Consider the following 57671-nt stretch of genomic DNA (forward strand, 5'->3'; position numbering starts at 1 on the left):
GTGACCACCGCGAAGCGGTTCATCATCCCCTGGCACGACTCCATCGCCAAGCAGTAGACCGGGTCGTCGGGCAGTGCACCGACGACGTCAGGCAGTAGCCGATGCCCGGCGCTGGCCCCGGCCCGAACCGACGCCAGGCCAGCGCCCCGCTCGGCCCGCACATCCATCCTCCAGCCCGTACCGGGATGAATGGCACGCCCGTTCCGGTGGATCGGCGCGGCCAGCCGACGAAAGGAGAGTCGTGGTGGCTCTGTTGCGAGTGTGGGCCTGATGCTGGCGGGAACGTCCGTCTTCTGGGACGGCGCCTGGCAACCGCCGGCAACCGTCCGGACCCTGCCCCTGGTCAACCCGAGCACCGAGGAGCCGTTGGGCTCGGTGCCGTGGGGCGACGAGCAGGACGTGGACTCGGCGGTCCGGGCCGCCCGCCGGGCCGTGGACACCGGGGAGTGGGCCCGGAGTACGGCGGCGGACCGGGCCGACGCGATGGACCGGCTCGCCACGGCGATCGAGGCTCGGGCGGACGCGCTGGCCCGACTGGTGAGTCAGGAGATCGGGCAGCCGCTCCCGGTCTCCGAGCGGTACAGCGTGCAACGCCCGGTCGGGGTGCTGCGCTACTACGCCGCGCTGCTTCGCGAGCGCCCGACCGAGGAGGTACGGGCGGCGGTTATGCGGCCGGGCCACAGCATCGTCCGGCGGGAACCACTCGGCGTCGTGGGCCTGATCGTTCCGTGGAACTACCCGCAGGCGCTCACCATGGCCAAGCTCGCCCCCGCCCTCGCGGCCGGATGCAGCGTGGTGCTCAAGCCGGCGGCCGAGACCTCGCTCGACGCGTACCTGCTGGCCGAGGCGGCCGAGGAGGCACAGTTGCCACCCGGGGTCTTCAACCTGGTGCCCGGCGGACGGGACACCGGCGAGTTCCTGGTCCGGCATCCCGGAGTGGACAAGATCGCGTTCACCGGTTCGACCGCCGCCGGCCGGCTCATCGGTGCGGTCTGCGGGCAACTGCTCCGGCCGGTGTCGCTGGAACTCGGTGGCAAGTCGGCGGCGATCGTGCTGCCGGACGCGGATCTCGACACCGTCGCCGGGCAGCTGGCCGTCGGATCGTTCGGCAACGCCGGGCAGACGTGCTTCCTGCTCTCCCGGGTGCTGGCGCCACGGTCCCGGTACGCCGACGTGGTCGACGCGCTGCGCGAGGTCGCCGCCGGCTTCGTCCTCGGTGACCCGTTCGACGAGCGCACCACGATGGGTCCCCTGGTGAGCGGGCGACAGCGTGACCGGGTCGCCGAGCTCGTCGCGAGCGGTCTCGACGGCGGCGCCCGACTGGTCACCGGTGGCGGCCGACCGGCGGAGCTGGATCGCGGCTTCTACTTCGAGCCGACGGTCTTCGCCGATGTCGACAACGGCTCCCGGATCGCCCGGGAGGAGGTCTTCGGTCCGGTGGTCTGCGTGTTGCCCTACGAGGGCGAGGAGGAAGCCGTCGCGCTCGCCAACGATTCGGAGTACGGCCTGGGCGGAAGCGTCTTCACCAGCGACCTGGAGCACGGGCTGGACGTCGCGCGCCGGATCCAGACCGGAACGATCGGAATCAACGGCTACGCGCCCGACGTCACCGCGCCGTTCGGCGGCTACAAGGCCAGCGGCCTGGGTCGGGAGAACGGCCCCGAGGCGATCGCCTCGTACGAGAACGTCAAGTCGATGTACGTCACCGCCGGGAAGCCGGCTCGATGAGTTTGCCACGTGCGAGTTTGCCCAGCGCGAACGACAGGGATGGGGCGATGACAACTGTGGTCGAGAGACCTTCCGACAGCGACGGTCGCGAGCTGGAACGGGGTCGGCCGGCGAGCCGGGCCGAACTGGCCCGACGGGCGGACTGGATCCGCCTGGCGACGATCGACCTGATCGACCAGGCCGGGCTGGGCCACTACTCCAGCACCTTCTCCTGCGCCGAGATCTTCTCGGTGCTCTACTACCACACCCTCCGGCTGCGTCCGGGCCAGCCGGACTGGCCGGACCGGGACCGCTTCCTGCTCGGCAAGGGGCACGTCGCGACCGGGTTGTGGCCGGTCTACGCCGACCTCGGTTACTACCCCGCCGACTGGCTGGCCACGTTCGGGCAGATCGGCAGCCCGCTCAACGACCATCCGAACATGCGCCTGGCACCGGGTGTCGACTTCAGCTCGGGGTCGTTGGGTCACAACCTCTCGGTGGGTCTGGGCATGAGCCTGGCCGGGCGGTTGACCGGTCGGGACTACCGGACGTTCGTGCTCACCGGCGACGGTGAGATCCAGGAGGGGCAGGTGTGGGAGGCGATCATGGCCGCCGGCCACTACCGCCTCGGCGGCGGCCTGGTCGCGATCGTCGACGCGAACGGCTTCTCCGGACACGGCCCGACCTCCGACGCCATCAACATCGAGTCGGTCGCCGACCGGTTCACCGCGTTCGGCTGGCAGGCCATCGAGGTCGACGGGCACGACGTCGGCGCACTCTGCGAGACGTTCGACGCGCTGCCTCCGGTGGGCGAGGGGCGGCCGGTCTGTGTGGTCGCCCGGACCCGCAAGGGCAAGGGCCTGGCGATGATGGAGGAGGCGCCGCAGGCCTGGCACCTCGGTCATCTGACCCCGGAGCAGCGCGACGGGGCTCGCGCCGAGATCGAAGCGAGGATGCGATGACGGACACCCAGGCACCACCGGAAACCGGGACCGGACCGGACGCCGGAGGGCAGGCGCCGGAGTCGCAGGAGAAGATGGTCGACGTCTTCGCCGACGACAAGGGTCACACCGTGGCGAAGACCAACCCGGTGGGCGTGGAGATCGCCCGGCTCGCCGACCTCGACGACCGGGTCGTCGCGCTCTCTGCCGACATGAGCGCCGTCCTGGCGGACCTGCGGCAGCGGCATCCGGAGCGGTACTTCGAGTTCGGCATCGCCGAGACGAACACCATCTCGGCGGCGGCCGGCATGGCGGCCAGCGGGCTGCGGCCGTACGTGTTGTCGATGGCGCCGTTCGGGGCGATCAAGTGCGCGGAGCAGTTGCGCACCGACGTGGCGTACAACCACCTGCCGGTGCGGTTCGTCGCCCGGTTGTCCGGACTGGCGATGGGCTTCTTCGGCACCAGTCACCACGCGGTCGAGGACATCGCCATCGCGCGTACCCTGACCAACCTCACGGTGGTGGCGCCGGCCGACGCCAACGCCACCATCGGGCTGCTCCGTTCCACTGTGGACCACGACGGGCCGGTGTTCTACCGGATCAGCGAGGGAACGTCGCCGGTGTATCCGGAACCGCCGACCTTCTCCTACGGCAAGTGGGTCCAGGTCCGGCCCGGCAAGGACCTGACCATCATCGGGTACGGCATCGGGGTCGGCCTCGGCCTCGCCGCCGCCGAGATCCTGGCGGCCGAGGGAATCGACGCGGCGGTGCTCGACGCGCTCTACCTCAAGCCGTTCGATTCCGAGGCGCTGCTGGCGGCGGCCCGGGACACCGGCAAGCTGCTCACCGTCGAGGAGCACAACGAGATCGGCGGGCTCGGCTCGATCGTCGCCGAGGCGCTGGGCCGGAACCGCGTACCGGCGGACCTGGACACCCTGGCGCTGCCGGACGTCGACCTGGAGGTCGGGGTGCCGGCCGCGCTGCACGCGCACTACGGCCTCACCCCGGACGGGGTGGCGCAGCGGGCCCGGGCCCTGGTCGGGGCCTGAACGCCGATGCGCGCCGTCGTCTGCGTTCCCGGCGGTACCGAGCTGACCGAGCTGCCGGACCCGGAACCCACCCCGGACGGGGTTGTCGTCTCGGTCGACGCCTGTGGGCTCTGCGGCTCGGACGTGCACATGGTCGAGCACGGCCGGGCCGTTCCGGGCCACGTGCTCGGGCACGAGTTCGCCGGCCGGATCGCGGCGGTGGGTCGGAACGCCGGCCGGTGGCGGATCGGTGCGCCGGTGGCGGTGAATCCGCTCGGTGGATGCGGGACCTGCCAGCCGTGCCGGCGGCAGCTCCCGTTCCGTTGCCAGGCGGTGCCGAACCTCGGGCTGACCGCGCCGGGGGCGTACGCGGAGTACGTCGCCGTACCGCAGGCGCAGCTCGTGCCGCTGCCGGACGAGGTCTCCCCGGAGGTGGGGGCGCACGCCGAACCGCTGGCGGTCGCGCTGCGCGCGGTGCGCCTCGGCCGGCCGGAGCCCGGTGAGCCGGCGCTGGTGTACGGGGTCGGTTCGATCGGTCTCAACGTCATCATGGCGTTGCGGCAGGCCGGAGCCGGCACCATCGTGGCGGTCGGGCGCTCGGCCGGGCGTCGGGCCGCGGCCGAGGCGGTCGGCGCGGACGTCGTCCTCGACAGCCGGGTCACCGACCTGGCGAGCTACGCGGCGGAGGCGGGCCTGGCGTTCGGCTCCGGCTACGAGTGCTCGGCCGCGGTCGGCGCGCTGGCCGAGACGGTGGCGGTGCTCGCGCCGGGTGGAGTCGGCGTGCAGGTCGCGCTGAACTCGGCGCCGGAGTCGCTGGACGCCCGGGGACTGGTCGGGCGTGGCCTGACGGTGGTCGGCAGTTGCGCCTTCGACGCGGCGGACTACCAGGAGGCGGTGGCGCACCTGCTCGCCGGCCGGGTGGCCGGAGCCGACCTGATCAGCGAGCGGGTGTCGCTGGAGCAGGTGCCGGAGACGCTGGTCCGGCTGCGTCGCCCCGGCGACCTGGTCCGGGTGCTGGTGCGCCCGTGACGGCCGGGGCGGTGCCGCACCGGCCGGCGTGCCGGCTCCGACCGACCGACGTGGGCGTACCGAGGGAGGGAGTCAGGTGAAGGATTTCAGTGGCAGGGTCGCCGTGGTGACCGGTGCCGGCAGCGGGATGGGCCGGGCCTTCGCACAGCGGTTCGCGCAGGAGGGGATGCGGGTCGTCGCGGCCGACGTCCAGGTCGACGCGCTCGACCGGGCGGTCGCCGAGCTGACCGCCGACGGCCACCAGGTCGTCGGGGTACGCACCGACGTCTCCGACCCGGTCTCGGTGCGCAACCTCGCCGAGCAGGCCGTGGCGGCGTACGGCAAGGTGCACGTGATCTGCAACAACGCCGGCGTCGAGGGCTATCTCGACGGGCCGATCTGGGAGGCGACCGATCGGGACTGGAACTGGACGGTCGGGGTCAACTTCTGGAGCGTGGTGTACGGCGTCCGGACCTTCCTGCCGCTGATCCTGTCCCACGGTGAGCCGGGGCACGTGGTGAACACCGCCTCGATGACGGCGGTGACCCGACCGGCCAACATGTACGGGATCACCAAACACGCCGTCATGGCGCTCACCGAGACCCTGTACGCGGACCTGCGGAGCCGGGGCGTACCGGTCGGGGCCACCGCGCTCTGCCCGGGGATCATCGCCACCAACCTCTTCCTCGGCAGCCGGAACCGCCCGGCGGAGCTGCGCAACGAGATCGAGACGCCGGGCGCGGTCGCCGGGCGGGAGAAGCGGGACCTGATGCACGCGCGGCTGGCCGAGGGGATGTCCCCGGCGGAGGTCGCGGACCAACTCGTCGCCGCGATCCGGGCGGACCGGCTGTACGCCCTCACCGACCACGACTGGGACGACCGGATCTCCGACCGGTTCGGCAACATCCTCGGCGGCGTCAACCCGGTCGTCGACGCCGTACCGCAAACCTCCACGGGCAACGGGAAAGTGGGTTGAGCACCATGGCAGAGGGCAGATTCGACGGCCGGGTCGCGGTCGTCACCGGCGGTGCCGCCGGCTTCGGCAAGGCGGTGGCGCAGCGGCTGCTGGCCGACGGCGCCGAGGTCGTCCTGGTCGACCGGGACGCCGAGGCGCTGGCCGCCACCGCCGCCGAGCTGACCGAGGTACGCCCGGTCCGGGCGGTCCGGGCCGACGTCAGCCAGGAGGCCGACGTCGCCGGGTACGTGGCCGAGGCGTTGGACGCGCACGGCCGGATCGACGCCTTCTTCAACAACGCCGGGATCGAGGGGCGGATGGCCCCGATGACCGAGCTGAGCATCGACGACTTCGACCGGGTCATCGCGGTGAACCTGCGCGGGGTGTTCCTGGGGCTGCGGGACGTACTCCGGGTGATGAAGGCCCAGGGCGGAGGCGCGATCGTGAACACCGCCTCGATGGCGGGCATCCGGGGCAGCGCGACGTTCAGCCCGTACGTCGCGTCCAAGCACGGGGTCATCGGGCTGACCCGGTGCGCCGCGCTGGAGGGTGCGCCGTTCGGGATCCGGGTGAACACCATCGCGCCGGGGCACATCGACACCCGGATGGCCCGGGACCTGACCCACCAGGTCGACCCGGACAACCCGCAGGCCGCGTACGAGCGGGCGGTGGCCCGGATCCCACTGGCCCGGTACGGCACCGCCGAGGAGGTGGCGAACCTGGCGACCTGGCTGCTCTCCGACGAGGCGAGCTACGTCTCCGGCGCCACCCACCTGATCGACGGCGCACTGAACGCCTGACCACCACAGGAAAAGAGAATCCGTGACCCTGCGCAGCAACCTCGCGGTCGGCAGTTCGCGCTGGGCCGTCCGGCGCGCCCAGTGGCGGGCCCTCGGCCTCTCCGACGAGGACATGACGAAGCCGAAGATCGCCATCGTCAACTCCTCGTCCAACCTGGCCATCTGCTTCAGCCACCTGGACGACATCGTGCCGCCGCTGAAGGAGGCGATCCGGGCGGCCGGCGGGGTGCCGTTCGAGGTCCGGACGGCCGCGCCGAGCGACTTCATCACCAGCGCGGGCCGGGACGGCCGGTACATCCTGCCGAGCCGGGACCTGATCGTGAACGACATCGAGGTCGCGGTCGAGGGAGCGTTGCTGGACGGGATGGTCTGCCTGGCGTCCTGCGACAAGACGGCGCCCGGCCAGTTGATGGCCGCCGCCCGGCTGGACATCCCGACCATCGTGGTCGGCTGCGGCTACCAGCCGAGCGGCCGGTTCCGGGGCGAGCACGTCGACATCGAGGAGGTCTTCCTCGCCGCCGGGCACGTCGCGGCGGGGCACCTCTCGCTGCCGGACCTGACCGAGATGAGCGACAACGCGATCCGTGGTCCCGGGGTCTGTGCCGGGATGGGTACCGCCAACTCGATGCACATCACCAGCGAGGCGCTCGGGATGACCCTGCCCGGCAGCACGCCCGTGCTGGCGAACAGTCCCCGGATGTGGGACGCGGTACGCCAGGCCGGCGCGCGGATCGTGGCGATGGTCGACGAGGGCCTGAAGCCCAGCGACATCCTCACCCGGGAGGCGTTCGAGAACGCGGTGACGGTGCTGCTGGCGGTGAGCGGGTCGGTCAACGCGATCAAGCACCTCCAGGCGGTGGCGGTCGAGGCGCGCTGCGACGTCGACATCCCGGCGCTGTTCGAGCGGCTCGCCGACGCGGTGCCGCTGCTCTGCGCGGTCCGGCCGAACGGGCCGCACTTCATCGAGGAGTTCGAGGCGGCCGGCGGCGCGCTGGCGGTGTTGAAGCAGCTCTCCGGTCAGCTGCACCTGTCGGCCCGGACGGTCACCGGGCAGACCCTGGGCGAGGTGCTCGCGGACGTCACGGTCGCGGACGAGGAGATCATCCGTCCGGTCGACCGCCCGCTCGGGCGCCGGCCCGGGATCGTGGTGGTGCGCGGCTCGCTCGCGCCGGACGGCGCGGCGGTCAAGCGACCGGTCGACGACCGGGGGCCGAGCCGGTTCGAGGGCGAGGCGATCGTCTATCCGAGTCGGGACGCCGCGCTGGCCGGACTGGCCGCCGGCGAGATCCGGGCCGGGCACGTGGTGGTGGTGGCCGGGCTCGGCCCGAAGGGCGGCCCGGGGATGGGGATGGCCTCGGCGGTGGTCTTCGCCCTGGACGGTGCCGGCCTGGGCGAAACGGTCGCGGTGGTCACCGACGGGCAGATGTCGGGCCTGGTCAACACCGGGATCGTGGTCGCCGAGGTGTCGCCGGAGGCGGCGGTCGGTGGGCCGCTGGGCCTGGTGGAGAACGGCGACCGGATCTCGATCGACGTCGCCGGTCGGATGGTGGACCTGCTGGTGCCCGACGACGTCCTCGCGGAGCGCCGGGCCAGGTTCCGGACCAGGGCCAGCTCCGGTGAGCAGGGCTGGCTCTCCATCTACGAGCGGCTGGTCACCCCGGTGGCCGAGGGTGCCGTACTGAACGAACGCGTACCGAACGAGGGAAGGACAGCGGGATGACGTCGGGGAGCACCGAGCTGGTCGAGCCGGGCCGGAGCACACCGGTGCTCGGCGAGTACGAGGTCGTCGTACTCGGTGGTGGGCCGGCGGGGATCATGGCGGCGGCCGCGGCGGCCCGCGCGGGCCGGTCCACGATCCTGATCGAGCGGTACGGCTATCTGGGCGGAGCGGGCAGCGCCGGTGGGTTGAGCACGTTCTGTGGGCTGCACGCGAACGTGCACGGCGAGCACCGTCAGGTGATCCACGGGCTCGCCGACGACCTGCTGTCCCGGATGGACGCGCTCGGCGGCCTGAACCCGCCGCACCTCTCCTTCGAGAACCGGATCCTGGCCCAGGCGTACGACATCTCGGCGTACAAGATCGCAACCGATGACCTGGTCGTGGAGTCGGGTGCCACGGTGCTCTTCCACGCGCTCGCGGTCGGGGTGGTGAAGCGGTCCGACGACGCGGTGCACGCCGTGCTCGTCGAGTCCAAGTCCGGCCGGGGCGCGATCGTCGGGCAGATGTTCATCGACTGCTCCGGCGACGCCGACATCGCGGCCTGGGCCGGTGCTCCGTACGAGAAGACCCCGGGCGACGCCGGGATGATGTATCCCTCGCTGATGTTCCGGATCAACGGGGTGGACGCCGAGACGGCGATCCGGGAGCGGGAGCGGCTGCCCGAGCTGATGGACTCCGCGGAGCGGGAGGGCGCGTTCCAGTTCGCCCGGAAGAAGCCGATCGTGCGCCCGCAGCGCAATCCGCTGGAGTGGCGGGCCAACATGACCCAGCTCAGCAATCCCGACGGTAGCGCGATCGACGGCACCGACGTGGAGCAGCTCAGCCGGGGCGAGTTGCAGGGCCGGCGGCAGATCCGGGACCAGTTCCCGTTCTTCCAGCAGCGGGTGCCGGGCTTCGCGAACTCGTACGTGGTCGACATCGCCCCGTCGATCGGTATCCGGGAGACCCGCCGGATCATCGGCCCGTACCAGCTCAGCAGCGACGACATCCTGGACTGTGTCGACTTCACCGACTCGATCGGGGTGAACGGCTGGCCGGTGGAGGCGCACGTCGCCGGTGACGTGGTGATCCGCTGGCCGAACGGTGAGAATCCGCGCGGGTTCAACCAGCTCCCGTTCCGGATGATCGTGCCGCAGCGGCTGGCGAACGTGTACGTCGCCGGCCGGTGTGCCTCGATGACCCACGACGGCCAGTCCTCGGCCCGGGTCACCGGCCCGTGCTTCGCGATGGGCCAGGCGGCCGGCACGGCGGCGGACCTCGCGCTCGCCGCCGGAGTGGCGGGCGGCGATGTCGACGTACCGCAGTTGCAGAAGCGCCTGGCCGACGACGGTGCCTACCTCGGCACGACGTGGTGACGAACCGCCGGGACCGGACCGGTCCCGGCAGATCGGAGTGACGGATGCGACTCACCGATGACGAGCGGAGCATGCTCGACGGCGAGCAGGGCGAGGCCGTACAGGCCGCGATGGACCTGCTGGTCCGGTACGGCGAGGTGCTCGGCGCCGAACGGCTCGTCGACACGGACAACGTCTGCGGCGCCAACATCTTCGGGCAGCGCCAGATGATGCTCTGCGGTGCCGCCGATCCGGACGCGGTCTTCTCGGAGTTCAGTCTGGACAGTCCGAAGCCGGTCGAGATCACGCCGATGAAGGCGCAGAGCTACCAGCTGATCGGCCCGATGGACACCCAGCACTGGCAGGTGCAGGGGCTCAGCCAGGAGGCGCACGACGCGATCGAGTCCAGCGAGTCGTACAGCGCCCGGCACGGCATCCACCTGATGAACACGTGCACCCCGTACCAGGTCGGCAACGTGCCGGTGAAGGGGGAGCACTGCGCCTGGATGGAGTCGTCGGCGGTGGTCTACGTCAACTCGGTGCTGGGTGCCCGGACCAATGTGGAGGGACGGGAGAGCACCGCCGCCGCGATGTTGACCGGGAAGATCCCGTACTGGGGCTACCACCTGGACTCCAACCGCTTCGGCAGCCACCTGGTGGAGGTCGCCGAGCCGGTGAGCAGCAGCCTGGACTGGGGCCTGCTCGGCTACTACGTCGGCGAGCTGGTCCAGGAGGGCGTGCCGGTGCTGGACGGCATCGCCGAGGTGCCGAACCTGGTCAAGCTCAAGCACTTCGGGGCCGCCGCCGCGTCGTCGGGCGGGGTGGAGATGTACCACATCCCCGGCACGACCGTGGAGGCCCGGACCGTCGACGAGGCGTTCGGCCCGCGCCGGCCGGTCCAGACCCTCCGGTACGGGGCGCGGGAGCGTCGGCAGACGTACGAGCAGTTGAACCACACGGCCCGGGACAGCGACGTCGACCTGGTGATGATCGGCTGTCCGCATGCGACGCTGAGTCAGATCCGGGACGTCTGTCGGCTGGTGCAGGGTCGGAAGGTCCATCCGGACAGCGCGCTCTGGGTCTTCACGCCCCGGGCGATCCGCCAGGTGGCGGAGCAGAACGGCTACGCGCAGATCCTCCGGGACGCCGGGGCGCTGCTGATGAGCGACACCTGCCCGGCGATCGGGCAGTTCCTGCCGAAGGGGACCCGGGTGATCGCCACCGACTCGGCCAAGCAGGTGCACTACCTGCCGGCGATCATGAAGGTGCAGGGTTGGTTCGGCACCACCGAGGAGTGCGTCAACTCGGCGCTGACCGGCACCTGGCAGGGGAGCCTGTGATGAGCGAGCGCGACATCGTCACGTTGCGGGGCCGGGGCCTGGTCGGCGGCGTGGTCGAGGGCGAGGCGCTGGTGACCCGGGACAGCATCTCCGGCTGGGGCGGGATCGAGCCGACCGGCGGCCGGATCATCGAGTCCCGGCACGAGCTGAGCGGCCAGTCGTTCAAGGACAAGATCCTGGTCTTTCCCGGCGCGAAGGGTTCCTCCGGCTGGTCCGGCATGTTCCACATGTCGCGGCTGGCCGGCTCCGCGCCCAAGGCGATGATCTTCAACTACATGAACACGAAGATCGCGCTCGGCGTGGTGGTGACCCGGGTGCCGGCCGTCACCGACCTCGACCAGAACCCGCTGGACGTTATCGAGACCGGCGACTGGGTACGCGTCGACGCCGACACGGGAACCGTCGTGGTGACCAAGGGCGGCCGACCCGGAGGGGGTGCCGGCGGGCCGGCAGACGGCGCGGCGAAGGCGGAGACCGGGCGACCGGAAGCGGAGACGGAGGGACACGATGACTGACTGGGCGGGAACCATCCTGGACCCGACCGGGGACACCGACCAGGGCGCGGACACCACGCTGGCGCCTCGGCTGGGCAGCCTCCGGGGTGCCACCCTCGGCCTGCTCGACAACGGCAAGCCGAACGGTTCGGTGCTGCTCAGCGAGATCGGTTCGCACCTGCGCGAGCGGTACGGCGTGCGCGAGGTGCTGATGTACACCAAGTCCTACTTCGGCACGCCGGTGGACCAGACGCTGACCGAGCGGATCGTGCAGGAGTGTGATTTCGCCATCGCGGCGATCGGTGATTGAGGCTCGTGCAGCGCGGCCAGTTTGGCCGACGGAATTCTGCTGGAACGTGGTGGCATCCCAGCGGTCTCAATCTGCACCGAGCCATTCCGGATTCCGGCCGACGCCATGGCGAAGGCGTACGGCTTTCCCGGTTTCCAGTACCTGTTGACGCCGCACCCGGTCGCCAGTCTCACCCTGGCGGAGGTCCGGGAGCGGGTGGTCGGCATGACGCCGCGCATCCTGGAGATCCTGGGGGTGGAACAGTGACGACGTCCGGTTCGCCGGTGGTGTCCCACGGCGGCGGGGTGTCCGACGGCGGCGGGGTGTCCGATCCCGCCGCCGTGCAGGACGCGATCGAATACTGCTACGAACGCGGCTGGACCGACGGGCTTCCGGTGGTGCCGTGCGACCAGGCGCTGCTCGACCGGTTCCTGGCCCAGACGGACCGTGACCCCGGTGACGTCGTCTTCGCGATGCCGCACCTGAACCGGAAGTGCACGGTACGGCTGGCCGCGCTCAACGCGGCGATGGCCGGCTGCCGGCCGGAGTACTTTCCGGTGGTGCTCGCGGCCTGGGACTCGCTGGCCGCCGAGGGCTACCTCGCCAAGGGAATCTGGCAGAGCACCACCGGCACGGCGCCGCTGGTGCTGGTGAACGGGCCGGTGCGGGAGCGGATCGGGCTGAACGGCCGGGGGAACGTCTTCGGGCCGGGCTTCCGGGCCAACGCGACGATCGGCCGGGCGCTCCGGCTGACCGCGCTGAACGCGTTCGGGCTGCGTCCCCGGGAACTCGACCAGGCGACCCAGGGCACCCCGGCGAAGTACACCCTCTGCATCGCGGAGAACGAGGAGGAGAGTCCCTGGACGCCCTTTGCCGAGCAGTTCGGGTTCGCGGCCGGGGAGAGCACGGTGACCGCGATGACGATCCGATCGGTCGTGCACGTCGAGGCCCGGCACACGGGCGTACCGGAGCAGTTGCTGCGGGACTTCGCCGACACCGTGGCCCGGACCGGGGCGCTGCTGCACGAGACGATCAGCGCCTGTCTGGTGCTGAGCCCGGAGCACGCCCGTCTGCTCGCGGACGCCGGCTGGGACCGGCGGCGGATCAGCGGGTACGTCTTCGAGGCGGCGGTGCGCAGCCGGGTGGAACTCGACCTGGCCGGCAAGGGCAGCGTGTCCCGCAAGTCCCGGTGGCGGGTTCCCGCCGACCATCCGGACGCCGTTCCGGACCGGGAGGCGGAGTCCGATCCCGACTCGACGGTCGGCGACGGTCGGGTGCACGTGCTGAACTCCCCGGACGCGGTCCTGGTGGTCGTCGCCGGTGCGTCGAACTCGGGGGTGTCCGCCGTGGTGGAAACCTTCGGACCCAGGGGCGACCGCCCGAACGTCGTACGCGTGCAGGAGCGCTGACGGAGGGCGGTCGTCGCGCGGCGTAGTTGTGATCATCACTGTTCGGGAGGTACCGTGGGCGCATAATTCATCGATCGTTGAATAAGGTGATCGAGGTGGACGAGCGAACGACCTGCGTCGTCGTCGGAGGCGGACCGGCCGGGATGGTGCTGGGCCTGCTGTTGGCCCGGGCCGGCGTCGAGGTGACGGTGCTGGAGAAACACGGCGACTTCCTGCGCGACTTCCGGGGCGACACGGTCCATCCGTCGACCCTGCACCTCCTGGACGAGCTGGGCCTGGGTGAGCGGTTCGCAAGCCTGCCGCAGAGTCGGCTGGACGAGGTCGCCTTTCCGGTCGACGACGGTCCGCAGATCGTCATCGCCGACCTCCGTCGACTGAGGACCCCGCATCCCTACGTCGCGATGGTGCCGCAGTGGGACCTGCTCAACCTGCTCGCCGACGCGGGCGCGGCGGAGCCCACCTTCACCCTGCGGATGCGCGCCGAGGTGACGGAGCTGATCCAGGAGGCGGGCCGGGTTCAGGGGGTGCGCTACCGGGGACCGGACGGGAAGTCCCGGGAGATCCGGGCCGACCTCACCGTTGCCTGCGACGGCCGCTGGTCGATCGCCCGCCGACAGGCCGAGCTGCGGCCCCGGGAGTTCCCCGTGCCGATCGACGCGTGGTGGTTCCGGCTGCCGCGCGACCCCGACGACGATCCGGCCGGGCTCACCCCGCGAGTCGGCCAGGGCCGGTTCGCCGTGGTGATCCCCCGGGAGGGCTACCTCCAGATCGCCTACCTCGCCCGGAAGGGAACCGACGCACAGCTGCGGGCCCGGGGAATCGAACACTTCCGGCGGGACATCGCGGAACTGTCGCCCTCGTTCGCGGACCGGGTCGGCGCGCTCGCGTCGATGGACGACGTCAAACATCTCGACGTACGCCTGAACCGGCTCGACCGCTGGCACGTGGACGGGCTGCTCTGCCTGGGGGACGCCGCCCACGCGATGTCGCCGGTCGGCGGGGTCGGTATCAACCTCGCGGTGCAGGACGCCGTCGCCGCCGCGACCCTGCTCGCCGAGCCGCTGCGGCGCGGCCGGGTCACCCCGGCCGAGCTGGCCGCGGTGCGGAAGCGGCGACTGCTGCCGACCATCCTCGTGCAGCGATTGCAACGCATCATGCACCGGAATCTGGTCGAGCCGATTCTCGACGGTCGACGGGCCGGACCGCCCCGCGTCGTGCTGGGCCTGCTGCGGCGCTTCCCGGCCCTCTCGCTCGTGCCGGCCTACCTGATCGGCATCGGCGTACGCCCCGAGCACGCCCCACCGTTCGCCCGGCGACCGCCGTCCGGCGTCGCCGTGGACGACCAGGGCGGATAGGCGATTCCACTTCGGACATACGTTCGGATCCGGCTGCCCTGGTGATCCACATTGCCCGCCCGAGCCCGTAGACTCCCCGCCGAATAAGGCGGGACGAAACGGGGGAAAGACGTGAGCGGAAGCGACGTGGTGGCGGACACCGAACAGGACTGGCAGGCCGCTGCGGTGAACCGCGCGGTGCGGGCGGCCCAGGGCTACTGGGGCCCGCCCCAGGCGACGTACTGGTGGCAGGTGCGTCGGCGTTCGCAGAGCCGGCTGATCGCGGTGCCCGGCGCGATCGCGCTCGCCGCCGTGCTCTGCGCGGTGCCGTACACCCTGATGTCCGAGGCGTACGGCGCCGGAGTCCTGGTCGCGCTCGTCGGGATCGTGGCGACCGGCATCGCGGTGCTGATGTACCGGGCCACCAAGCCGAAGGAGCGGGTCGGCGTCATCCTCTTCTCCGGCGGCTTCGTCTGGGACGACGGCCGGGAGTCGGACGTCGTGCCGTTCGACCAGATCGCGGACGTCCGCCGCAACGTGACCCAGCACCTCGGTTCCGGGGGAGCGGTGCGGTACACCTCGCACCACTACACCGTGATCCGTCCCGACGGCAGCAGGCTGCTGATCAACGACGCGTTCCGCGATGTCGTCGAACTCGGTGACCGGGTGATGAGCGCGGTGACCGCCCTGCAGGTGGCCGGCGGGCGGGAGCGGCTGCACCGCGGCGAGACGCTCGACTTCGCCCCGTTCGCGATCAACCGGCAGGGCCTCCGTCTGGACGCCGACCTGCCGGTCACGCCCTGGTCGGAGGTGTCGGAGGTCCGGCTCCGCGACGGCAGCCTCGAAGTGCTGGTCAACGGGCGGAAGGTGGGCGCCAGGTTCATCCAACAGGTGCCGAACGTCTTCGTCCTGGTGACTCTCGCCGAGGAGTTGAGGCTGGCGAACCGATAGGACGCTCCTTCCGCTATCCGGAAGTAGTACTTCCGGGCCGGCGTGGCACTCGACATGCTCCGGAGAACGGGTACAACCGCTTCTCCAAGGAGTCGCCATGTCGGCCTTCGTACGCGACCAGTGGTATGTCGCCGCCTACAGCAGGGAGGTCGGGCGGGAACTGCTCGGCCGGACGATCCTCGGTGAGCCCATCGTCTTCTACCGCACCGAGCAGGGCGAGGCGATCGGTCTGGCCGACCGGTGCGTGCACCGCCGCTTCCCGCTGTCGGAGAGCCGCCTCGACGGCGACAACATCGTCTGCGGGTACCACGGGTTCACCTACGACCAGGGCGGCTCCTGCGTCTTCGTCCCCGGCCAGCAGCGGATCCCGCGTACCGCGCGGGTCGCGTCGTACCCGGTGGTCGAGCAGGACTCGCTCGTCTGGGTGTGGATCGGCGACCGGGCCAAGGCCGACCCGACGCGGATCCCCCGGGCGCCCTGGCTGGCCGACCCGAACTACACCACCGTGTCCGGAATGGAGCCGTTGAACGCCCGGTACATGTTGCTCGTCGACAACCTGATGGACCTGTCCCACGAGACGTACCTGCACGGCGGGTACATCGGGACCCCGGAGGTCGCCGAGACGCCGATCCAGACCGAGGTGGACGAGGACTCCGGAATCGTCTACGTGAGCCGGCACATGGACGACGCGGCCTGCCCCCCGTTCTACGCGAAGTCGACCGGCATCGAGGGTCGGATCACCCGCTGGCAGGACATCGAGTACCACCCGCCGTGCCTCTACGTGCTGCACAGCCGGATTGCGCCGCAGGGCGTGTACCCGCCCGCCGAAGGCCCGGACGACCAGGCGTTCCACGTCGAGGTCGTGTACGGCATCACCCCGTCGACGGAGAACACCACGTACGACTTCTGGGCCGTGGCACGGGACTTCGCGCTCGACGACACGCAGGTCACCGACTTCCTCCGGTCGAACAACCACACCGTGGTGATGCAGGACGTGGTCGCCCTCAACCTGCTGGAGCAGGTCATCGCCACCGAGGCGGACGGCTACCAGGAACTCAGCATCAACATCGACACCGGTGGCCTGGCGGCCCGTCGCATCCTGAAGCGGATGGCCGAGCGGAGCCAGCCGGAGGGCGCGGTGGCGTCGTGACCGAGCGAACCGGCGAGCGGATGCTGACCGGTCCCCGGGTCTACCGGATCGAGTGGGTGCTCGGCACCGACCGGCTCCGGGGGCACTGCTACTGCGGCACCTCCTACGACGCCGAGGACCCGATCGAGCTGTGGTCCTGGCTGCTCGCGCACCCCGACAGCCACGGCGGGGACCGGCCGGAGACCCCGGCGCCGGTCGACCGGGGCCCCGCCGGAGCGGTCCGGGAACGCCAGCCGGTGCCCGCCTGACCGGCGCCGCCCCGACCGGCCCCCCGCCGGCCTCCCCAATCCCGAACGACGCCGACCCGAATGGCCGACCAATGCAGAGCAACCCCGAACCCGCCACCGAGGTCGAACTCGACCTGCTGCTGGCCGCGAAGCGCGAGGCGGCGGACGGCGTCGTCGTACTGACGCTGCGCCATCCCACCGGGGCACCGCTGCCGGCCTGGGAACCGGGCGCCCACCTCGACCTGCTGCTCCGACCCGATCTGGTCCGGCAGTACTCGCTCTGCGGTGACCCGGCGGACCGCACCGCACTACAGGTGGCGGTGTTGCGGGAGGCCGGCGGTCGGGGCGGTTCGGCGTACGTGCACGACGAGCTGCCGGAAGGAGCGACCGTACGGGTCCGGGGCCCCCGCAACCACTTCGCCCTGCTGCCGGCCAGGCGGTACCTGTTCATCGCGGGCGGGATCGGGATCACCCCGCTGGTGCCGATGGTCGCGGCCGCCGAGGAGGCGGGTGCCGACTGGCGACTCGTGTACGGCGGGCGGTCCCGTGCCTCGATGGCGTTCCGGTCGGAACTGCGGGACCGGTACGGCGACCGGGTCTCGATCCACCCGCAGGACGAGACCGGGCTGCTCGACCTGCCGACACTGCTCGCCGAGCCCGATCCGGAGCGCCTGGTCTACTGCTGCGGTCCCGAACCGCTGCTCGCGGCCGTCGAGGCCAACTGCGGGCACTGGCCCTCCGGCGCGCTCCGGGTCGAGCGGTTCGCGCCGAAGACGTTCGACGAGCCGGTCCGGCGGGAGTCGTTCGAGGTCGAACTCGCCCGGTCGGGCCGGACCCTGGAGGTGCCGCCCGGCTCCTCGATCCTCCAGGTGGTCGAGGACTCCGGTGTCCCGGTCCTCTCCTCGTGCCAGGAGGGGACCTGCGGAACCTGTGAGACGGCGGTGCTGTCCGGCGTACCGGAGCACCGCGACTCGCTGCTCACCGACGAGGAGCAGGCGGCCAACGACACCATGATGATCTGCGTGTCCCGGTCCCGCTCGCCGAAGCTGGTACTCGACCTCTGAACCAGCCACCCCCGGCGGGAACGCCGTGCGCGTGCCGCCGGAGTTCCGGTGGAAATATGCTGGTGGCCACGGGTGGCGAGGGCTGGAGGGTGTCGGTGCCGGACGGGACGCCGTCGGGGACAGGATCGGTGACCGTACGGGCACTGAGGTTGCTCGAGGCGTTCACCCCGGACCGCCGCGAACTCACCCTCACCGAACTGGCCCACCGGGCCGGGCTGCCGCTCACCACCACCCACCGGCTGGTCAACGACCTCGCCGGCTGGGGTGCGGTGGAACGGGACGTGGACGGTCGCTACCGCATCGGGCTCCGGCTGTGGGAGATCGCCTCGCTGGCGCCGCGCGGGCTCGGGCTCCGCGAGGCCGCGCTGCCGTTCCTGGAGGACCTGTTCCAGGTGACGCAGGAGAACGTCCAGCTCGCCGTCCGGGAGGGCCTCGACGTGGTGTACGTCGAGCGGATCGCCGGACACAGCGCCGTACCCGTGTTGACCCGGGTCGGCGGGCGCTTCGCGATGCCGCCCACCGGGGTCGGGCTGGTGTTGCTGGCGCACGCCCCGGCCGACGTACAGGAGACGGTGCTCGAGTCGCCGTTGCAGCGGTTCACCGAGCGGACCATCACCTCGCCCCGGGAACTGCGCCGGGTGCTCGCCGAGGTGCGGCGGACCGGGATCGCGATCAGCGACCGGCAGGTGACGATGGACGCGCTGTCGATCGGCGCCCCGGTCTACGGCGCGACCGGCGATGTCGTCGCCGCGGTCTCGATCGTCGTCCGGGCGCCCCGGCCGCAGCGGGCCAGCCTGATTCCGGTGGTCCGGGCCGCCGCCCGGGGGATCTCGCGGGTGCTCCGGGCTCCGGCGATGTCGCCACCGTCCCGGCCGCTCCGTCCGGATCCGGAGCGGTAGCGGTCACCGACCGCCGGTGGGTCGGCCCGGCGGCCCGACGTCGTCGGTGCGCGCACCACCCGGTTCGGCGTACCCGGTGAGTCCGCCGGCCAGCAGGTCGAAGGCATGGTCGGCCGCCGTGACGGCGTCGGCGTGCACCTCGGCCGCCGTCCGGCCCTCGGTCAGCCGGCGCCAGTTCTCCCGGGCGAGTACCCGCTGTACCGCGACGATCTGACTCGCGGCGAGCCGGGCGTCGAGTGCGTCGGCCGCCGGTGCCGCCTCGGCCAGGGCTTCGGCCAGGGCTTCCTCGTCGTGCGTGGCGTACTGCGCCACCCGGGCCGCCAGGCTGGGCGTGCCGAAGACCATGCCGTGGAAGGCGAGGACCTCCGGGTGGTCGTTGAGCCCGGTCACCGGGTCCCGTCGGTCCAGCCCGGCCAGGAAGTGCCGGCGCAGCGCGGCGAGCGGCGCCTCGCCGGGTGATCTGTCCCGGACCACCCGGGCGGCCTCGCCCCGGTGGTCGAGGATCCGGTGCAGGACCAGGTCCTCCTTGCTCGGGAAGTACTTGAAGAGCGTGGGCTTGGAGACCTCGGCGGCGGCGGCCACGTCGGCGACGGAGACCTGGTCGTACCCGTGCCGCAGGAACAGCGAGATGGCCGCCTCCGACAGCGCGTCGTGGGTGCGCTGCCGCTTCCGCTCCCGCAGGCCACGCGGTTCGTCCATGAGATCCACTCTAACACTCCTCAGACTCGGTCAATATCATTACCGAGTTGTATTCTTTACCGAGTCAAGTGAACGTCCCGGCTCGACGACGTGGAGATCGATCACCATGGCCCCGCCAACCTCAGCCCACCCCACGACGCCCACCGAGCCGGCCGCCGCGCTCGCCGAGGAGCAGGCCCGGCTGGCCGTCGCCCGGAAGGCGCTGGCCCGGATGCTGGACACCGCCCGGCTGCGGGTCGCGACCGGTGAGAGCGTCGCCGGGGACCGCTACACGGCCGAGACGCTCGGCCGGATGCTCAAGAGCCACGTGAAGGAACTGACCGAGGAGCCCGACGGCCCGCTGTACTTCGGCCGGTTGTGGTTCGGCGACTCCCCGGCGGCCGGGGAACATCGCGACGAGCGCTACTACCTCGGCCGGCGACACATCACCGACGAGTCCGGCCGGCCCATCGTGATCGACTGGCGGGCGCCGGTCTCCCGGGCCTTCTACCGGGCCAGCACCCGCGACCCGCTCGGCGTCCGGGAGCGCCGGCGGTACGGCTGGACCAGCCGGCACCCGGCCGAGCTGACCGGCTTCGAGGACGAACTCCTCGACGGCGGCGGCGCGTCGGCGGACGTCACGAGCCGACTGGTCGCCGCCGAGATCGAACGTCCGAGGGTCGGGCCGATGCGGGACATCGTCGCGACGATACAGCCGGAGCAGGACGACCTGGTCCGGGCGGACCTCGACCGGTCGGTCTGCGTACAGGGCGGTCCGGGCAGCGGGAAGACGGCCGTCGGACTGCACCGCGCCGCGTACCTCCTCTACACGCACCGGCGGCAGATGAAGCGGGGCGGCATCCTGGTCGTCGGACCGAACCCGGCCTTCCTGCGCTACATCTCCGCGGTGTTGCCCGCCCTCGGCGAGGTCGACGTCGAGCAGCAGACCCTCGCGGAACTGGTCGGCGGGCACCCGGTCGGTGCCAGCGACAGTGAGGCGGCGGCCGTGGTCAAGCACGACCCCCGGATGGCCACCGTGCTGCGCCGGGCCCTGTGCCAGCGGATCGGCGAGCCGACCGGCCCGCTCGTCGTTCCGGACGGTTCGTACCGGTGGCGACTGCCGGTCGAGTGGCTACGTCGGATCGTCACCGAGGTACGGGCCGAGGAGCTGCCGTACGCCATCGGTCGGGAGCGGCTCCGGTCCCGCGTCGTCGGCCTGCTGCAGCGCCGGGCCGAGACCCGGGCGGAGACCCCGAGCGGTGCCTGGCTGCGGCGGATGGCCCGCTGCCGTCCGGTCACCACGTTTCTCGACGAGGTGTGGCCGGCGACCCGCCCGGAGGAGCTGTTGGCCCTGCTCTTCGGCGACCCCGCCGCACTGGCCCGGGCGTCGGCCGGGGTGCTCGGTGCCGACGAGCAGGCGGTGTTGCGGTGGCCGGGACGGCCCCGTGCGGCCCGGACCGCCAGCTGGTCGGCTGCCGACCGGGTACTCCTCGACGAGGTCGCCGGGCTGCTCGACCATCCGGCCGGCTACCGGCACATCGTGGTGGACGAGGCCCAGGACCTCTCCCCGATGCAGTGCCGGGCGATCGCCCGGCGCAGCCGGCACGGCTCGTTGACCGTCCTCGGTGACCTCGCCCAGGGCACCACGCCGTGGGCGGCGTCGGACTGGCGGGAGCAGTTGGCGCACCTCGGTCGGCCCGCCGCCACGGTCGTACCGCTGACCGCCGGTTTCCGGGTTCCGGCCGTCGTGCTCGAACTGGCCAACCGGCTCCTGCCGGAGCTGGCGGTCACGGTTCCGCCGACCCGGTCGGTGCGTACCGACGGGACGTTGCGGGTCCGGGCGGCGGCGGACCTCGGGGCCGCGGCCACCGAGGCGGTCGCGGCCGCGCTCGGGTACGCCGGTTCGATCGGGGTGATCGCGGCCGACGCGCGACTGCCCCGGCTGGTGGCGGCGCTGCGGTCCGCCGGGATCGCCGTCGCCGATCCGGACGCGGACGACGAGGGTCTCCGGGTGACGGCGCTGCCGGCGACCCTGGCGAAGGGTCTGGAGTACGACCACGTCATCGTCGTCGAGCCGGCCGAGATCGTGGAGGCGGAACCGCGCGGCCCGCACCGCCTCTACGTCGTACTCACCCGGGCCGTGTCCCGGCTCGACGTCCTGCACCACCGGGCTCTGCCACCCGCGTTGCGTGGCTGAGCCGTTCCGGGGTGGGTGCCGGTCGGTCAGGCCCACCGGCCGGGGGTGGCAGTGACGGCGGCCCGGAACAGGACCGTGGCGGTGGCGTACAGCAGGAGGGCGGCGCCGAACCCCGGCAGGATGGTCCAGAGCGCCGGGTGGCCGGTCAGCGGGGCGAGTACGGCGGTGCCGATGGTGACCAGGCAGAGCCCGATGCCGGTCAGGTCGTAGAGCGGGACCTTGAACAGCCGGGTGAGCGGGAAGAAGTGGATCCCCACGCCGAGGCAGACGACCATGGGGATGAGTTCGGTGTGGTCGACGGCGGCGAGAACCCGGGCGACGACGTAGATGCCGATGAACTCGGCGGCGACGATGAGCCCGAAGCGGCGGCCGGCGGTCCGGTCGCGTCCGGCCGCACCACCGGCCGGTACGGCGGCGGAGCGCCGGAAGACGTAGCCGGCACTGCCGATCGCCAGCAGCGTGGCCAGCACACTTGCCACGGTCAGCGTCGTCTCGACCGGGGTCGGGAGGTCGGCCGACAGGCCCCAACTGGTCCAGGCCAGGCCGAAGAACGCCATCACCACGATCCCGACGGCTCGTCCCCGGATGTCCTCCCGGGTGAAGCCGCTGCCGGCTCCGGCCTCGGCGTTGCCGGCTCCGACCTCGGCGCTGCTGGGTTCTGCGGTGGCGCTGCTCATCGTGCTTCCTTCCCGAGTGCGGTCCGGCCCGTGGAGCTGGCCGGACCCCGTACTTCATGCGACGGACAACTTTGTAGCACAAACAAGTCCACCACAACAAGTAGTTGACTGGCGCGTGGGACGGCCCGGAAACGAGAATCCGGCGCGGTCAGGACGAGGGTCTGTTGCCGGCTCCGGGACGTACGCTTCGACACCGTGACGGATCGGGCGGCTTTCCACTGGGACGAGACCCTGTACGCCGGCAGCGCGGACCACTACGCCATCGGCCGGATGCCGTACCCCGGAGCGGTCGCGGACGTGCTGCGTACGGAGTTGGCGCTGGACGGCCGTGGTCGGCTGCTCGACGTGGGATGTGGACCCGGTTCGCTGACCCTTCTGCTGGCGCCCCTGTTCGACGCGGTGGTGGGGATCGACGCCGACCCGGAGATGCTCCGGCGGGCCGACCGGGCGGCGGAGCGGGCCGGGATCGACAACGTGCGCTGGCACCACCTGCGCGCCGAGGAACTGCCCGGCGGGCTCGGCACGTTCCGGGTCGTCACCTTCGCGCAGTCGTTCCACTGGCTCGACCGTCCCCGGGTGGCCGCCGCCGTACGGCCGATGGTGGCGTCCGGCGGCGCCTGGGTGCACGTGGGCGCCACCACGCACCGGGGAGAGCCCGGGAACGATCCGCTGCCGCATCCCCGCCCGCCGCACGACGAGGTCGACGCGCTCGTGGCCCGGTATCTCGGCCCGGTCCGCAGAGCCGGCCGGAGCCTGCTGCCGGACGGGACGGCGGGCGGGGAGGAGGAGGTGATGCGGTCCGCCGGCTACCAGGGGCCGCGCCGCTTCGAGGTCGCCGGGGGCGTAGTACGGGAACGCACCGAGGACGAGGTGGTCAGCGCGGTCTTCTCGTTGTCGTACGCCGCGCCGCACCTGTTCGCCGAGCGCCGACCCGAGTTCGAGCGGGACCTGCGTGCGTTGCTCCGTATGGCGTCGCCGAACGGGCGCTTCTCCGAGCGCACCCGAGCCATCGAGCTGGTGGTCTGGCAGCCGTAGGCCGACCCTCCTCCGGCGGCCGTACCTTCGCGTCCGGTCGACGGTCCCGGTGTTCCGATCGGCTGCCGGCGCCGGACACCGGGGCGGATTTGGTGACATCGAGGGATAGGACTACGGTCAAGGCCGGCTGATGCCGCGAAATGGGGCCAACACGACTGATGGGATCATGGTGACTGTCCTCAACCCCCGGCGTATCCGATCCGGTGCCGCGCTCGCCGTTGCGTGCGTGGCGGTCCTGCCGCTCACGGCGGCCTGTGGAGGGGGCGGCACCGAGCCTCCCCAGTGGGCCGACGGAGTGTCGGCCTCGGAGTCCCCGTCACCCCTGCCGACACCGACCGATGTGGAGACGACGTCGGCGGCGCCGACCCCCACGGCGGTCCGGACCAGCCGACCCGCGGCCACCACCACCGCGCCGGCCAGCCGGCCCCGCACGATGGGGCAGCGGTCGACGGTGACGGTCAGCGTGTCGGGCGGGCTGGCCCAGTCCCAGACGTTCACCGGCCTCCACCAGGACGGCTGTGGCAATCCAAGCTGGGGACTGCTGACGGTCCGGGTGAACAACGCCGCCAACGTCTCGTCGGTGACGTTCCGCTATCAGGTACGCACCCCGGTGCCGTTCAGCGGCAGTGGATCGGCCCGCACGCTCGGGAACGACCGGGGTTCCTGGCTCGCCAGCCTCGGGCCGTTCCGGGCCGACCCGCGCAACTCGGCGGGCGGCGCGATCAACGTCACGGCCGAGGCGAAGTTCAAGGACGGCTCCACCCGCACCGCCAGGACCACCACCTCGCTCAAGGCCTGCCGGCGCTGACGTCCGGGCCGGTCCCGCACCCGGTGTTACCTCCGGCACGGCCGGCTTGACTTCAACCTCGCTTCACATCACAACCTGTCGACCATGACAGATTCCATCCTCGACGAGGTGTACGAACGGATTCGGCACACCGGGCCGGAACGGGACGGCTGGTTGACGAACCATGCGCCGATGGCGGCGGAGGTCCTGGTCCGGCACGGGTACGGGCACCTTGTCCACCCGTGGCTGGACACCTACGCGGACCGGTTGGAGGAGCGCCCGCGCGGCATCTCGACCATCGAGACCGCGCAATGGCGTGACCCGCTCGGCGACCCCAGCCGGGCCGGCGACTGGCTGGACTACTTCGCTCGGGAGTTGGCCGGCGAGCCCTGGCGTACCGTGCTGGTCCGCTGGTGGCCACGGCTGCTGCCCGGCATCGCCGCCGGTGCCACCCACGGCGTGATCCGGGTCGGTCATGCCGTACGCGCGCTGCTCGACACCGAGACCGACGGGCGGATCGCCGAACTCGGCGCCGGACTGGCCTACTGGGCCGCCCGTTGGCAGCCGCTCGCTCCGCCGGGCGCGGGTCCGTACCCGACGACCGATCCGCGATCCGCGCTCGACCGCGTACCACGGGTGCCGGATCAGCGGTTCGGTATCCGGGCCAGGCTGGCGCAACTGGCCGAGTCGACGCAGTGGCCGGCCAGCGCCGGAGCGGTACCCGGTCAGCGCGGTGCCGACGTGCCGACCCGGCTCGCGGCCATCGTCGACGCCGCCGTCGCCCGGTACGCCAGCCACGGGTACGCCAGTCCGATCATGCTGGTGCACGCCGCCACGGCCCCGAACGCGGTGCTGCGTACCCTGCCCGCGCTGCCAACGCCACTCTGGACACCGAGTCTCGACGCGGCCTGGGCCGCGACGGCCGCCGTCACGGCCGCCTACTCTCCGGCGCGGGCCAGGCCGCCGCTGATCCGGCGGTCCGCCCCGCAGATCGCGGAGGTGATGCACCGGGCGGCGGACTCGGGCGACGAGCACGCGATCAAGTTCGCCGACGCGGCCGTCGACGCGTACGCGCGCAGCGGCGACGACCCGACGGTGGCCGCCCTGGCGGTCGCGTCGGTCGACCTGCTCGCCGGGGACTGACCGGCGCGGCGGCGCCGCGCCCGGGCCCCTTCGGAGGCGTGCTGGGCCCCTTCGGGTCGCGCCCGGTCATGTTCGAACGCGTCGGCCTGGGGCATGATCGGGGGCGATGACCTTCGTACTGCACGACCCGGCCCGGCTCGACCTCTGCTACGACAGCCTGCACGGGCTGTCGGTGGGCGACGCGCTCGGCGCCCAGTTCTTCATGGTCGGACGGTCGCTCGCCGAGCTGGTGGAGGGACGCCCGCCGGCCGGTCCGTGGGAGTGGACCGACGACACCCACATGGCCTGCTCGGTCGTAGCCGAACTCGGCGAACACGGGACGATCGAACAGGATCGGCTCGCCGACGTCTTCGCGGACCGCTGTGACCCGTACCGCGGCTACGGAGCGGGCGCGGTGGTGATCCTGCACCAGATCCGGGACGGCGTGCCGTGGCGGGACGCGGCCGGAGCCGCGTTCGGCGGGGAGGGTTCCTGCGGCAACGGCGCGGCGATGCGGGTCGCCCCGCTCGGCGCCTACCACGCCGACCGGCCGCGCCGGGCCGCCGAGCAGGCGATCCGGTCGGCGGAGGTCACCCACGCACATCCGGAGGGAATCGCCGGGGCGGTCCTGGTCGCGGTCGCCGCCGCGTACGCCGCTGCCGCCCGGCTCACCGGGGTACGCCCGTCCGCGTCCGCGTTCTTCGACCGGTTCCAGCCGTACCTGATCGACGGGGAGGTACGCCGGGGGATGGACCGCGCCCGGCGACTGCTGGCGCGGCGGTCGGCGGAGCCGGTGACGGTCGAGGAGGCGGCGTACGACCTCGGCAACGGCTCCCGGGTGACCGCCCAGGACACGGTTCCGTTCGCGCTCTGGGTCGCCGCCACCCGGCTGGCGGACTATCCGGCCGCGATCACCGCTTGCGTGGCGGCCGGTGGGGACGTCGACACGACCGGGGCGATCGTCGGTGGCGTGGTGGCGGCGTACACCGGGATCGGGGACGGGCCGGACGCGGTCGGCGTACCGGCGTCGTGGCTCGCCGCCCGCGAGGAGTTGCCACCCTGGGCCCGCCGGGTACCCGGACGGCCTTAGAGCCTGTGTCGAAGTCGGTGCCAGGGTTTGAGCTGGCTTAAGGATCTTCGCGTGTCGGAGGTCGATATGTAGCGAGGTCTCCGGTAGATGGTTCAGCGACCAGCAGAACCTGAAACCGGAGACCTCGTGGACACCCTAGCGGGGTCTTGTGCGTGGCGTAGTTTGTCCAACACCAGGTGCACGTTCAGATCACCGGGCACCGAGCCGTCGATCTTCCGCAGGAACTTCAGGAACTCCTGCTGCCGGTGCCGGCGGTGCACCGACCCGATCACCGTCCCGGTGGCCAGGTCCAACGCCGCGAACAGGCTCGTCACACCCGCCCGCAGGTATTCGTGACTACGGCGTTCCGGCACGCCGGGCTGCATCGGTAACACCGGCTGCGCCCTGTCCAGGGCCTGGATCTGCGACTTCTCATCAACACACAGCACCAGAGCCCGTTCCGGCGGGTCGAGACACAACCCCACCACGTCACGGACCTTGTCGACGAACAACGGATCCGTCGACAGCTTGAACGACTCCGCCCGCCACGGCTGCAAACCGAACGTCCGCCAGATCCGCGACACCGTCGACTGCGACAGCCCCGTCGCCGCCGCCATCGAACGGCTCGAGCAGTGCGTCGCGTTACGCGGCGTCGACTCCAACGTCTCCACGATCACCCGTTCCACGTCCGCGTCACTGACCTGGCGCGGACGACCCGGACGCGGCTCGTCATACAAACCAACGCGGACGTATCTGACGCGGACGTATCTGGCGCCGACCGGCTACCCCTTCATCGATATCTCCAACTCCCACTGGAAGGAACGGTCTTGAACATCCTCAGCCGGAAGTCCATGGTGCTCGCGGTGTGCCTCGGACTCGTAGCCGCCAGCCTGGTGGTCGCCTCGCCTGCCAGCGCCGCCACCGAGTACTCATTCAGATCCGAGAGTTCCGCCACCAGCGAGCACCCCTTCGGCAGCCTGTGTATCGACGTGTCGTACGCCAGCACCGCCAACGGCACGGCCATCAAGCAGTGGCCCTGCTACGACGGCCCGGCCCAGAAATGGACCATGGTCTACGAGGGAAGGTGGGACGGCGTCGTCTACTACCAGCTTGTCAGCTCCCTCTGGTCGCCAGACGGCCCCAAGTGCCTCGACCTGCCCTGGGGCAACCCGGCAGCCGGCCAGACGCTACAACTGTGGGACTGCCTGGGCGTCGCCCGGCAGCTCTGGTCCGTCACGCAGGTACCCGGCGTGAATGGCTACGCGCTGCGCAACCTCCAGACCGGGCAGTGCGTCGACGTCCCCTGGGGCGACCCCATCGCGGGCAACGCCCTGTGGCAGTGGACCTGCAACAACACCGCCGCCCAGCAGTGGAACTTGCGCGCCTGGTAGACGGGCCGCCACCTGATCAGCCGCTCGGTTGATCAGTGCGGCGGCCTGGAACACCGATCTGGTGTTCTCGCCGCCCTCTGGCCCGCTAGGCGCCAGTTGATCGACGGGATCCGGTGGCGGATCAGGGTCGGCGCCCCCTGGTGGGACGTCCCACACCAGTACGGGTCCTGGTCGGCGGTGTACGCCCGGTTATGGCGCTGGCAGCGCGACGGAACCTGGCAGCAGGTCCTCACCGCGTTGCAGGGCCCGCACTGACGCCGCCGGCCAGATCACCTGGGACGTGTCCGTGGACTCGACCACCGCCCGAGCCCACCAGCACGCCGCCGGCGCCAGGATCGACACAGGCTCTGGCGCCTCCGCGTACCGGTCCGGGGTCAGGATGGCGCGTTCGGCGAGCCCGCCGCCCGGCCCCGGCGTCCGGGGACGGCGGGCCATGACGAAACCGCGCGGTCGGTCAGCCGCGACCGCGTGCCGGCGGATCGTCCTTACCCGGCGGATCGCCCTTGCCGGGTGGGTCGTCCCTGCCGGGCGGGCTGTGGTCGGGACCGTGCTCGGTGTCATGTCCGCCGTTGCCGGGTTCGCCGTTGCCGGGTTCGCCGTTGTCGGGCCTCGGATCGGTGGCGAGGAGTTCGCGGCAGTAGGCCTCGACCTCGGTGCGGCCGCCGGCCGCCTCGACCAACGCGGCCGGCGGGTCACTCTCGGCCGCCCGGCCATGGTCCACCCCGCTCCTGGCGAGGTGGGCGCGGCAGAGCCCGAAGACCGGCGGTGCCGGGATCGCCGGGGCGGCGCCGGACCTGTCGGGCCCGGGGATCCCCGAGCCGGGTACGGCGGTGGACGGCACGGTCGGCGACGTACCCGGATCCGAGGTGTTCGTGCCGATGCTCGATTCGGGCCGGGGTGCCGGGACCGGGCGGGTGACCAGGGCGTCGGCGGCCAGTGCCGCGCCGGCGGTCAGGGTGGTGGCGGCGACAGCTATCCAGGCACCCGCTCCGGCGGTCAGCCGTCGGCGGGAGCGCCGGGGCCGGGCCGGCACCGGGACCGTGGTGTTCCCGGACGCCGGCCGAGGGACGCGCAGAACTGTCGGGAAGGGGGCGTTCCGGGCGGCCTCGGCCGGTGCGTGCCGGGCCGCCCGGAACGCGGCCATCGCCGGCTCCTCACCGTCGAGTTCCTTCGGCCGGGCCGGTGCCGCCGCGGCGGCGAGCAGTCCTGCGACCGGGTCCGGTGCGTTCCGGAGCGGTTGTCCGGGCTCGGTGACCCCTCCGGCGGCGGCGTCGAGCAACTGGTGGACCCCTCCGGTAGCTGCGTCGAGCAACCGGTCGACCCCTCCGGTAGCTGCGTCGAGCAACCGGTCGACGTCTCCGGCGGCGGCGTCGAGCAAGCGGTCGACCTCGTCCGGCTCAGGCCGAGGGCGTCGGCGCCAGCCCATCCGTGCCCCTCTCAGCGCCATCCCTGCCTCGCCTCGACAGCTTTGCCGGGGTGGCCGTCGGTGGCCGGCCCGGTCCCGGTAGCCGACTGCCCCCGGGTCTCCGGCCCGGACGGCTCCTCCCCTTCCAGCATCCGGGCCAGTCGGCGTAACCCCCGGTGGGCGGCCGTACGGACCGCCCCGGGACGCTTGCCCAGAACCCGCGCCGTGCTCTCGGCGTCCAGACCGATCACCGCACGCAACAGCACCGCCTCGGCCTCCGTCCTGGGCAGGGTGGCGATCAGCGCGATCGCCGCGTCGGTACCCAACCCCGCACTGGCGCTCTCGGCGGTGTCCTCGGCGGAGGGCATCTCCGACAGTTGCTCGACCGGCACCGACAGCGCCGGACGTCGGTGCTGGAGCCGAAGGTGGTCCAGTGCACGGTTCCGGGCGATCCGGGTCGCCCAGGCCCGGAAGCCCGGTCCGCCGGCGAACGTTGCCAGGTCGCGGGCGATCTGCAACCACGTCTCGGAGGCCACGTCCTCGGCATCGGCACCGACGAGCACGGTCAGATAGCGCAGCAACCCTGGTTGGAGGGCCCGGTAGAGCAGGCGAAACGCCTCCTCGTCCCCGTCCTGGGCCGATCGGACCGTCTCGGCCAGGTCAGCCGGCACGGCCCGCCCTGGTCCGGGTCGCGGGGTTCCGGTCAGACCGGTGCGCGGCGGTGACAGGTCGTTGCGCCGTGCGGGGTACGGCGACCGGTGCCGAACGTCCGAACCCTTCCACAACCCTCCCCGCCGCGTGGAGCCATTCCGGGCCTCGCCGCCGACTTCCGACGCGGCCGTCGACTTCCGACGCGGCCGTCGACTTCCGACCCGTGCCGGTCGGCTCGCCGGTCCATCTGATCGCGGCCCTAGGTTAGGCGTGGGCCGGGAGCAGATTCAAGTCGTTCGGGGGCCGGATTCAGTGAGATATATCGGTAGCCGGTCCCGCGAGTCGATGTAACACAATTTTGCCCGCCGACGCTGCCGTTGTCGTTCTGCCTTCCGTTCTGCGGCATACGTCTTTGTCTCCGCCATTGTGTACCCGAGTGCGGCGGCCAACCCGCATCGGCGGCGGATGCCGACTCCCGCTAGCCTCGTCCGGTCATTCACGGGAGGAGACGGTGATGTGGCCATTCCGAAAGAAGCAGCGACCGCCGACAGGTGTGCACATTCAGCAGGCGGCTCCACGTACCGGGCCGACCGTTGACAAGGCCAAGGGTGATCCGGGCGCCCGGCATCTGCACACCGCGCTCCAGCAGCGGGACTGGGCCGGCGTCCGGGACTTCCTGAACTCGATCGAGCACCCGGACGACCGGGCCTTCTACCTGGGCATCTGCGCGGACGCGGCCGGGGTGCAGGACTGGATCGGGGACTGGATCGCGGCCGAACGGCACTCGACGCTGCCGTTGCTGGTACGCGGCTGTCACGCCGTCTACTGGGCGTGGGAGGCCCGGGGCGGCGCCACGGCCGACAACACCAGTCAGAGCCAGTTCCAGGGCTTCTTCGAGCGGCTGCGGCTGGCCGAGAACTGCCTCGACGAGGTGGTGGACCGCGATCCGGCCGACACGACCGCCTGGACGTTCCTGGTGACGGCGGCGCGGGGCCGGCAGGTCGGCCGGGACGAGGCGGTACGCCGCTTCGACCAGGTGGTACGCCGGCATCCGCACCATCTGATCGCGCACCAACAGATGCTCCAGTTCCTCTGCCGCAAGTGGTTCGGCAGCACGGAGGAGATGTTCGACTTCGCGCGTACGGCCGCCGCCCGGGCGCCCGAGGGAAGCCTGCTTCCGGAACTCGTCGCGGTGGCGCACATCGAGCACTGGCTCGACCTGCCGAGCGAGGAGAAGGATCCGTACATCATGAGTTCGGCGGTGCGTACCGAGCTGCGGGCGGCGGCCGAGCGGTCGATCTGGCATCCGAACTACCAGCGCCGGCCCGGCTGGCCCAGCCCGTTCAACTCGTTCGCCCTCGCCTTCTCCTTCGCCGAGGACTACCCGGCGGCGGCGGCCGTCTTCGACGCGATCGGCGACAACGTCACCGAGTGGCCCTGGTACTACTCCAGCGGCAGTGACCCGGCCGGGCGGTTCGCCACCTGGCGGGACCTGTCCATCGCCCGGCGGCACGAGCCGCCACGGTAATTCACGTCACCGCCGCCCTCGTGATGTAACGGAATGGCTGTCGAAAACGCTCCCGCCATTCGACGGGAAAACCGTGGCCCATCCCCTTTCCGGTCCGCGTCGACCCCCGCTATCCTCTGCCGGTCTGACCGATCTTGACAGGAGTACGCACACTGATGTCCCACTTCACCGGTCCGGAACAGAAGTCGAAGAGGTCGATCGGCACGTGGTTCCGAGGTCTACGTCCGATCAGCAAGTTCCGGGTGGTCCTTTTCGGAATTGCCATCCTGGTGGCCCCGTTCGCCATCTATTTCGGCCTCGACGAGCCCAACCAGGCGGAGGTCGGTGACTGCATGGCGGGGCAGAGCGCGTCCGAGCTGCGGACCGTCGAGTGCACCGACGCGGCGGCGGAGTGGAAGGTCCTGGGTCGGTTGACCGGCAAGACCGAGGCCGACCACAACGATGCCGCCTGTGCGGCGTACCCGGAGACCGAGGCCTCGTTCTACGAGGACGGGCGGCGGTTCCGGAAGGGCTTCATCCTCTGCCTCGGCCCAGCCGGCGCCTGAGGAGCGGTGTTAAGAAGGGCCCCTTCTTCTACAGAAAACGATAAGAAGGGGCCCTTCCTTACACTTAGGGGTTGACGGTGATGGTGAACGTGGACGTGGTGTTGCGGATGTCCTGGTAGTTGTTGCTCAGCCGGAGGTTGTTGAAGACCGCCGAGCCGCGCGCCGGACCCTGGCCCGGCTCGGGCATCTCGTTGGCCCAGATGCCGAACCCGGACTTGGCGTCGTACGCGTCACCGCTGCGCTGGGCGCCGCTGATCGAGATGTTGGTGAATATCGTGTCGGTGACCGGGAACTGTGGCTGACCGCCCACGTAGTTGGTCTGGAACATGATGCCGTGGTAGGTCGGGTCCACGATGTCGATGTCGCTGACCCGGATCCCGCGCATCTCCTTCGAGGCGGAGAAGACCCATATCGCGGGGAAGGTCTGCGCGCCCCAGAAGTGGCCGCCGGACCGGACTATCGAGGCGTTCTCGATCCGGGTCAGGCCCGGCCCGAACCCGACGAACGCGTACCCGAAGTCGAGCGAGCTGATGGTTATTCCGGAGTAGACGAGCTGGTCGGCGATGTACATGTTGCGGAAGACGTTGTTCTCTCCGCCGTACACCGCCACGCCCGCCGCCCGCCAGGTCAGCGTCGCCGTGAGATTCTCGAAGACGTTGCCGGTGTTCGCCCCGCCGCCGGAGTCGGTCGCCGAGAACAGGGCGAACGCGTCGTCGCCGTTGCCGCGTCCCTCGACGTTGCTGACCAGGTTGTTCGTGCTGCCGTTGGTCATGTTGATCGCGTCGGCGAAGGTGTTGCGGATCCGCGAGTTCTTGATCGTGATGTTGCTGACGTGCACGCCCCAGAACATGCAGACGGTGTGCTCGACCCAGACGTTGTCGAAGGTCAGGTTCTGCACGTTCGACAGCTCGCCCCAGACCTTGCCGGGGCCGTCGATCCGCTCGACGTAGTTGCCGAAGAAGGCGAGGTGTTCGAAGGACGAGCCGTTCGCCGAGCTTTCGACCTGGAAGCCGGCGTTGGTGTTCGAGCCGGTGGGCGGGGTCTGGATGCGGGTGTACCACATGCCGGCGCCGACCACCTTCACCGCCTTGCCGTACACGTTGAACTTGTTCGAGGTGCTGTAGGTGCCGGCCGGCAGGTAGACCCCGATCAGGTTGCCGGTGGTGTCCATCCGGACCCGGTCCAGCGCGTTCTGTACGTCCTGCTGGCCGGTGCCGGTCGGCGTGGTGTAGCGGGCCGGATCCGGGTTCGCCCGGGGCGAGACCTGTTCGAGGTTGACGAAGTCGATCGCGTACGTGGTGTTGTTGGCCGGGTCCTTCTGGAGCCGGATCCGGCTGCCGGCCGGGATCGACGAGTTGAGCAGCACGTTCGCCTCGTCGTAGATGTGCCGGGGGCCACCTGAGCCGGGCGAGTTGCTCGGACTCGCCTCGTTGCCGTACAGCCAGGCGTACCGGCTGGTCAGGTCGATCGCCTTGTGGAAGGTGCCGTCGACGTAGATGTTCAGCGTCGAGTTGGCTCCGCCACCGCCGGGGCTGTCCGGCATCGAGAACCGGGTGACCAGGGTGTTGGTCGGCGCCCGGGTGGTCCACTCGACGTAGCTGCCGTTGCTGTTCAGGGTCACCGCGCGCCGGCCGGAGGCCTCACCGGCGAGGTCGCCGACGATCCGGTTCGGCCCGACGATCGCCGCGCCGCCGCCGAGCACGCCGTCCTCGGCCTCGTACATCTCGTACGGCATGTTGGCGCCGCGTCCGACGAAGAACGGGGTGTCGCTGGTGTTGTTGGCCTGCTTCACCGGCAACTCGTTCGCGTCGGCGGCCAGTACGGTCCGGACCGTGTACCGGCCGTTCGCCGCGGTCCAGGTGCCGAGGTTGACCGGTGCGGTGCTGGCACCGGCGGCGATCGTCCCGCTGTACGAGCCGGTCAGGGTCCGGACCGTCGCACCGGTGGCGCTGAGCACGGTCACCGTGATGCCGTGCGCGCCGCCGGCCGAGGCGACCGTGCCCTGGTTGCGGATCGCCACCGAGAAGGTGACCAGCTGGCCGTTCGCCGGGGTGCTCGGGGTCCAGGTCGGCGTGGCGACCAGGTCCGAGCTGGCCACCGGGGAGACGGTCAGCGAGGACGGGTTGGTGAAGCTGTTGTTCGTCTCGCTCTGCTCGACGACGGCGTTCGACTCGTCGACCTTGGCGGTCAGTTGGTAGCTGCCGGCGTTGCGTGGTCCGGCGTTGGCGGTGACGGTGCTGCTGGCCCCGGCCGCGAGCCCGCCGACGGCGGCGGTGCCGACCAGCGTCGTACCCAGGTAGAAGTTGACGTTGGTCGCGCCGGACGCCGCGGTGCCGGCGTTGCGGACCGTGGCCGAGACGCTGATCGCGGTGGTCTCGACCGGGGCGGCCGGGCTCCAGGTGGCGGCGGTGACGGTCAGGTCCGGGTTCGGCGCCGGCACCCCGAGAACCTGGAACTCGGCGACCTGTCCGGCCGGGGCTCCGCTGTTCGAGGTGATCGACAGGCGTACGTCGGCGACGTTGCCGCTGACCGGGATGGTCACGCTGTTGCCGCTGGCCGGGTTGAAGTTGTAGAGCGTCGCCGCGGCCAGGGAGGTGAACGACGAGCTGCTCTGCTCGCGGCCGAGCACCTGGATCGTCTGGCTACGCGGCCCCCAGGCCGAGTCCGGGTTCAGCCGAACGACCACCGAGCTGACGGTGGCGTTCGCACCGAGCTGCACGGTGAGCACGCTCGGATACGCCCCACCGGCGCCCTCCCAGTAGGTCGCCACGTTGTCGTCGTTGGCGTTGGTGGCGACGAAGGTGTGCACCGTCGACGAGGCGGTGATCGGCCGGTTGACGGCCAGGTTCGTTCCGCTCGGTCCACCGGTTCCGGTCCTGGTGACGCTGTTGCTGTTCGGAGACACGTTGCCGGCGGCGTCCCGGGCCCGCACCTGGTACGTGACCGTGGCGCTCGCCGGCTGGCTGTCGGTGTACGTCAGCACGTTGCCGACGTTGGCCCGGAGCGTGCCGTTGGCGTAGACGTCGTATCCGGTCACCCCGGTGTTGTCGGTGGCGGCGGACCAGGTCAACCGGATCTGCCCGCTGGCCGGCTGGGTGTAGGCCAGGTTCGTCGGCGCGGTCGGTGCCTGGGTGTCGGCGCCGCCGGTCGGGCCGTGCACCTCGAATTCGGAGAGCTGACCGGCCGCCCAGCCGGTGTTGGCGGTGATGTGCAGCCGCAGGTACCGGGTGTTGGTCGCCGGCAGGTTGATGGTGACGGTGTTGCCGCTGGCCGGGTTGAAGGTGTAGCCGGCGGCGGCGACCAGGGTGCTGAACGTCGTTCCGTTGTTGCTGTTCTGTACCGACAGGGTCTGGGTCCGGGTGCCCCAGCCGGTGGGGAGCTTCAGCACGAGCCGGTTCACGTCGGCGGCCGAACCGAGATCGGCCTGGATCCACTGTGGAAACGCGTTGTTGTTGCTCTCCCAGTAGGTCGCCTGGTTGCCGTCGTCGGCGTTGCTCGCCGGGTACTCCGGGTGGGAGCTGCTGGCGGTCATGGTGGCGGGAACGGCGGCGATCTCGGCCCGCTGTGCCGGGTTGTCGGGGCGGGCCGAGGCCGAGGTCGGAAAGAGCGATCCGGCGACCACGACCAGTCCGGTGGCGAGCGTCGCCGCGACCAGGCGCGGTCTTACCTGCTGCTGTCTCATTGCGTTCCTTTGGCGCTCGTCGGAACCGACAGGGGTGCTGCGGGACGGCCGGGACCTGGTCGGCGTCTGGCCCGGCTGCCACTCGCCGCCGGTCGCGGGCGGCAGCCGGACCAGTCGGCGTCTGGCCCGGCTGCCGCCCACCGCCGGGGGCGAGCGGCAACGCCGCCCGTCGTCCGTCCACCGCCGCCGCGACCCCGCCGAGGGCCGCTCCTCCCGTGGCGGCCGGGCAGGAGTACGGAGGGCGCCTGTTCAGAAATTCCGGGAAGTAGAAAGCTATCCGGCAGCTTCCGGCCCGGAACTTGCGCTACGTCGTCGTAATGTTGCAGACGTGCTACGGCCACGTCAACAGTTGGGGCGGATCAGTCCGCGTCGATGGGGCGCACTCGGGTGATTTATCCGCATCGATCGTTATTCGCGGGCCCGAAGCCGTCCCGGGGGGTTCGCAGGCGGTTCCCGGGGGACGGCTCCGAGGCGGTTCCCGAGGGACGGCTCGCAGGCGGTTCCCTGACGGGCCGGATCGGCGGTCGGGGACGGCTAGACATCGGATGTATGGCGAGGCATGATCGCGGTCGGCGGCCTCGTGAGCGGGCGTGACAGTTGACCCGATGTGGAGTGATGGGATGACCGAGTTCACCGGCCTGACGGCCATCGTCACCGGTGGTGCGTCCGGGATCGGGCTGGCCACCGCGCGGCTGCTGGCCGCGCGGGGCGCCCGGGTGGCCTGTCTCGACCTGACCCCGGAGGCGGTGCCGGAACCGCTGCTCGGCATCCGTGCGGACGTCACCGACGACGACTCGGTCCGCGCCGCGGTGCGGACCGCCGTGACCACGCTCGGCCGGCTCGACATCCTGGTGAACAACGCCGGGATCGGCGCGCAGGGCACCGTGGAGAGCAACCCGGACGACGAGTGGCACCGGGTCCTCGACGTCAACGTGGTCGGCCTGGTCCGGGTCACCCGGGCCTGCCTGCCGGCGCTGCGGGAGTCGCCGCACGCGGCCATCGTCAACACCTGCTCGATCGCCGCGACCGCCGGACTGCCGCAGCGGGCGCTCTACAGCGCCAGCAAGGGTGCGGTGCAGTCGCTGACCCTGGCGATGGCCGCCGACCACGTGCGGGAGGGGATCCGGGTCAACTGCGTCAACCCCGGCACCGTGGACACACCGTGGGTCCGCCGGCTGCTCTCCGCCGCCGCCGATCCCGATGCCGAATTCGCCGCGCTGCGGGCCCGGCAGGCCACCGGCCGACTGGTCAGCGCGGACGAGGTGGCCGCCGCGATCGTGCACCTGGCCGGCCCGTCGGCCGCGTCCACCACCGGCGCCGTACTCGCGGTGGACGGCGGGATGCAGGGTCTGCGGCTCCGGCCGCCGGCCGCCGACGCCGGACCGGGCAAACCCTGAGGAGGTACGCGTGGAGCGGATCGCCCTGCACACCCGGCTGAAGCCGGGCAAGGAGCAGGAGTACGAGCGGGTGCACGCCACCATCCCGGCCGCGCTGGACGGGGCGCTGCGCGATGCCGGAGTCCGGTCCTGGCGGATCTGGCGCAGTGGTCGGGACCTGTTCCACCTGGTGGAGGTCGACGACTATCCGGCGATGCGGGCCGCCCTGCGGGACCATCCGGCGAACGTCCCGTGGCAGGCCCGGATGGCCGAACTGCTGGAGGTCGAGGACGACTACTCCGGCGACGACCACGGCCTCGACCTCGTCTGGCACCTCCCGTGACCGGGCCGGTCGAGTCCGGCGGGGCGGCCGGAGCGGGGGAGACGGGCGGGACGGGGACGGGGACGGCCGGGGTCCGGCTGGGCCGTTCGACGGTGACGGTCGGTCGGCTCGGCCTGGGTACCGCGCCGCTGGGCAACCTCTTCAGCGCTATCGACGACGCCGACGCCACCGCCACTGTGGACGCCGCCTGGGCCGCCGGCATCCGCTACTTCGACACCGCACCGCACTACGGGCTCGGGCTGGCCGAACGCCGACTCGGCGCGGCACTCGCCGAGCGGCCCCGGTCCGGGTACACCGTCAGCACCAAGGTCGGCCGGCGGCTGGTGCCGGATCCCGACGGGGCGGGGCGCCGGGACGACGAGGGCTTCGACGTACCGGCCGTGCACCGCCGGGTCTGGGACTTCAGCGCCGACGGGGTACGCCGAACCCTGGAGGCCAGCCTCGACCGGCTCGGCCTGGACCGGGTGGACCTGCTGCTGATCCACGACCCCGAGGACCACCAGGCGGAGGCGCTCGGGCAGGCGTACCCGGCGTTGCACGAGTTGCGGGCCCAGGGGGTGATCGGCGCGCTCGGGGTCGGCTCGAAGCGGTGGGAGGTGCTGCACCGGTTCGTCACCGAGACCGACGTCGACGCCGTGATGCTGGCCGGCCGGTACACCCTGCTGGAGCAGCCCGCGTTGGACGGCCTGCTGCCGGACTGCCTGACCCGGGGCGTGTCGGTGCTCAACGTCGGGGTGTTCAACAGCGGCCTGCTGGCCGTCGACCGACCCCACGCCGGCCTGCCCTACGAGTACGCCGAGGCGCCGACCGCGATCGTGTCCCGGGCCCAGGCCATCGCCGAGGTCTGCGCCCGGCACGCCGTCCCGCTGCCGGCCGCCGCGCTGGCCTTCGCCGGAGCCCATCCGGCGGTGGCCTCGGTGCTGGTCGGTGCGCGGGATGCCGAGCAGATCACCCGGAACGCCGAGTTGGCCGCCGCCCCGACACCGCCGGACGAACTCTGGGCCGAACTGGTCGAGCGGGGCCTGCTCCGGCCGGACGCGCCACGGCCGTCGCGAGCGGTGGTCTCCTCGTGATCGTCGACGCCCACCACCACCTGTGGCGGATCGAGGACGGCTACGGCTGGCTCGACGATCCGCCCCTGGCCCCGATCCGGCGTACCTTCACCCCGGACGACCTGCGCCGGGAGTTGGCGGCGGCCGGGGTGGACCGGACGGTGCTGGTCGAGGGCGGGCGTTGCGATCCGGCCGAGGCGGCGATCCTGCTCCGGTACGCCCGCGACACCGAGCCGATCGCCGGGGTGGTGGCCTGGGCCGACCCCACCGATCCGGGGCTGGCCGACACCCTGGCCGGCTACCGGGAACTGCCCGGCGGCGAGCGGCTGGTCGGGATCCGGCCGCAGGTGCAGGGTGAGCCGGACCCGGACTACCTGGACCGGCCGGAGGTACGGGCCGGACTGCGTACTGTCGCGGCTGCCGGACTCGCCTTCGACCTGGTGATCCGGGCGGACCAGTTGCCCGGCGCGGCACGGGCGGCCGAGGCGGTCCCCGAGCTGCGGTTCGTGCTGGACCACCTCGGTAAGCCCCGGATCGCCGCAGGTGCCGCCGGACACGCCGACTGGGCCGACCCGCTCGGCACGCTGGCCGCCCGGCCGAACGTCACCGCGAAGCTCTCCGGACTCGTCACCGAGGCAGACTGGACACGGTGGACAGTTGCCGACCTGCGCCCGTTCGTGGCGACCGCCGTCGAGCGGTTCGGTCCGGACCGGTTGATGTTCGGCTCGGACTGGCCGGTCTGCCTGCTCGCCGCCGGATACGGCGCGGTGCGGGACGCCCTGGTCGAGGCGCTGCCACCGTTGTCGGCGGGAGAGCGGGACGACGTCTTCGGCGGTACCGCCGTCCGGACGTACCGGCTGGCCGGACCCACCGGGAGGTGACGCCGAACCGGTGAGTGGCGGACGGGTCCGACACTGAGCTGAATCTCCTCCTCCGTGCCGGGAGCGCCCATGTGGTCCGTCGTCATCCCCACCTTCGTCCTGGCCTACCTCGGTACGGCGGCGGCCGTCTTCGTCGGCGCGTTGCTCCACCGTCGCCACGTCCTCGAACAGCCGCCCCGGCTCGGTCTCGAGGACCTCAACCCACAACAGATCGGCTACCTGCACCTCGGGGAGCGGCTTGCCGTCTACTCGTCACTGGCCGGCCTGCGCGCTGCGGAGGCGGTACGAATGAACCGGGACAAGCGGACGTTGCGGGCCAGCCGGTCGCTGCCGGCCGTCGCCACCACGCTCGACCGGGCGGTGTACGCCGCCGCTACCGAAGGTGTGGCGCAGCAGGCGCTCCGGGCCGATCCCCGGGTGGTCGAGGCCGTCGGCGAGGTGCGGAGCGAGGTGGAACGGGCCGGACTGCTCCTGGGCCCCGAGGTGCGACGGAAGGCCCGGCGTGGCGCCTGGCTGATGCTGGCGCTGCTGGCCGTCGGCGTCATCCGGATCAGCTTCGGCACCAGCGACGGCCGGCTGGTCGGCTACCTCGGCGGATCGGTGCTGCTGACCCTCGTCGGCTTCTACGTCCTGGTGGCCCGGATACCCCGGCGTGGTCGGGCCGCCGACGCGATGCTGGACCAGCTACGCCGGACCCACCGCCATCTCGGCGTCGACCATCGCCCGGCGCTGCGGACCTACGGCCCGACGGCGGCGGGGATGGCGGTGGCGCTGTTCGGCACCGGTGTCCTCGGCTACCTCGACAGGAACATGGGACACGAGGCGTACGTCGAGCACGAGGACATCTACACCGGCTCGACCGGGACCGCGGGTAGTTGGGACGGGTCCGGCAACAGCTACGGCGAAGCGGACTCGGGGCGGGGGTGGCGGCGGAGCCGGCGGTGGCTGCGGCGGTGGCGGCGGAGGGTGATCGCCGATCAGGGTGGCCCTGGTGGGGCTGGTCTCGGCCCGGCCTTACCCAGAGGCGCCCGGTCCCGGAGGGTGGTGCGCGAAGCACGCACCCGACGACAGGACAGGGAGCCATTCTCTTGCGGTACCGACTACTTGGCCAGACCGGCCTGCGGGTCTCCGAGTTGTTCCTCGGCGCGATGAACTTCGCCGGGCAGGACGGGGAACGTACCCGGCTGCCGGAGATCCGCGACATGCTCGACCTCTATCTCGACGCCGGGGGCAACGTCGTCGACACGGCGGTGAACTACGGCGGCGGGGAGAGCGAGAAGGTCCTCGGCGAGGTGCTGGAGGGGCGCCGGGACCGGCTGGTCCTCGCCACCAAGTACACCTGCGCCCGGAACACCAGCGACCCCAACGCCGCCGGCAACCACCGGAAGAACCTGACGCTGTCGCTGGAGACCAGCCTGCGCCGGCTCCGCACCGACTACGTCGACCTGTACTGGGTGCACGTGTGGGACCGGCACACGCCGATCGAGGAGACGATGCGGGCGCTCGACGACGCCGTACGGGCCGGAAAGATCCTGTACGTCGGCATCTCCGACGCCCCGGCCTGGGTGGTGAGTCGGGCCAACACCCTGGCGCAGTGGCGGGGCTGGACACCGTTCGTGGGTCTCCAGGTGCCGTACAACCTGCTCGAGCGGGACATCGAGCGGGAGCTGCTGCCGATGGCGGAGGCGTTCGGCATGACCGTGGCGGCCTGGTCGCCGCTCGCCCACGGACTGCTGGCCGGCGGGCACACCCGGACCGACGCGCTCGGCGCGCGGGAGCAGGCGGCTGTCCGGGCGGTGCGGGATGTCGCGGACGAGGTGGGGATCAGCCCGGCCCAGGTGGCCATCGCCTGGACCCGGGCGGCTTCCCGAGCCGTGCACCCGATCGTCGGGGTCAGCAGCGTGCGGCAGCTCGAGGACAACCTCGGCGCCGTCGATGTCGTACTGCCCGCCGAGGCGGTGCAGCGGCTCTCCACGGCGGTGGAGTTCACCGCCGGATTTCCGGCCGACTTCGTCGCCGAATGCGAGCAGACTCCCTGGGTCGCCGGGATCAGCGCCACCCATCTCGACGGCCGTTGAACCCGCCCGATCGGCGTGTTCGCGGGCGCATTCCACTTCGGTTTCCACTCCGGTGACGACGATTTCAATGCGAGGAGAGATTGGTTCCGGATCCCTCGGCGGGGGCATTCGCCGTCCCTCCACCTGGGTATGGCGGGATCGCCCACCGGGGGGTTGGCGGCGTCGAATCGCGACATTTACGGTCGCTGCGTCGATACGACCGGAGGAGGAACCGATGACGACACGGCGCAAATCCTGGCTGGCGGCCATGGCGATGGCGATGGCGCTGGCGGGTGGCCTGATCCCGACCAGTGCCGCCGCGACCGAGACGGTGGCGGGGACCGAGGCAGCCGACGGCCGCCAGCGCGACCGGGCGGCGTTCGAGCGCATTTTGCGACAGCAGGAGGACGCCTGGGCGGCCGAGGACGGGACGGCCTTCGCCGCCACGTTCACCGAGGATGCCGACCTGGTCACCTTCAACGGCGACTACCTGGTCACCCGTCAGGGGATCGCCGTGGGAATGCAGCACGCTTTCGACATGTACATCCCACCCAGCCGGATCGTGCGGCTCGGCGAGCACATTCGGTTCCTCGAACCAGATCTTGCGATTATCGTGCGTACGAGCTGCGTCATCGACGCCGGGCAGGAGACCTGCCGGTCCGGATCCCATTCGAGGAACACGAATGTGCTCCGTAAGCGGCACGGTGGTTGGTTGCAGACGTCTTTCCAGAACACTCGGATCGAACCACTACCGTAATCCGGTCTTCCCATCGGGCCCGGTCCGGCCACGGCGGTCCGGGCCCGCACCACCGCGCTCGCGGCGGTCCGATACCCACGATGCGGCCTCGACCGAGCGGTCCCGGACCTGATCTGCTGATGTCCACCCGGCAGCCGATGATCGGAATACTTTCGCCTCCCCTACGATCTGGCAATGTTTTCGCGCTTCTTCCGCCGCGAGCCCCACGGGCCCGGACCGGTCCCGCCCGTGCTCGACACCGACACGGCCCTGGACGACCACGCGCTGCGCCACGCCCGGGACAGGGCACAGGCCGGTGACTGGATCGCCGCGCGCGACGTGGTGACGGTCGCCGGAGCGGACTGGGAGCTGCGCTCCCGGCGGATCGTCGTGCTGTGCGAGGCGGCCGCGCAGAACGACGCCTGGCTGTACGACTGGCTCCGCTCCGCGCCGGAGGACCCGGCCGCCGTGACGATCTATGCGGCGACGCTGGCCACCCGCGCGGGCGACGCGCGCGGCGACGCCCCGGCGTCCCGGACCAGCCCGGAGCAGTTCCGGGCGTTCAAGGAGCTCTCCGACGCGGCGGCGGTGGCCAGCCGCCGGGCGATCACGCTGGCCGGGCCGCACGATCCGACGCCCTTTATCGAGCTGCTGGGTGCGGCGTTCGCCGACGGGCGGGTGGACACGCCGGAGTTCCGGGAGCTGCTCGCGGAGGCGAAGCGGCGGGATCCGTACCACTTCGACCTGCACCTGACGGTGGTGAGCCTGCTCTGCCAGAAGTGGTTCGGCTCGCACGAGCAGATGTTCACGGCGGCGCGCGAGGTTGCCGCCGCCGCGCCACCGGGCGCGAACGTCGTGATGATGCCGTTCCTCGCGCACTTCGAGTTCGCGATGCGCGAGTACGGCTGGGACCAGCGCACTCCCGAGTCTCTGGCCGCCTGCTCCCGACACTTCCAACGCCCCGAGGTGCAGGCGGAACTCGATTCCTGGGCTGCCAAGTGGCGGGCCGGTGTACCCCGGCCCGGCCGTGCGATGACCTGCCGGCACTGGCTGGCGCTGGCCTACTTCCTGTCCGGCCGGCGCGCCGAGACGAAGGCCGTCCTCGACGAGATCGGGCCCTACGTCGGGTCGACGCTCGCGTGGGCGTACTTCCTTCCCTCCACGGAGGAGGGCTTTCTGACGGCCTGGCGGTGGGCCAACACATAGTCCGGTTCCCTGCCTGGAGGGGCGGACCTGGGGTAGGCGGGCGCGGCGGCCGAGACATAGCCGGGTGCCGATTGACAAAGTTTGGCTTCTAAACTTAATGTCGACTGTCCGGGGCAGTGCGACGCCCTCGCCTGCGACCCGCCCCATCGCCTCTGAGCGGCCGAGATCCAGGCAAGGAGTGCCATTGTGAGTGTGCAGAGCACGTTGCGAAGAGCCCGGTGGCGGGTCGGCCTGGTCGCGGGCGGTGCGGCCCTGCTGGTGACCGCCGGTGCGACGGTCGCGGTCAGCGCGCAGGCGGCCGCCGGCTGTCGGGTGGCGTACGCGACGTCGGCGCAGTGGTCGGGTGGCTTCAGCGCCAACGTCGGCATCACCAACCTCGGTGACCCGATCAGTGGCTGGAGCCTGGTCTGGACGTTCCCGTCCGGGCAGCGGGTGACCCAGGCGTGGAACGCCAACGTCACCTCGTCGGGCAGCCAGGTGACCGCGACCAACGTCAGCTACAACGGCGCGATCGCGACGAACGCGACGGTGTCGTTCGGCTTCAACGGCTCCTGGTCGGGTACGAACGCCGTCCCCACCTCGTTCACGCTCAACGGCGTGGCCTGCACGGGCAACGTCGGGGGTACGACGCCGCCGACCACCCGGCCGCCCACGACCCCGCCGCCGACCACCCGACCGCCGACCACACCGCCCCCGACCACGCCGCCGCCGGCCGGCAACCCGATGGCCGCGGTGGCCGCGATGCAGCCCGGCTGGAACCTCGGCAACTCGTTCGACGCGGTCGGCGCCGACGAGACCGCCTGGGGCAACCCCCGGGTGACCGAGGCGTTGCTGGACAACATCCGGGCGCAGGGCTTCAACAGCATCCGGATCCCGATCACCTGGAGCAACCACCACGGCGCGGCGCCGAGCTACACGATCGACGCTGCCTGGCTGGGCCGGGTACGCGAGGTGGTCAACTGGGCACTCGCCGACGGCTTCTACGTGATGATCAACATCCACCACGACTCGTGGCAGTGGATCAACACGATGCCCACCGACCGGACCAACGTGCTCAACCGGTACAACGCACTGTGGACACAGATCGCCGCCGCGTTCCGGGACGCCCCGTCCCGGCTGACCTTCGAGAGCGTCAACGAGCCGCAGTTCACCGGCAGCTCCGGCGATGCCCAGAACGCCACGCTGCTGAACGAACTCAACACGTCGTTCCACCGGATCGTGCGCCAGTCCGGCGGCGGCAACGCCACCCGGCTGCTCGTACTCCCGACCCTGCACACCTCGGCCGACCAGCCTCGGGTGGACGAGTTGGTGAGCACGTTCAACACCCTGAACGACCCCAACCTGATCGCGACCGTCCACTTCTACGGATACTGGCCGTTCAGCGTGAACGTCGCCGGCGGCACCCGCTTCGACGCCACGGCCCAGCAGGACCTGACCGGCGTGTTGGACCGGGTCTACAACGCGTTCGTCTCGCGCAACATCCCGGTCATCATCGGCGAGTACGGGCTGCTCGGCTTCGACCGGCACACCGGCACGATCGAGCAGGGCGAGAAGCTGAAGTTCTTCGAGTACCTCGGCTACTACGCGCGTAACCGGCGGATCACCACGCAACTGTGGGACAACGGGCAGCACTTCGGCCGCACGTCGTTCCAGTGGAGCGATCCGGAGCTGTTCGCCCAGATCAAGTCGAGCTGGACCACGCGCTCCGGCACCGCGTCCAGCGACCAGGTGTACGTGCCGCGAACCGGCTCGATCACCAGCAAGAGCCTGACGCTCAACCTGAACGGCACCACGTTCCAGGGGCTGCGTCAGGGGAACACCGACCTCGCGAACGGCACCGACTACACCGTCTCCGGCAGCACGCTCACGCTCACCGCGGCCGCCGTCACCCGGCTGGTCGGCTCCCGGGCGTACGGGGTCAACGCGAACATCCAGGCCCGCTTCTCGCAGGGCGTACCGTGGCGGATCAGCATCATCACGTACGACCCGCCGGTGCTCGCGGGCGCGACCGGGCAAGCGGCCTCGTTCGCCGTACCGACGCAGTTCCGGGGGGACCAACTCGCCACGATGGAGGCGAAGTACGCCGACGGTAGCAACGCCGGCCCGCACAACTGGACCTCGTTCAAGGAGTTCGACGTCGCGTTCGCCCCGAACTACAGCGCGAACTCCATCACCCTGAAGCCCGAGTTCTTCGCCGAGGTGAACGACGGACAGCGGGTAACCCTGACGTTCCACTTCTGGAGTGGCGCGACCAGCACGTACTACGTCACCGAGTCGGGTGGCACCGTCACCGGCACGACATCGTGAACGACGCCGGGGTGCCGCGTTCCGAGCCGCGGCACCCCGGTCCACCCGCCCCCGCCACCGTTGCTCGGCGCGCTTCCCCGGCCCCGTACCGGCAGCCGGCCCGGCAGGACCGATCCTGCCGGGCGTCCTGCCTGTTTCCCTGCACCCGGCGTTGCTTGACTCTGCGTCATGACCCAAATCTGGAAAGCGACCGCCCGTAGGGTGGTCGTCGGGGGACTGGTCGGCGCGATGGCACTGATCGGCCCCGTCTCCACCCCCGCGTACGCGGAACCCAGTGCGCCGCTTCAGCCGGCGCCGTCCGGGGCCGGATCGATCGTCGACGTGATCCCGGCGGAGACCCTGAGTCGGATGGCCGCCCAGACTCCCCTGATCGACGCCGCCAACGTCATCCGGACCGCCGTCGAGGGCGCGTCCCCGCGCGGCTACGCGGGGATCGGCCTGGTCGACGACCATGTCACCCTCTGGTGGAAGGGCGTGCCGCCGGCCGACATCGCCGACGCGGTGGCGACCGTCCGCAGGACCGCGCCGGTCGAGGTGGCCAGGGCCACCTACTCCCGCACCGAACTGGAGAAGGCGGCCGCGAAGCTCGTCCCCGTGGTCGAGGCCGACCCGGCCGACGCCGCCCATGCGGTGAGGCTGCGTACCGACGGTGCCGGAATCGAGGTCGCCGTCGACGACACGGCCGGCGTCGCGCTGCCGAAGCTGCCGGCCACCGGCGTCCGGACCACGATCGTCGAGCGGGACCGGCTCGCTCCGGTCTCACGTAACGCCGACTCGGCACCGTACGACGGCGGGGCGTACATCTCGCCGGGCGGCGGCACCTACTGCACGGCCGGCTTCGGCGTGAGCGACGCCTCCTCTGCCGCCACCTACCTGCTCAGCGCCGGCCACTGCGGTTCCCTCGGCCAGGTGTGGAGCACCGGTGCGGGGACGCAGATCGGTCCCGTCACGCACCGGAACGCGGACCACGACACGATGCTGATCTCGACGCCCTCCCCAGGCGACCACATCTACGTCGGCGGGGTGAACGACGAGGTCCGGGCCCAGGTCGTCGGCTGGACCGAGGTGTTCCCCGGGCAGCTGCTCTGCCAGTCCGGTGTCACCTCGGCCGGCGTGCTCGGCGGCCCCATCTGCGACCTCCGGGTCGAGTTCCACTACGACGACCGGGAGGAACTGGTCGAGGCCACCCAGGTCGACGGTGAGCAGGCGGCGCGGCAGGGCGACAGCGGCGGTCCGGTCTACGCGGTCAACGCCGACGGCACGGTGCTCGCCGCGGGGACGACCACCCGGTTCGCCGGGCCAGGCTTCGGTTTCCAGGACTTCGCCACCGCCCGGGACGACTTCGGCGACCTCGTGCCGGCGACCGCCATCCCCAGCAGTTGCCGGGTCTCCTACGCTGTCACCGACTCGTGGGGCACCGGCTTCCGGGCCAGCGTCACCGTCTACAACGACGGCCCGGCCGTCAGTGGCTGGACGCTCGGCTGGAACTTCCCCAGCGGCCAGCTCATCGAGGGCCACTGGAATGGCGTCTTCCAGCAGACGGGCTCGGCGGTGACGGTGGCCAACGAGAACTACAACGCCGCCATCCCGACCGGCGGCGCGGTGAGCTTCGGCTTCACCGCGAACGGTTCTCCGGTGGCGCCGGCCCCCTTCACCCTCAACGGCACCACCTGCAACTGACTGAAGTGAAAGGAAGGGCCCCTTCTTATCGTTTTCTGTATAAGAAGGGGCCCTTCCTAACCGGCTGCGCGGAGGGCTGCCCGCCTACGGGGTCAGGGTCGGGGGTGGCGGGTCCACCGCGATCCCGATGTTCGCCGGGGCTGAGAAGTTGCCCGAACTGTCGAAGGCGCGGACCTCGAACATGTAGATGCCGTACCCACGGGAGAGGCCGTAGGCGAAGGTGTCACCGACCATGGTGATCGCGGAAACGGTGCCGGTCTGTTGCACCCGGTACCCGGCGACGAAGACGTTGTCCCGGGAGGCGTCCCAGGTGAGGCGATAGTGGCCGTCACGCGGGCCGGTGAGCCGCAGGTTGGTCGGGGCCGTCGGGGGATCGCTGTCGGGAATCGCGCCCAGCTTGATGATGGCGAACGGGGAGGAGTTGCCGGCCGCGTCGATCGCCCGGATTCCGAAGGTGAAGATCATCGGCGGTGGTACCGGCATCGTGTGGCTGGTTCCGGTGGTGCTGGCGAACCTGGTGCCGTTGGAGAAAAGCTCGTACCCGGTCACGCCCCGGTCGTCGGTCGAGGCGTCCCAGCGCAGCGTGAGGGTCTGGCTCCCGTACTCGGTGCGAGGGTTCGCCGGAATGACCGGCGGGGTGACGTCCGGTCCACCACCGCCGGCACACGCCACATTGTTGATCAAGCAGCCCTGTGGCGTGCCGGTACCGGACGCCACCCAGCCGAAGCTGGTCGAGGCGCCTGCGGCAACGGTTCCGTTCCACGCCAGGCTGGTGAAGACGTAGCGCGCCCCCGCCCGGGTCAGGTCCGCGTTCCAGTGCTGGCCGATGCTGGTGCCGGCCGGCAGTTCGAACTCCACCCGCCACCCGGTCGTCGGGACCGGCGCGTCGTTGTGGATGGTCATCTTCCCGATGTAGCCGTTCGACCACTCGCTCACCTTCTCGAAGGAGGAGATGGCCGCGTCGGCGCGACCGGGTAGCAGCAGGGCCGCTGCGATGCCGAGAGCAAGTGCCGCTGCCAGAGCCCTCGCACCTGCCCGTCGGGAGATTGGGATTGTCATGGCTTACACATTAAAGTTCTTCGATGTGAAGGGCAATCGCGTCTGGGCGATCGAATTAATCGGGTACGGGTAGAAATGGCAGCGAACCCATCGTTGTCGGCGATTGCTTCCTGTTCGCGTCCGCTTGGCACTCGAAATGGTAATGAACCTGGCCGTCTTCGAAGAGGGATTCCTGCCGGCCGGCTCCGGCATCGGACTGGCCGTCGTCGCCGATCAGCCCGAACCCGTCCACCGCCATCCGGCACCGCCGGGTCCCATTCGACATCGGAGTCGGCGGCAGCCGACGCGGGAGTATGGCCTCGTCGTCGGTCTGGCCTACAGCGACCAGTAGGCGCGGGCCTTCATCGACGCGCTGAGCATCCAGGGCTGGCGTACGGCCCGGGACATCTTTTCGCCGGGCCGGCTATGTGGTCTACGTTACACAATCGATATAGACGAATAACATCCTGTGACGTTCCGTAGTAAACCCATCTCATTGCCGTTCTGCGGTCGGGTTCGCTGTCCGATCTTGATCGTTTCTGACCTTGTTGCCCAGGGTTGGTGCAGGACTGCGGAGAGTGCGTATGGTCTTCGCCGTTGCTCCGTGATCGCGTTAGGGGTGTGGCGTGAGCCGTCGGTGGTGCCGCAGGCAGGCTGTCTGGGTGGTGGCGGTGGTCGCCGGGGGTGCTTTGGTCGTTCCTGGACCGTGGCGTACTCCCGCTGCGGCGGCCCCGGCGTGTACGGGGGTTGCTGGTTCGGAGGCTGAGGCGTCCTCAGTGGCTGTGGCCTGCGACGAACCTGTTGTGGTGGAAAGTTCGCGTACGGAGTTCGCGCAGGTGGTCGCGCAGCCGGATGGGCGTCTGCGGTTTGAGTCCGGGGTCGTGCCGCAGCGTGCTCGTAAGGCGGGCGGCTGGGCGGACGTCGACCTCGGGTTGGTTCGTGGCGGGGATGGTCGCTGGCGGCCGGCGGTGTCTGTGGCCGACGTGGCGTTCTCCGGTGGTGGCTCCGGTCCGTTGGTAGCGCTTACGCGTGACGGTCAGACGATGGAGATGTCGTGGCCGGCTGGTGCTCTGCCCACACCTGTCGTTTCGGGTGACTCGGCGACGTATCCCGATCTGCTGCCCGATGTGGACCTGGTGGTGCGGGCGACGTGGACGGGGTTCAGCCACGTTCTCGTGGTCAAGTCGGCGAGTGCGGCGGCGAATCCGGCCGTGCGTCAGATCCGGTTCGGGCTTGGTGGGGACGTTCAGGTGGACTCCGGTCCGGACGGGCGGCTTCGGGCGGTGGTGGGTAGCAGGGTGATTGCCTCGGCGGAGCCAGCGGTGATGTGGGACTCGCGTACCGGCGCGGTGGCGGGGCGTTCCGCCGGGCGGAAGGCGTTGCCGACGGAGGTCGAGTCGACACCTGCGGCGGCGGGCGACGCTGCCCGGATCGCCCCGGTGGAGGTGGAGGTGTCGGGCGGCGACCTGCTGCTGCGCCCCGATGCGGAGCTGCTCGGCGCCTCGGACGCGGTGTTCCCGTTGTATGTCGATCCGGCCTGGTCCGTATACAAAACCAAGTGGGCGTACGCGACCAACAACGGTTCGTCGAACACCGACTACAGTTCGGCGCGGGTGGGGTTGAATCCGGAGACCGGCGCTGTGTACCGGTCGTTCTTCCAGTTCTCGACGACGGCGAACGGTGTGTCGTTGAAGGGCAAGCACATCGAGACGGCGCGCGTGCAGATGAATCTTGACCATTCGCATTCGTGTGACAGCACGGTGACGTCGATGTACTGGGCTGCGGCGATCAACGCGACGCCGAAGGCGTCGTGGTCGACGGGGCTGAAGGCGCTGATGGCCACCGCCTCCGGCCATGCGAACGAAGCGGGCGGGTGCACGTCCATCCAGCCAGACATGATCATGAACTTTTCGGGTTCGGCAGTGATCAGTCGGTTGCAGACTGTGGCGACGGAGGGGGCATCCAGCCTTACGGTCGGGTTCACGGCTCGTGCGGCGGACGGCTCGGGCGAGGCGACCCAGGAACGGTGGAAGAAGTTCTTTCCCAATGACGCGAAGCTCTATGTGGACTATGACACCAAGCCGGGGCCGCCCAACGGGTTGCAGGTTGCCGGGGTCGCCTGTCCGGCTTCGGGTGCCCTGACGGTTGGCACGTTGAGTCCGACCCTGTCGGCGGTGTTCCCGGATGCCGACAAGGGCGACTCGCTGACCGGGTCGTTCGAGTGGATCGAGGTTCCGGCCGGCGGCATGGTCTCGGTGACCGACACGTCGCCGACGCGTAGGACTCCACCGCCGGCCAAGACCGGTGTTACCCCGAACGCGCGGGCGACGAGTAACGCGGTGTCGATCGTGACCGGCAAGACGTACGCGTTCCGGGCCAAGGGCACGGACAAGGCGCCGTACTCGCTGACCGGGCAGTGGTCGGCATGGTGCCAGTTCCAGGCGGATACGACGGTGCCGCCGGTCACGGCGAAGGTGGTGACGTTGCCGGCAGGCCCCGGTAAGAAGGGCCGGGTCCGGTTCGAGTCGACGGCCACCGACGTGACGAAGTTCAGATATGGCTGGGACGCCGCGACCAGGGAGGTCGCGGCCCAGGGTACGAACCTCAAGTACGCGGAGGTCGATCTGACCGCGCTGAGCTTCGGCCGCAACGTGTTGCTGGTGAAGGCCATCGACGCCACGTTGAACCAGGGGAACGGATCGGTCGAGTTCACCGTCGGGCGGCCGGCGCCGCCGATCGCCGGGTGGGGCTTGCAGACCTACCCGGGCGTCGACCAGGCTGCGGCCCTGGCTGACGGACAGCCGGCGCCGACCGACTCGCCGCTGACAGCCTCGAATGTGACCTGGGCGAACGGCGTGCGAATGGTCAATGGGCAGACCGCGACCTTCAACGGCTCCTCGTCCGCCGCGACGACCGCCGCCAGGGTGGTGGACACCACCGGTTCGTTCAGCGTCGCCGCCTGGGTGCGGCTCGATGCCATCCCCAACGCTGATGTGAAGGTCGCCGTCCAGGAGGGCCCGGACGCGGCCGGCTTCGACCTGGGCGTGCGACGCGTGGGGACCCCGTTCACGCCGTACTGGTCGTTCCTGATGAAGGACAACTCCGCGCAGTCGAGCGCGTCCCGGGCAGTGGTTTCCACGGCGGCGATCACCGCAGCCGATGTGGGGCGGTGGACGCATCTCGCCGGCGTGTACGACGCGACGGAGAAGAAGATCCGCCTGTATGTCAACGGTCAGCAGGTGGCGGAGGCGGATCGCACGGCTGTGCCGTGGTCGGCGTCGGGCAGGTTCGTGCTGGGCCGCGGTTTCGGGTCCGGCGCGGCGGAGAACTGGTGGAACGGGTCTCTCGCCGATGTGCAGGTCTTGGACCGGGTGCTGGTGCCGCACGACTTCACTGGACAGGTGGCGACCGACCCGCTCTCCGCCGGGTTCAACGAGCCGGGAATCCTGACGCCGCTCCAGGTCGGAGGCTGGGATTTCGAGGCCGCGAGACCGTGCTACCTGGCCAACCTCAAGGACACCTGTGAGGCGCCGGACACGGTGACCGGGTGGGGCCGGTCGTTGGCGTTGACCCGGGGGGCTGCCATCGGGGCGGGGCACGCGGTCAGCGACTCCGGTCTGTGGCTGGACTACGAGTACTTCCCGGAGGAGGGCTACACCGAGCCGTCCGAGGAGTATGGCCGTAGCGCGGTCAAGACGGGTTCGACGCCTCCCGACGGCGACGGAAACGAGTTCACGCTCTGGCAGGACACGCCGGTGCTGCGTACCCAGGACTCGTTCACCATGTCGGTATGGGTGATGCTGGATCGTCTGGACGGCATGCGCACCGCACTGTCGCAACGAGGGGTGAACGAGAGCACCGCCTGGCTGAAGTACTCCTCCACAGAGGGCAGATGGCAGTTCAACGTGAGCGTTGAAGATGTCAACCCCACGGTCTCGACGGGTGTCAGTTCGACCTCGCTCGCGCAGGACGGTGAGTGGACGCATCTGATGGGCGTGTACGACGCCGCCCGCAACGAGATCCGCCTTTATGTCAACGGCGAGCTGGAGGGCAAGCGGACGCTCTCGTTCAAGCCGATGGCGGCATCGGGGCCTCTGCTCGTCGGTCGTACGTTGTGGCACGGCCAGATTGTCGACCAGTGGACCGGCGGTATCGACGATGTCGCCGTCTTCCAGGGGGCGATGAGCGACGCGTCGGTGTTCGAGTGGTTCAATGCGCAGATTCCTGCAACCCCGGGCACCAATGTGTTGACCCGTGGGCAGAAGATGACCGCGGGCCAGTACCTCCGTTCGGACATCGGCAACTATCAGCTCCTCATGCAGATCGATGGCAACCTGGTCCTCTACCAGGCGGGCTACCCACTGTGGGATACCGCGACCTGGGAAAATCCCGGCTCGGACCTGTTGTTCCAGACTGACGGGAACGTGGTGCTCTACAGCGAGGCCAATGTCGCCCTGTGGAGTACCAAAACCTGGGGCACGACTGCTGATCGCCTGGTTCTCCGCGACGACGGTGACCTGGTTTTGCTGGACACGAACGGGCAGATCCTGTGGCGACGGTGACGGGACGCGCGATACCTCACGCCGTACACGAGTTACCGGTTGCGTATGGACTCTGTTTCACGACGTGGTGTGGAAGTCGTCTTCCGGTTCCGGGGAGGAACAGCTGATGTTCGCAGGGTCGGCACGCGGTTCGCGGCGCGGACGTCGGAGCCTTTCCACCGCCGCCGGCCGGCGGCGCTCTGCCGTCGCCGTGGTGGTTGTCGCGGCGGTGCTGGTGGCGCTGGTGCCGGGTAGGCCGGCACAGGCCGCGCCGGACACCGGCCCGAAAATGCCTGCGGCACCTGCGGCGGAGAAGCTCGATGCCCATGGCGGGCCGGTGACGGCCAAGGCCTGGTCGCAGAAGCGGGTCACCTCGGCGCCGGCTCCGACGCCGGTGTGGCCCGAGCCGGCGACCGCCCGGGTCGACCTGGCCGCGAAGAGCGCACGCACGGCTGTCGGTCGGGGAACGCGGGCCGGGGAGATGCCGGTGTGGGTGGGCCGTGCCGCTGGCGAGGCCGGCGAGCGGCTGTCGGGCCTGGATCTACAGGTGCTTGATCGCGAAAGTGTTCCGCAGGCGTGGCGTGACGGCCTGGCGTTGAGGGTCGCCGCCCCGGCCGGGGCCACGGGCGGCGCGGCGCGGTTGTCGGTGGACTACAGCGGGTTCCGGTACGCGGCCGGCGGATCGTGGGCCTCGCGGCTGCGGTTGTGGCAGGTACCGGCGTGCGCGCTCACCACCCCGGAAGCGCCGGCGTGCCGGTCGGTGCCGCTGCGTACGTCCAATGATCTCGCGGCGGGTGTGGCGTCTGCGGAGGTGGCCGTGCCGGCGGGGCCGTCGCCGGCAGCCGAGTCGCTGGACCGGTCGGCGGCCGAGGCGGCCGGCTCGTTCGTGGTGCTCGCGGCGGGCGCGTCCGGCAGCGACGGTGACTTCGGTGCCACCAGCCTGGCGCCGTCGTCGACGTGGTCGGCCGGTGGGTCGTCGGGTGACTTCTCGTGGAACTACCCGTTGCGGATGCCGCCGGCGACAGGCCCGGTACCGGACCTCGCGCTGTCCTATTCCTCCTCGGCCGTGGACGGCCGGTCGGAGGTGACCAACAACCAGCCGTCGTGGATCGGCGAGGGCTTCGACTACTCGCCCGGTTACATCGAACGCCGCTACGTGCCGTGCGCGGAGGACTCGAAGAACGGGGCGAACAGCACCGCCGCGAGCGGCGAGCAGTGTTGGCGGTCGGAGAACGCGACGTTGAGCCTCAACGGTCGCGGCGGAGAACTGGTCTTCCAGACGGGCAAGGGTTGGCATTCCCGCAGCGAGGACGGGTCGAAGATCGAGAAGCTGACCGGTGCGTCGAACGGTGACGCGGGCGACCCGGATTACGGGGATGTCGGCGAGTACTGGAAGGTGACGACCACCGACGGCACCCAGTACTTCTTCGGACTGCACAGCCTGCCCGGTCAGAGCGCCAAGACGAACTCGGCACTGACCGTCCCGGTCTACGGCAACCACTCCGGGGAGCCGTGCCACGAGAGCACCTACGCCGGCTCCGATTGCGCCCAGGCGTGGCGGTGGAACCTCGACTACGTCGTCGACGTGCGCGGCAACACGATGTCGTTCTGGTACGACAAGGAGACCAACAAGTACGCCCAGAACAACACCGATGCCAACGACGTGACCTACGACCGGGCCGGGAATCTGACCCGGATCGACTACGGCACCTACGACCGCACCGCCACGACGCACGAGGTGACCGAGCGCAACGTCACGCCGTACGCCCAGGTGCTCTTCGAGACCGACATGCGCTGCACCTCCAACTGCGGCACCGAGTCCGCCCCGGTGAAGGCGAGTTGGAAAGACACACCGTGGGACCAGGACTGCAAGGCGTCGGCGACATCGTGTCCGCAGCAGTACACCCCGACGTTCTGGACCACGAAGCGGCTGAAGAAGATCACCACCCGCGTGTGGGACACGACCAGGCAGACGCCGGACTGGCAGGACGTGGAGTCCTGGACGCTGTCGCACACCTTCGCCGCGACAGCGGACGCCACCCATGAGGGCCTGTGGCTGGACAGGATCGACCACGCGGGCCTGGTGGGCGGCACGGCGGTGAACCTGCCGCCGGTCACTTTCGAAGCCGAGTCGCTGCCGAACCGGGTGTTGACCGCTCACGGCACCGCCGACAACTGGCTTCGGATCTCCAGCATCATCACCGAGACCGGCGGCCGGATCAAGGTCGACTACTCCCGGCCCGAGTGCACCGAGGCGATGGTCGAAAACCTGGATCCGCACAACAACACCAAGCGCTGCTATCCGGTGAAGGTCCCCGACCCCAACGATCTGACCGGCAAGGCGCTGGTCACCGAGTGGTGGCACAAGTACCGCGTGGAGCATGTCGCCGAGGACGACCTGCAGTTGTCGAACGAGCATCCGGTGCCGTCGAGGCACACCTGGTACGAGTACGTGGGCAATCCCGCGTGGCACTACGCCGACGACGACGGCCTGTCCAAGCCGGACCGCAAGACGTGGAGCCAGTGGCGCGGTTACGCCCAGGTGAAGACCCAGGTCGGTGACGACCCGGCCACCCGGACGTTGTCCGTGACCACCTTCATGCGCGGCATGCACGGCGACAAGACCAGCCCGTCCGGCGGCACCCGGACGGTGACGGTGCCCGCGTCGTTGGGCTCGGAGACGGTGTACGACGAGGACCAGTTCGCCGGACAAATCCGTGAACAGGTCGTCTACAACGGTGTCGACACCAAGCCGGTGTCCAAGACCGTGCACGTTCCGTGGCGCTCCAACCCGACCGCCAGCCGCACCATCAACGGCGACCTGGTCGAGGCGCGGTTCACCGACACGCAGACCACCTACACCGCCACCGCCCTCGGTGTCGACGGGGACCGGGGCTGGCGCGTATCCCGAGGAAACCAGAGCTTCGACCACACGTACGGCACGATCAACTGGTCACAGGACGACGGCGACTTCGGCAAGACCGGCGACGAGAAGTGCACCACGTACAGCTACAACCGCAACCTCGGCAAGAACCTCACCCAGATGGTCAAGCAGACCACGACCACCGCTCTGGCATGCGGCACGGCACCGACCAGCGTCGACGACGTAATCACCGACGCACGCAGCTACTACGACGGTGCGGCCAGCGTCGACACGGCGCCGAAGTTCGGATCCGTGACCAGGACCGAACAGCTCGAAAACTGGTTGGCCGGTACTGGAACGGTGTGGCAGACCGCCTCCCAGGCCACCTTCGACCCCGCCGGCCGACCGCTGACCAACACCGACATCAAGGGCAACGTCACCTCCACCGCCTACACCCCCACCGTCGGCGGGCCGGTGACCAAGGCCACCACCACCGGACCGGCCCCGTTCAAGTGGGTCACCAGCGAGGAGTACAACCCGTACTGGGGCTCCACCACCAAGGGCACCGACCAGAATCAGAAGACCACCTCGGAGGTGGAGTACGACGCGTTCGGACGGGTCGCGAAGGTGTGGGACTTCGGCTGGTCGAGAAGTGCCAACCTGACCAGGCCGTCGGCCCAGTACAGCTACACCCTCGCGCCGGGCCGCGACGCGTACCCGTACGTCCGGTCGCTGACGCTGAACCCGGACGGCAACTACATCTCCTCGTTCCAGATTCTCGACGCCCTGATGCGTCCCCGGCAGACCCAGTCGATCTCGCTGGGCGGCAGCGGTGACCGGGTGGTCACCGACACCATCTACGACGAGTTCGGGCGAGCGGCGACCTCCTACGGCGCGCACGCCGAGCCGGGCGCGCCCTCGGGCGCGTTGTGGTGGGAACCGGAGTGGTCGGTACCGGCGGTGTCGAAGACCCTCTTCGACCGCGCCTCTCGCGCCACCAACGAGATCTTCCTGTCCGGCGACGGGATCACCAACCTGGTCGAGAAGTGGCGCACCGTCACCAGCCACGAAGGTGACCTGACGAAGGTCACTCCGCCGAAAGGTGGGACTCCGACCACCACCGTGACGGACAGCAAGGACCGGACCGTCGCGGTGCGCCAGCACACCACGCCAGCGGGTGTCGCGGGGGCCTATCAGGAGACCAGCTACGTCTTCAACCGCAAGGACCAGCTGGTCAAGAGCATCGACCCGGCCGGGAACGAGTGGGTCAACGAGTACGACGCCCAGGGCCGCCAGTGGCGGGTCACCGACCCGGACAAGGGCACCACCACCAGCACGTACAACGAGTTCAACGAACTCGTCAAGACCACCGACGCCAACAACGAGGCCCTGTGGTACGTCTACGACCAGATCGGCCGCAAGACCCAACTACGTGACGGCTCCGCGACCGGCGCGCTGCGCGCGGAGTGGAAGTACGACAGTCTCTTCACCGGCCAGTCCGGCTTCAAGGGCCACCTGTCCCAGACCATCCGGTACGAGCCGGCCGGTTCGAGTAACGCCTATCGATGGCGGGTGGCCCAGTTCGACAGCCGCTACCAGCCGAGCGGGGTCGACTACGTCATTCCGGCGGTGGAGACGGGTCTGGATGCGACCTACACCTACGCGTACGGCTACTCGGAATTCACCGGGACCCAGACGTCGATCTCGTATCCCGGGGCCGGTGGGCTCGTCACGGAGAAGCTGACGACCGACTACGACTCGACGACCGGTATGCCGACCCGGCTGGACACCAGCCTCACCGGTTCGGCGGGCACCATGGCCACCGCCTCATACACGGCCTTCGGAGAACGGTCCGGAGCGATCTACAAGATGCCCGGCGGCAAATACACGAAGGACGTCGTCTACCGGGAGGAAGGCACTCGACGCGTCAAGCGCACCACCGTGGAGCGCGAAACCGTCGCCGGTACGGTCTCCGACCGGAACTACGAGCACGACGACGCCGGCAACATCACGTCCATTGCCGAGACACCCCAGGTAGGCGAGACGGACACCCAGTGCTTCCGGCAGGACGCGCTCGGCCGGCTGACCACCGCCTGGACCCCGAAGAGCGGAGTGGACTGCAAGCCCGACCCGACCGTCGCCAACCTGGGCGGGCCGGCACCGTACTGGCACGA

Annotated in this window: 44 protein-coding genes and 2 pseudogenes (1 of these 46 running past the window's edge); 39 read left to right on the forward strand and 7 right to left on the reverse strand. The window is 70.6% G+C overall.

Annotated features, from left to right (window positions below; all coding sequences use genetic code 11):
- Positions 1-270 precede the first annotated feature (270 nt).
- The 18 genes from ACFP2T_RS27850 (at position 271) to ACFP2T_RS27940 (ending at position 18650) form a co-directional block, all read left to right on the forward strand.
- Positions 271-1728 carry an aldehyde dehydrogenase gene (locus ACFP2T_RS27850; protein WP_377426625.1) on the forward strand — a complete coding sequence of 486 codons (1458 nt, stop codon included), beginning with the start codon at positions 271-273 and terminating at the stop codon, positions 1726-1728.
- Between the two features lie 47 nt (positions 1729-1775).
- A complete protein-coding gene (locus tag ACFP2T_RS27855; protein WP_377426628.1) occupies positions 1776-2669 on the forward strand; it encodes a transketolase in 894 nt (297 codons plus the stop codon).
- The gene (locus tag ACFP2T_RS27860) at positions 2666-3697 is read left to right on the forward strand and encodes a transketolase family protein (protein WP_377426631.1); all 1032 of its coding nucleotides are present in this window, start codon (positions 2666-2668) and stop codon (positions 3695-3697) included. The genes ACFP2T_RS27855 and ACFP2T_RS27860 overlap by 4 nt, the downstream gene beginning before the upstream one ends.
- A 6-nt stretch (positions 3698-3703) precedes the next feature.
- Complete coding sequence (locus ACFP2T_RS27865; protein WP_377426634.1) at positions 3704-4705, forward strand: zinc-dependent alcohol dehydrogenase; 1002 nt, start codon at positions 3704-3706, stop codon at positions 4703-4705.
- Positions 4706-4781: 76 nt separating this feature from the next.
- Positions 4782-5660: an SDR family NAD(P)-dependent oxidoreductase gene (locus ACFP2T_RS27870; RefSeq protein ID WP_377426636.1), complete on the forward strand. Its 879-nt coding sequence runs from the start codon at positions 4782-4784 to the stop codon at positions 5658-5660.
- 5 nt (positions 5661-5665) lie between these two features.
- Complete coding sequence (locus ACFP2T_RS27875) at positions 5666-6439, forward strand: SDR family NAD(P)-dependent oxidoreductase (RefSeq protein WP_377426638.1); 774 nt, start codon at positions 5666-5668, stop codon at positions 6437-6439.
- A gap of 22 nt (positions 6440-6461) precedes the next feature.
- Positions 6462-8159 carry a dihydroxy-acid dehydratase gene (gene ilvD / locus ACFP2T_RS27880; RefSeq protein WP_377426640.1) on the forward strand — a complete coding sequence of 566 codons (1698 nt, stop codon included), beginning with the start codon at positions 6462-6464 and terminating at the stop codon, positions 8157-8159.
- Positions 8156-9514, forward strand: coding sequence for an FAD-dependent oxidoreductase (locus ACFP2T_RS27885; RefSeq protein WP_377426642.1), 1359 nt, complete (start codon positions 8156-8158; stop codon positions 9512-9514). The genes ilvD and ACFP2T_RS27885 overlap by 4 nt, the downstream gene beginning before the upstream one ends.
- Before the next feature lie 44 nt (positions 9515-9558).
- Positions 9559-10833: an aconitase X gene (locus tag ACFP2T_RS27890; protein WP_377426644.1), complete on the forward strand. Its 1275-nt coding sequence runs from the start codon at positions 9559-9561 to the stop codon at positions 10831-10833.
- Positions 10833-11348 carry an aconitase X swivel domain-containing protein gene (locus ACFP2T_RS27895; RefSeq protein WP_377426646.1) on the forward strand — a complete coding sequence of 172 codons (516 nt, stop codon included), beginning with the start codon at positions 10833-10835 and terminating at the stop codon, positions 11346-11348. The genes ACFP2T_RS27890 and ACFP2T_RS27895 overlap by 1 nt, the downstream gene beginning before the upstream one ends.
- Positions 11341-11883 (forward strand): UGSC family (seleno)protein, encoded by a 543-nt coding sequence (locus ACFP2T_RS48175; protein WP_465264275.1) that lies wholly within the window; start codon positions 11341-11343, stop codon positions 11881-11883. The genes ACFP2T_RS27895 and ACFP2T_RS48175 overlap by 8 nt, the downstream gene beginning before the upstream one ends.
- Positions 11880-13025: a hypothetical protein gene (locus ACFP2T_RS27910; RefSeq protein ID WP_377426653.1), complete on the forward strand. Its 1146-nt coding sequence runs from the start codon at positions 11880-11882 to the stop codon at positions 13023-13025. The genes ACFP2T_RS48175 and ACFP2T_RS27910 overlap by 4 nt, the downstream gene beginning before the upstream one ends.
- A 95-nt stretch (positions 13026-13120) precedes the next feature.
- The gene (locus tag ACFP2T_RS27915) at positions 13121-14380 is read left to right on the forward strand and encodes an FAD-dependent oxidoreductase (protein WP_377426655.1); all 1260 of its coding nucleotides are present in this window, start codon (positions 13121-13123) and stop codon (positions 14378-14380) included.
- A 111-nt stretch (positions 14381-14491) separates the two neighbouring features.
- A complete protein-coding gene (locus ACFP2T_RS27920; RefSeq protein ID WP_377426657.1) occupies positions 14492-15310 on the forward strand; it encodes a DUF6585 family protein in 819 nt (272 codons plus the stop codon).
- Positions 15311-15407: 97 nt separating this feature from the next.
- Complete coding sequence (locus ACFP2T_RS27925; protein ID WP_377426659.1) at positions 15408-16460, forward strand: aromatic ring-hydroxylating dioxygenase subunit alpha; 1053 nt, start codon at positions 15408-15410, stop codon at positions 16458-16460.
- Complete coding sequence (locus ACFP2T_RS27930) at positions 16457-16708, forward strand: hypothetical protein (protein WP_377426661.1); 252 nt, start codon at positions 16457-16459, stop codon at positions 16706-16708. Before ACFP2T_RS27925 ends, ACFP2T_RS27930 begins: the two co-directional genes overlap by 4 nt.
- Positions 16709-16779: 71 nt before the next feature.
- A complete protein-coding gene (locus tag ACFP2T_RS27935; protein ID WP_377426663.1) occupies positions 16780-17751 on the forward strand; it encodes a PDR/VanB family oxidoreductase in 972 nt (323 codons plus the stop codon).
- 128 nt (positions 17752-17879) lie between these two features.
- The gene (locus ACFP2T_RS27940; protein ID WP_377426665.1) at positions 17880-18650 is read left to right on the forward strand and encodes an IclR family transcriptional regulator; all 771 of its coding nucleotides are present in this window, start codon (positions 17880-17882) and stop codon (positions 18648-18650) included.
- A gap of 3 nt (positions 18651-18653) precedes the next feature.
- Here the strand turns inward: ACFP2T_RS27940 and ACFP2T_RS27945 are convergent, their stop codons facing one another.
- The gene (locus ACFP2T_RS27945; protein ID WP_377426667.1) at positions 18654-19349 is read right to left on the reverse strand and encodes a TetR/AcrR family transcriptional regulator; all 696 of its coding nucleotides are present in this window, start codon (positions 19347-19349) and stop codon (positions 18654-18656) included.
- A 106-nt stretch (positions 19350-19455) separates the two neighbouring features.
- Between ACFP2T_RS27945 and ACFP2T_RS27950 the strand changes: the two genes are divergently transcribed.
- Positions 19456-21525: a HelD family protein gene (locus tag ACFP2T_RS27950; protein ID WP_377426670.1), complete on the forward strand. Its 2070-nt coding sequence runs from the start codon at positions 19456-19458 to the stop codon at positions 21523-21525.
- 26 nt (positions 21526-21551) lie between these two features.
- On the opposite strand, the gene ACFP2T_RS27955 is transcribed toward ACFP2T_RS27950, so the two are convergent.
- Positions 21552-22202 (reverse strand): hypothetical protein, encoded by a 651-nt coding sequence (locus tag ACFP2T_RS27955; protein ID WP_377426672.1) that lies wholly within the window; start codon positions 22200-22202, stop codon positions 21552-21554.
- Between the two features lie 195 nt (positions 22203-22397).
- On the opposite strand from ACFP2T_RS27955, the gene ACFP2T_RS27960 reads away from it, so the two are divergent.
- The 4 genes from ACFP2T_RS27960 to ACFP2T_RS27975 all read left to right on the forward strand — a co-directional run bounded on the left by ACFP2T_RS27960 (position 22398) and on the right by ACFP2T_RS27975 (position 26236).
- Positions 22398-23237 carry a class I SAM-dependent methyltransferase gene (locus ACFP2T_RS27960; RefSeq protein ID WP_377426675.1) on the forward strand — a complete coding sequence of 280 codons (840 nt, stop codon included), beginning with the start codon at positions 22398-22400 and terminating at the stop codon, positions 23235-23237.
- 166 nt (positions 23238-23403) lie between these two features.
- The gene (locus ACFP2T_RS27965; protein WP_377426677.1) at positions 23404-24045 is read left to right on the forward strand and encodes a hypothetical protein; all 642 of its coding nucleotides are present in this window, start codon (positions 23404-23406) and stop codon (positions 24043-24045) included.
- 84 nt (positions 24046-24129) lie between these two features.
- Positions 24130-25167, forward strand: a complete 1038-nt coding sequence (locus ACFP2T_RS27970; protein WP_377426679.1) for a questin oxidase family protein — start codon at positions 24130-24132, stop codon at positions 25165-25167.
- 106 nt (positions 25168-25273) lie between these two features.
- On the forward strand, positions 25274-26236 hold the full coding sequence (locus tag ACFP2T_RS27975; RefSeq protein ID WP_377426682.1) for an ADP-ribosylglycohydrolase family protein: 963 nt from the start codon (positions 25274-25276) through the stop codon (positions 26234-26236).
- 139 nt (positions 26237-26375) lie between these two features.
- Here the strand turns inward: ACFP2T_RS27975 and ACFP2T_RS27980 are convergent.
- A pseudogene (locus tag ACFP2T_RS27980) lies at positions 26376-26955 on the reverse strand (IS630 family transposase); the annotation flags it as partial.
- Positions 26956-27042: 87 nt separating this feature from the next.
- Here ACFP2T_RS27980 and ACFP2T_RS27985 point away from each other — a divergent pair.
- Positions 27043-27606 (forward strand): RICIN domain-containing protein, encoded by a 564-nt coding sequence (locus tag ACFP2T_RS27985; protein ID WP_377426685.1) that lies wholly within the window; start codon positions 27043-27045, stop codon positions 27604-27606.
- Positions 27607-27651: 45 nt separating this feature from the next.
- Positions 27652-27946: pseudogene (locus ACFP2T_RS27990) on the forward strand (transposase); the annotation flags it as partial.
- 114 nt (positions 27947-28060) lie between these two features.
- Here the strand turns inward: ACFP2T_RS27990 and ACFP2T_RS27995 are convergent.
- Both ACFP2T_RS27995 and ACFP2T_RS28000 read right to left on the reverse strand, forming a co-directional pair.
- Positions 28061-28984, reverse strand: coding sequence for a hypothetical protein (locus ACFP2T_RS27995; RefSeq protein ID WP_377426687.1), 924 nt, complete (start codon positions 28982-28984; stop codon positions 28061-28063).
- Between the two features lie 59 nt (positions 28985-29043).
- Entirely contained in the window at positions 29044-29682 is a 639-nt protein-coding gene (locus ACFP2T_RS28000; RefSeq protein ID WP_377426689.1) for an RNA polymerase sigma factor, read from the reverse strand.
- Between the two features lie 494 nt (positions 29683-30176).
- Between ACFP2T_RS28000 and ACFP2T_RS28005 the strand changes: the two genes are divergently transcribed.
- Positions 30177-31190, forward strand: coding sequence for a tetratricopeptide repeat protein (locus tag ACFP2T_RS28005; protein ID WP_377426691.1), 1014 nt, complete (start codon positions 30177-30179; stop codon positions 31188-31190).
- Between the two features lie 155 nt (positions 31191-31345).
- Positions 31346-31735 (forward strand): LppU/SCO3897 family protein, encoded by a 390-nt coding sequence (locus ACFP2T_RS28010; RefSeq protein ID WP_377426693.1) that lies wholly within the window; start codon positions 31346-31348, stop codon positions 31733-31735.
- 64 nt (positions 31736-31799) lie between these two features.
- Here ACFP2T_RS28010 and ACFP2T_RS28015 read toward each other — a convergent pair whose 3' ends face one another.
- Entirely contained in the window at positions 31800-35417 is a 3618-nt protein-coding gene (locus tag ACFP2T_RS28015; RefSeq protein WP_377426695.1) for a discoidin domain-containing protein, read from the reverse strand.
- Between the two features lie 620 nt (positions 35418-36037).
- Between ACFP2T_RS28015 and ACFP2T_RS28020 the strand changes: the two genes are divergently transcribed.
- From ACFP2T_RS28020 to ACFP2T_RS28065, 10 genes are all read left to right on the forward strand, one after another.
- Positions 36038-36814 carry an SDR family NAD(P)-dependent oxidoreductase gene (locus ACFP2T_RS28020; protein ID WP_377426697.1) on the forward strand — a complete coding sequence of 259 codons (777 nt, stop codon included), beginning with the start codon at positions 36038-36040 and terminating at the stop codon, positions 36812-36814.
- Between the two features lie 10 nt (positions 36815-36824).
- Positions 36825-37136 carry an L-rhamnose mutarotase gene (locus tag ACFP2T_RS28025; protein ID WP_377426699.1) on the forward strand — a complete coding sequence of 104 codons (312 nt, stop codon included), beginning with the start codon at positions 36825-36827 and terminating at the stop codon, positions 37134-37136.
- A complete protein-coding gene (locus ACFP2T_RS28030; protein WP_377426701.1) occupies positions 37133-38209 on the forward strand; it encodes an aldo/keto reductase in 1077 nt (358 codons plus the stop codon). The genes ACFP2T_RS28025 and ACFP2T_RS28030 overlap by 4 nt, the downstream gene beginning before the upstream one ends.
- Entirely contained in the window at positions 38206-39069 is an 864-nt protein-coding gene (locus ACFP2T_RS28035; RefSeq protein ID WP_377426703.1) for an amidohydrolase family protein, read from the forward strand. Before ACFP2T_RS28030 ends, ACFP2T_RS28035 begins: the two co-directional genes overlap by 4 nt.
- A 69-nt stretch (positions 39070-39138) precedes the next feature.
- On the forward strand, positions 39139-40221 hold the full coding sequence (locus tag ACFP2T_RS28040) for a TIGR04222 domain-containing membrane protein (protein WP_377426705.1): 1083 nt from the start codon (positions 39139-39141) through the stop codon (positions 40219-40221).
- Positions 40158-41147 carry an aldo/keto reductase gene (locus ACFP2T_RS28045; RefSeq protein WP_377426707.1) on the forward strand — a complete coding sequence of 330 codons (990 nt, stop codon included), beginning with the start codon at positions 40158-40160 and terminating at the stop codon, positions 41145-41147. Before ACFP2T_RS28040 ends, ACFP2T_RS28045 begins: the two co-directional genes overlap by 64 nt.
- A 214-nt stretch (positions 41148-41361) precedes the next feature.
- A complete protein-coding gene (locus ACFP2T_RS28050; RefSeq protein WP_377426709.1) occupies positions 41362-41883 on the forward strand; it encodes an SgcJ/EcaC family oxidoreductase in 522 nt (173 codons plus the stop codon).
- 174 nt (positions 41884-42057) lie between these two features.
- Complete coding sequence (locus ACFP2T_RS28055) at positions 42058-43068, forward strand: hypothetical protein (RefSeq protein ID WP_377426711.1); 1011 nt, start codon at positions 42058-42060, stop codon at positions 43066-43068.
- Between the two features lie 186 nt (positions 43069-43254).
- Positions 43255-45375: a cellulase family glycosylhydrolase gene (locus ACFP2T_RS28060; RefSeq protein ID WP_377426713.1), complete on the forward strand. Its 2121-nt coding sequence runs from the start codon at positions 43255-43257 to the stop codon at positions 45373-45375.
- A 168-nt stretch (positions 45376-45543) separates the two neighbouring features.
- Positions 45544-47055: a cellulose binding domain-containing protein gene (locus ACFP2T_RS28065; RefSeq protein WP_377426716.1), complete on the forward strand. Its 1512-nt coding sequence runs from the start codon at positions 45544-45546 to the stop codon at positions 47053-47055.
- An 84-nt stretch (positions 47056-47139) separates the two neighbouring features.
- Here ACFP2T_RS28065 and ACFP2T_RS28070 read toward each other — a convergent pair whose 3' ends face one another.
- Complete coding sequence (locus tag ACFP2T_RS28070) at positions 47140-48114, reverse strand: cellulose binding domain-containing protein (protein ID WP_377426719.1); 975 nt, start codon at positions 48112-48114, stop codon at positions 47140-47142.
- A 1022-nt stretch (positions 48115-49136) separates the two neighbouring features.
- Here ACFP2T_RS28070 and ACFP2T_RS28075 point away from each other — a divergent pair.
- A complete protein-coding gene (locus ACFP2T_RS28075; RefSeq protein WP_377426721.1) occupies positions 49137-52655 on the forward strand; it encodes a LamG-like jellyroll fold domain-containing protein in 3519 nt (1172 codons plus the stop codon).
- A gap of 106 nt (positions 52656-52761) precedes the next feature.
- Positions 52762-57671, forward strand: the 5' portion of a protein-coding gene (locus tag ACFP2T_RS28080; RefSeq protein WP_377426723.1) for a polymorphic toxin-type HINT domain-containing protein. 2119 nt of this gene lie beyond the right edge of the window; 4910 of the gene's 7029 nt are visible here — the first part of the coding sequence; the start codon lies at positions 52762-52764; its stop codon lies beyond the right edge, outside the window.

The sequence above is a fragment of the Plantactinospora solaniradicis genome (assembly GCF_042658085.1).
Taxonomy (GTDB): domain Bacteria; phylum Actinomycetota; class Actinomycetes; order Mycobacteriales; family Micromonosporaceae; genus Plantactinospora; species Plantactinospora solaniradicis.

What these genes read in the sequence shown, in the direction of transcription:
- ACFP2T_RS28065 (WP_377426716.1), top strand. Translation starts at nt 45,544, where the DNA reads ATGACCCAAATCTGGAAAGCGACCGCCCGTAGGGTGGTCGTCGGGGGA.
- ACFP2T_RS27890 (WP_377426644.1), top strand. Translation starts at nt 9,559, where the DNA reads ATGCGACTCACCGATGACGAGCGGAGCATGCTCGACGGCGAGCAGGGC.
- ACFP2T_RS27850 (WP_377426625.1), top strand. Translation starts at nt 271, where the DNA reads ATGCTGGCGGGAACGTCCGTCTTCTGGGACGGCGCCTGGCAACCGCCG.
- ACFP2T_RS28040 (WP_377426705.1), top strand. Translation starts at nt 39,139, where the DNA reads ATGTGGTCCGTCGTCATCCCCACCTTCGTCCTGGCCTACCTCGGTACG.
- ACFP2T_RS28055 (WP_377426711.1), top strand. Translation starts at nt 42,058, where the DNA reads ATGTTTTCGCGCTTCTTCCGCCGCGAGCCCCACGGGCCCGGACCGGTC.
- ACFP2T_RS28070 (WP_377426719.1), bottom strand. Translation starts at nt 48,114, where the DNA reads ATGACAATCCCAATCTCCCGACGGGCAGGTGCGAGGGCTCTGGCAGCG.
- ACFP2T_RS27955 (WP_377426672.1), bottom strand. Translation starts at nt 22,202, where the DNA reads ATGAGCAGCGCCACCGCAGAACCCAGCAGCGCCGAGGTCGGAGCCGGC.
- ACFP2T_RS27860 (WP_377426631.1), top strand. Translation starts at nt 2,666, where the DNA reads ATGACGGACACCCAGGCACCACCGGAAACCGGGACCGGACCGGACGCC.
- ACFP2T_RS27945 (WP_377426667.1), bottom strand. Translation starts at nt 19,349, where the DNA reads ATGGACGAACCGCGTGGCCTGCGGGAGCGGAAGCGGCAGCGCACCCAC.
- ACFP2T_RS27895 (WP_377426646.1), top strand. Translation starts at nt 10,833, where the DNA reads ATGAGCGAGCGCGACATCGTCACGTTGCGGGGCCGGGGCCTGGTCGGC.
- ACFP2T_RS27975 (WP_377426682.1), top strand. Translation starts at nt 25,274, where the DNA reads ATGACCTTCGTACTGCACGACCCGGCCCGGCTCGACCTCTGCTACGAC.
- ACFP2T_RS28015 (WP_377426695.1), bottom strand. Translation starts at nt 35,417, where the DNA reads ATGAGACAGCAGCAGGTAAGACCGCGCCTGGTCGCGGCGACGCTCGCC.
- ACFP2T_RS27925 (WP_377426659.1), top strand. Translation starts at nt 15,408, where the DNA reads ATGTCGGCCTTCGTACGCGACCAGTGGTATGTCGCCGCCTACAGCAGG.
- ACFP2T_RS27885 (WP_377426642.1), top strand. Translation starts at nt 8,156, where the DNA reads ATGACGTCGGGGAGCACCGAGCTGGTCGAGCCGGGCCGGAGCACACCG.
- ACFP2T_RS27965 (WP_377426677.1), top strand. Translation starts at nt 23,404, where the DNA reads ATGGTGACTGTCCTCAACCCCCGGCGTATCCGATCCGGTGCCGCGCTC.
- ACFP2T_RS28005 (WP_377426691.1), top strand. Translation starts at nt 30,177, where the DNA reads ATGTGGCCATTCCGAAAGAAGCAGCGACCGCCGACAGGTGTGCACATT.
- ACFP2T_RS27970 (WP_377426679.1), top strand. Translation starts at nt 24,130, where the DNA reads ATGACAGATTCCATCCTCGACGAGGTGTACGAACGGATTCGGCACACC.
- ACFP2T_RS27950 (WP_377426670.1), top strand. Translation starts at nt 19,456, where the DNA reads ATGGCCCCGCCAACCTCAGCCCACCCCACGACGCCCACCGAGCCGGCC.
- ACFP2T_RS27855 (WP_377426628.1), top strand. Translation starts at nt 1,776, where the DNA reads ATGACAACTGTGGTCGAGAGACCTTCCGACAGCGACGGTCGCGAGCTG.
- ACFP2T_RS28050 (WP_377426709.1), top strand. Translation starts at nt 41,362, where the DNA reads ATGACGACACGGCGCAAATCCTGGCTGGCGGCCATGGCGATGGCGATG.
- ACFP2T_RS28010 (WP_377426693.1), top strand. Translation starts at nt 31,346, where the DNA reads ATGTCCCACTTCACCGGTCCGGAACAGAAGTCGAAGAGGTCGATCGGC.
- ACFP2T_RS28075 (WP_377426721.1), top strand. Translation starts at nt 49,137, where the DNA reads ATGGAGATGTCGTGGCCGGCTGGTGCTCTGCCCACACCTGTCGTTTCG.
- ACFP2T_RS27865 (WP_377426634.1), top strand. Translation starts at nt 3,704, where the DNA reads ATGCGCGCCGTCGTCTGCGTTCCCGGCGGTACCGAGCTGACCGAGCTG.
- ACFP2T_RS27935 (WP_377426663.1), top strand. Translation starts at nt 16,780, where the DNA reads ATGCAGAGCAACCCCGAACCCGCCACCGAGGTCGAACTCGACCTGCTG.
- ACFP2T_RS28020 (WP_377426697.1), top strand. Translation starts at nt 36,038, where the DNA reads ATGACCGAGTTCACCGGCCTGACGGCCATCGTCACCGGTGGTGCGTCC.
- ACFP2T_RS27875 (WP_377426638.1), top strand. Translation starts at nt 5,666, where the DNA reads ATGGCAGAGGGCAGATTCGACGGCCGGGTCGCGGTCGTCACCGGCGGT.